Source organism: Mesorhizobium sp. USDA 4132 (assembly GCF_056279545.1).
Map to the genome: position 1 here is coordinate 227,009 of NZ_JBWCCP010000001.1, position 53,289 is coordinate 280,297.

63 protein-coding genes and 1 pseudogene (2 of these 64 only partly in view) are annotated in these 53,289 nt (G+C 61.9%); 32 read left to right on the forward strand and 32 right to left on the reverse strand.

Going from position 1 to position 53,289, the window contains the following annotated elements; translation table 11 throughout:
• The 3 genes from ACZ9IU_RS01050 to ACZ9IU_RS01060 all read left to right on the forward strand — a co-directional run.
• Positions 1-756, forward strand: partial view of a globin-coupled sensor protein gene (locus tag ACZ9IU_RS01050; RefSeq protein ID WP_038547954.1) — the 3' portion only. The gene continues 744 nt to the left of window position 1, outside the view; the window shows 756 of its 1,500 coding nt (coding positions 745-1,500); the start codon falls outside the window, past its left edge; it ends in the stop codon at positions 754-756.
• Between the two features lie 71 nt (positions 757-827).
• A complete protein-coding gene (locus tag ACZ9IU_RS01055) occupies positions 828-1,385 on the forward strand; it encodes a cupin domain-containing protein (protein WP_038547957.1) in 558 nt (185 codons plus the stop codon).
• The gene (locus tag ACZ9IU_RS01060; RefSeq protein ID WP_038547960.1) at positions 1,378-1,584 is read left to right on the forward strand and encodes a SlyX family protein; all 207 of its coding nucleotides are present in this window, start codon (positions 1,378-1,380) and stop codon (positions 1,582-1,584) included. Before ACZ9IU_RS01055 ends, ACZ9IU_RS01060 begins: the two co-directional genes overlap by 8 nt.
• Positions 1,585-1,682: 98 nt before the next feature.
• Here ACZ9IU_RS01060 and ACZ9IU_RS01065 read toward each other — a convergent pair whose 3' ends face one another.
• Positions 1,683-2,285: a TetR/AcrR family transcriptional regulator gene (locus ACZ9IU_RS01065; RefSeq protein WP_038547962.1), complete on the reverse strand. Its 603-nt coding sequence runs from the start codon at positions 2,283-2,285 to the stop codon at positions 1,683-1,685.
• A gap of 172 nt (positions 2,286-2,457) precedes the next feature.
• Between ACZ9IU_RS01065 and ACZ9IU_RS01070 the strand changes: the two genes are divergently transcribed.
• The 4 genes from ACZ9IU_RS01070 to ACZ9IU_RS01085 all read left to right on the forward strand — a co-directional run bounded on the left by ACZ9IU_RS01070 (position 2,458) and on the right by ACZ9IU_RS01085 (position 4,377).
• Positions 2,458-2,706, forward strand: a complete 249-nt coding sequence (locus ACZ9IU_RS01070) for a putative antibiotic biosynthesis monooxygenase (protein ID WP_051900231.1) — start codon at positions 2,458-2,460, stop codon at positions 2,704-2,706.
• Positions 2,707-2,794: 88 nt separating this feature from the next.
• Positions 2,795-2,941: a hypothetical protein gene (locus ACZ9IU_RS01075; RefSeq protein ID WP_367396515.1), complete on the forward strand. Its 147-nt coding sequence runs from the start codon at positions 2,795-2,797 to the stop codon at positions 2,939-2,941.
• A gap of 11 nt (positions 2,942-2,952) precedes the next feature.
• Positions 2,953-3,189 (forward strand): hypothetical protein, encoded by a 237-nt coding sequence (locus ACZ9IU_RS01080; RefSeq protein WP_367396516.1) that lies wholly within the window; start codon positions 2,953-2,955, stop codon positions 3,187-3,189.
• A 204-nt stretch (positions 3,190-3,393) separates the two neighbouring features.
• Positions 3,394-4,377: a carbon-nitrogen hydrolase family protein gene (locus ACZ9IU_RS01085; RefSeq protein WP_038547974.1), complete on the forward strand. Its 984-nt coding sequence runs from the start codon at positions 3,394-3,396 to the stop codon at positions 4,375-4,377.
• 66 nt (positions 4,378-4,443) lie between these two features.
• Here ACZ9IU_RS01085 and dnaJ read toward each other — a convergent pair whose 3' ends face one another.
• From dnaJ to ACZ9IU_RS01100, 3 genes are all read right to left on the reverse strand, one after another.
• The gene (gene dnaJ, locus ACZ9IU_RS01090; RefSeq protein WP_038547976.1) at positions 4,444-5,577 is read right to left on the reverse strand and encodes a molecular chaperone DnaJ; all 1,134 of its coding nucleotides are present in this window, start codon (positions 5,575-5,577) and stop codon (positions 4,444-4,446) included.
• A 97-nt stretch (positions 5,578-5,674) separates the two neighbouring features.
• Positions 5,675-7,576, reverse strand: coding sequence for a molecular chaperone DnaK (dnaK, locus tag ACZ9IU_RS01095; RefSeq protein WP_038547978.1), 1,902 nt, complete (start codon positions 7,574-7,576; stop codon positions 5,675-5,677).
• A 196-nt stretch (positions 7,577-7,772) separates the two neighbouring features.
• Positions 7,773-10,256, reverse strand: coding sequence for a transglycosylase domain-containing protein (locus ACZ9IU_RS01100; RefSeq protein ID WP_038547980.1), 2,484 nt, complete (start codon positions 10,254-10,256; stop codon positions 7,773-7,775).
• Positions 10,257-10,449: 193 nt separating this feature from the next.
• Between ACZ9IU_RS01100 and ACZ9IU_RS01105 the strand changes: the two genes are divergently transcribed.
• The 7 genes from ACZ9IU_RS01105 to ACZ9IU_RS01135 all read left to right on the forward strand — a co-directional run bounded on the left by ACZ9IU_RS01105 (position 10,450) and on the right by ACZ9IU_RS01135 (position 12,890).
• Entirely contained in the window at positions 10,450-10,623 is a 174-nt protein-coding gene (locus ACZ9IU_RS01105) for a hypothetical protein (protein ID WP_173426763.1), read from the forward strand.
• 149 nt (positions 10,624-10,772) lie between these two features.
• Positions 10,773-10,955: a hypothetical protein gene (locus tag ACZ9IU_RS01110; RefSeq protein ID WP_038547982.1), complete on the forward strand. Its 183-nt coding sequence runs from the start codon at positions 10,773-10,775 to the stop codon at positions 10,953-10,955.
• A gap of 118 nt (positions 10,956-11,073) precedes the next feature.
• Positions 11,074-11,277 carry a hypothetical protein gene (locus ACZ9IU_RS01115; RefSeq protein ID WP_038547984.1) on the forward strand — a complete coding sequence of 68 codons (204 nt, stop codon included), beginning with the start codon at positions 11,074-11,076 and terminating at the stop codon, positions 11,275-11,277.
• 132 nt (positions 11,278-11,409) lie between these two features.
• The gene (locus ACZ9IU_RS01120) at positions 11,410-11,658 is read left to right on the forward strand and encodes a hypothetical protein (protein ID WP_157885202.1); all 249 of its coding nucleotides are present in this window, start codon (positions 11,410-11,412) and stop codon (positions 11,656-11,658) included.
• A gap of 84 nt (positions 11,659-11,742) precedes the next feature.
• Positions 11,743-11,937: a hypothetical protein gene (locus tag ACZ9IU_RS01125; protein WP_038549933.1), complete on the forward strand. Its 195-nt coding sequence runs from the start codon at positions 11,743-11,745 to the stop codon at positions 11,935-11,937.
• 293 nt (positions 11,938-12,230) lie between these two features.
• The gene (locus tag ACZ9IU_RS01130) at positions 12,231-12,443 is read left to right on the forward strand and encodes a hypothetical protein (protein ID WP_151045704.1); all 213 of its coding nucleotides are present in this window, start codon (positions 12,231-12,233) and stop codon (positions 12,441-12,443) included.
• 75 nt (positions 12,444-12,518) lie between these two features.
• Positions 12,519-12,890, forward strand: coding sequence for a hypothetical protein (locus tag ACZ9IU_RS01135; RefSeq protein WP_038547989.1), 372 nt, complete (start codon positions 12,519-12,521; stop codon positions 12,888-12,890).
• Here the strand turns inward: ACZ9IU_RS01135 and ACZ9IU_RS01140 are convergent.
• Positions 12,887-13,372 carry a YbaK/EbsC family protein gene (locus ACZ9IU_RS01140; protein WP_038547992.1) on the reverse strand — a complete coding sequence of 162 codons (486 nt, stop codon included), beginning with the start codon at positions 13,370-13,372 and terminating at the stop codon, positions 12,887-12,889. The two genes, ACZ9IU_RS01135 and ACZ9IU_RS01140, sit on opposite strands and share 4 nt — an antisense overlap.
• A gap of 472 nt (positions 13,373-13,844) precedes the next feature.
• Between ACZ9IU_RS01140 and ACZ9IU_RS01145 the strand changes: the two genes are divergently transcribed.
• The gene (locus tag ACZ9IU_RS01145; protein WP_007754264.1) at positions 13,845-14,054 is read left to right on the forward strand and encodes a cold-shock protein; all 210 of its coding nucleotides are present in this window, start codon (positions 13,845-13,847) and stop codon (positions 14,052-14,054) included.
• A 476-nt stretch (positions 14,055-14,530) separates the two neighbouring features.
• Here ACZ9IU_RS01145 and ACZ9IU_RS01150 read toward each other — a convergent pair whose 3' ends face one another.
• The 5 genes from ACZ9IU_RS01150 to ACZ9IU_RS01170 all read right to left on the reverse strand — a co-directional run bounded on the left by ACZ9IU_RS01150 (position 14,531) and on the right by ACZ9IU_RS01170 (position 18,735).
• Positions 14,531-15,919, reverse strand: a complete 1,389-nt coding sequence (locus tag ACZ9IU_RS01150) for a M20/M25/M40 family metallo-hydrolase (RefSeq protein ID WP_038547995.1) — start codon at positions 15,917-15,919, stop codon at positions 14,531-14,533.
• Positions 15,920-16,061: 142 nt separating this feature from the next.
• Positions 16,062-17,246, reverse strand: coding sequence for an arsenite efflux MFS transporter ArsK (gene arsK / locus ACZ9IU_RS01155; protein ID WP_038547998.1), 1,185 nt, complete (start codon positions 17,244-17,246; stop codon positions 16,062-16,064).
• Positions 17,247-17,250: 4 nt separating this feature from the next.
• Positions 17,251-17,679 (reverse strand): arsenate reductase (glutaredoxin), encoded by a 429-nt coding sequence (arsC, locus tag ACZ9IU_RS01160; RefSeq protein WP_038548000.1) that lies wholly within the window; start codon positions 17,677-17,679, stop codon positions 17,251-17,253.
• A gap of 10 nt (positions 17,680-17,689) precedes the next feature.
• Positions 17,690-18,373 (reverse strand): aquaporin, encoded by a 684-nt coding sequence (locus tag ACZ9IU_RS01165; RefSeq protein WP_038548003.1) that lies wholly within the window; start codon positions 18,371-18,373, stop codon positions 17,690-17,692.
• Positions 18,374-18,378: 5 nt separating this feature from the next.
• On the reverse strand, positions 18,379-18,735 hold the full coding sequence (locus ACZ9IU_RS01170; RefSeq protein WP_038548005.1) for an ArsR/SmtB family transcription factor: 357 nt from the start codon (positions 18,733-18,735) through the stop codon (positions 18,379-18,381).
• 42 nt (positions 18,736-18,777) lie between these two features.
• Here ACZ9IU_RS01170 and ACZ9IU_RS01175 point away from each other — a divergent pair, with 42 nt between their 5' ends.
• Complete coding sequence (locus tag ACZ9IU_RS01175; RefSeq protein ID WP_038548009.1) at positions 18,778-19,299, forward strand: DUF6428 family protein; 522 nt, start codon at positions 18,778-18,780, stop codon at positions 19,297-19,299.
• A 30-nt stretch (positions 19,300-19,329) separates the two neighbouring features.
• Here ACZ9IU_RS01175 and ACZ9IU_RS01180 read toward each other — a convergent pair whose 3' ends face one another.
• The gene (locus tag ACZ9IU_RS01180; RefSeq protein ID WP_038548012.1) at positions 19,330-19,761 is read right to left on the reverse strand and encodes a MarR family winged helix-turn-helix transcriptional regulator; all 432 of its coding nucleotides are present in this window, start codon (positions 19,759-19,761) and stop codon (positions 19,330-19,332) included.
• Positions 19,762-20,150: 389 nt separating this feature from the next.
• Here ACZ9IU_RS01180 and polA point away from each other — a divergent pair, with 389 nt between their 5' ends.
• Positions 20,151-23,165: a DNA polymerase I gene (polA, locus tag ACZ9IU_RS01185; protein ID WP_437179037.1), complete on the forward strand. Its 3,015-nt coding sequence runs from the start codon at positions 20,151-20,153 to the stop codon at positions 23,163-23,165.
• A gap of 9 nt (positions 23,166-23,174) precedes the next feature.
• On the opposite strand, the gene ACZ9IU_RS01190 is transcribed toward polA, so the two are convergent.
• The 12 genes from ACZ9IU_RS01190 to ACZ9IU_RS01245 all read right to left on the reverse strand — a co-directional run bounded on the left by ACZ9IU_RS01190 (position 23,175) and on the right by ACZ9IU_RS01245 (position 33,695).
• Positions 23,175-23,471 carry a hypothetical protein gene (locus tag ACZ9IU_RS01190; protein ID WP_038548018.1) on the reverse strand — a complete coding sequence of 99 codons (297 nt, stop codon included), beginning with the start codon at positions 23,469-23,471 and terminating at the stop codon, positions 23,175-23,177.
• Positions 23,472-23,548: 77 nt separating this feature from the next.
• Positions 23,549-24,127, reverse strand: a complete 579-nt coding sequence (phnN, locus tag ACZ9IU_RS01195) for a phosphonate metabolism protein/1,5-bisphosphokinase (PRPP-forming) PhnN (protein ID WP_038548021.1) — start codon at positions 24,125-24,127, stop codon at positions 23,549-23,551.
• A 20-nt stretch (positions 24,128-24,147) separates the two neighbouring features.
• The gene (locus ACZ9IU_RS01200; protein WP_038548025.1) at positions 24,148-25,287 is read right to left on the reverse strand and encodes an alpha-D-ribose 1-methylphosphonate 5-triphosphate diphosphatase; all 1,140 of its coding nucleotides are present in this window, start codon (positions 25,285-25,287) and stop codon (positions 24,148-24,150) included.
• Positions 25,284-25,997: a DUF1045 domain-containing protein gene (locus tag ACZ9IU_RS01205; protein WP_038548028.1), complete on the reverse strand. Its 714-nt coding sequence runs from the start codon at positions 25,995-25,997 to the stop codon at positions 25,284-25,286. Before ACZ9IU_RS01205 ends, ACZ9IU_RS01200 begins: the two co-directional genes overlap by 4 nt.
• A 112-nt stretch (positions 25,998-26,109) precedes the next feature.
• A complete protein-coding gene (gene phnE, locus ACZ9IU_RS01210; protein ID WP_157885204.1) occupies positions 26,110-27,453 on the reverse strand; it encodes a phosphonate ABC transporter, permease protein PhnE in 1,344 nt (447 codons plus the stop codon).
• A complete protein-coding gene (gene phnE / locus ACZ9IU_RS01215; protein WP_038548031.1) occupies positions 27,453-28,433 on the reverse strand; it encodes a phosphonate ABC transporter, permease protein PhnE in 981 nt (326 codons plus the stop codon). Before phnE (ACZ9IU_RS01215) ends, phnE (ACZ9IU_RS01210) begins: the two co-directional genes overlap by 1 nt.
• A 72-nt stretch (positions 28,434-28,505) precedes the next feature.
• Entirely contained in the window at positions 28,506-29,417 is a 912-nt protein-coding gene (gene phnD, locus ACZ9IU_RS01220; protein WP_038548034.1) for a phosphonate ABC transporter substrate-binding protein, read from the reverse strand.
• 81 nt (positions 29,418-29,498) lie between these two features.
• The gene (gene phnC, locus ACZ9IU_RS01225; RefSeq protein ID WP_038548036.1) at positions 29,499-30,356 is read right to left on the reverse strand and encodes a phosphonate ABC transporter ATP-binding protein; all 858 of its coding nucleotides are present in this window, start codon (positions 30,354-30,356) and stop codon (positions 29,499-29,501) included.
• 114 nt (positions 30,357-30,470) lie between these two features.
• Positions 30,471-31,088, reverse strand: a complete 618-nt coding sequence (locus tag ACZ9IU_RS01230) for a DapH/DapD/GlmU-related protein (protein WP_038548039.1) — start codon at positions 31,086-31,088, stop codon at positions 30,471-30,473.
• Positions 31,085-31,795 carry a phosphonate C-P lyase system protein PhnL gene (gene phnL / locus ACZ9IU_RS01235; protein WP_038548042.1) on the reverse strand — a complete coding sequence of 237 codons (711 nt, stop codon included), beginning with the start codon at positions 31,793-31,795 and terminating at the stop codon, positions 31,085-31,087. Before phnL ends, ACZ9IU_RS01230 begins: the two co-directional genes overlap by 4 nt.
• 12 nt (positions 31,796-31,807) lie before the next feature.
• The gene (gene phnK, locus ACZ9IU_RS01240) at positions 31,808-32,584 is read right to left on the reverse strand and encodes a phosphonate C-P lyase system protein PhnK (RefSeq protein WP_038548045.1); all 777 of its coding nucleotides are present in this window, start codon (positions 32,582-32,584) and stop codon (positions 31,808-31,810) included.
• 229 nt (positions 32,585-32,813) lie between these two features.
• A complete protein-coding gene (locus ACZ9IU_RS01245) occupies positions 32,814-33,695 on the reverse strand; it encodes an alpha-D-ribose 1-methylphosphonate 5-phosphate C-P-lyase PhnJ (protein ID WP_038548048.1) in 882 nt (293 codons plus the stop codon).
• Between the two features lie 48 nt (positions 33,696-33,743).
• Between ACZ9IU_RS01245 and ACZ9IU_RS01250 the strand changes: the two genes are divergently transcribed.
• Entirely contained in the window at positions 33,744-33,959 is a 216-nt protein-coding gene (locus ACZ9IU_RS01250) for a hypothetical protein (RefSeq protein WP_038548050.1), read from the forward strand.
• A 35-nt stretch (positions 33,960-33,994) separates the two neighbouring features.
• On the opposite strand, the gene ACZ9IU_RS01255 is transcribed toward ACZ9IU_RS01250, so the two are convergent.
• The 3 genes from ACZ9IU_RS01255 to phnG form a co-directional block, all read right to left on the reverse strand.
• The gene (locus ACZ9IU_RS01255) at positions 33,995-35,113 is read right to left on the reverse strand and encodes a carbon-phosphorus lyase complex subunit (RefSeq protein WP_038548052.1); all 1,119 of its coding nucleotides are present in this window, start codon (positions 35,111-35,113) and stop codon (positions 33,995-33,997) included.
• 117 nt (positions 35,114-35,230) lie between these two features.
• Complete coding sequence (phnH, locus tag ACZ9IU_RS01260; protein WP_038548054.1) at positions 35,231-35,833, reverse strand: phosphonate C-P lyase system protein PhnH; 603 nt, start codon at positions 35,831-35,833, stop codon at positions 35,231-35,233.
• A complete protein-coding gene (gene phnG / locus ACZ9IU_RS01265) occupies positions 35,833-36,306 on the reverse strand; it encodes a phosphonate C-P lyase system protein PhnG (RefSeq protein WP_038548056.1) in 474 nt (157 codons plus the stop codon). Before phnG ends, phnH begins: the two co-directional genes overlap by 1 nt.
• Before the next feature lie 84 nt (positions 36,307-36,390).
• Between phnG and phnF the strand changes: the two genes are divergently transcribed.
• The 3 genes from phnF to ACZ9IU_RS01280 are packed head-to-tail and all read left to right on the forward strand — an operon-like array spanning position 36,391 to position 37,802.
• Complete coding sequence (gene phnF / locus ACZ9IU_RS01270; RefSeq protein ID WP_038548058.1) at positions 36,391-37,131, forward strand: phosphonate metabolism transcriptional regulator PhnF; 741 nt, start codon at positions 36,391-36,393, stop codon at positions 37,129-37,131.
• Positions 37,132-37,189: 58 nt separating this feature from the next.
• Positions 37,190-37,489 (forward strand): BrnT family toxin, encoded by a 300-nt coding sequence (locus tag ACZ9IU_RS01275; protein ID WP_244447456.1) that lies wholly within the window; start codon positions 37,190-37,192, stop codon positions 37,487-37,489.
• Positions 37,473-37,802, forward strand: a complete 330-nt coding sequence (locus ACZ9IU_RS01280) for a BrnA antitoxin family protein (protein ID WP_038548062.1) — start codon at positions 37,473-37,475, stop codon at positions 37,800-37,802. Before ACZ9IU_RS01275 ends, ACZ9IU_RS01280 begins: the two co-directional genes overlap by 17 nt.
• Positions 37,803-37,817: 15 nt before the next feature.
• Here the strand turns inward: ACZ9IU_RS01280 and ACZ9IU_RS01285 are convergent, their stop codons facing one another.
• From ACZ9IU_RS01285 to mepA, 5 genes are all read right to left on the reverse strand, one after another.
• Positions 37,818-38,453: a 2,3-bisphosphoglycerate-dependent phosphoglycerate mutase gene (locus ACZ9IU_RS01285; protein ID WP_038548065.1), complete on the reverse strand. Its 636-nt coding sequence runs from the start codon at positions 38,451-38,453 to the stop codon at positions 37,818-37,820.
• Positions 38,454-38,478: 25 nt separating this feature from the next.
• Positions 38,479-39,297, reverse strand: coding sequence for a 4-hydroxy-tetrahydrodipicolinate reductase (gene dapB, locus ACZ9IU_RS01290; RefSeq protein WP_038548068.1), 819 nt, complete (start codon positions 39,295-39,297; stop codon positions 38,479-38,481).
• Positions 39,298-39,452: 155 nt separating this feature from the next.
• Positions 39,453-40,475: a glucokinase gene (locus ACZ9IU_RS01295; protein WP_038548072.1), complete on the reverse strand. Its 1,023-nt coding sequence runs from the start codon at positions 40,473-40,475 to the stop codon at positions 39,453-39,455.
• Between the two features lie 8 nt (positions 40,476-40,483).
• Positions 40,484-40,864, reverse strand: coding sequence for a methylglyoxal synthase (locus ACZ9IU_RS01300; protein WP_038548075.1), 381 nt, complete (start codon positions 40,862-40,864; stop codon positions 40,484-40,486).
• A 119-nt stretch (positions 40,865-40,983) separates the two neighbouring features.
• Entirely contained in the window at positions 40,984-42,018 is a 1,035-nt protein-coding gene (gene mepA / locus ACZ9IU_RS01305; protein WP_051899981.1) for a penicillin-insensitive murein endopeptidase, read from the reverse strand.
• Between the two features lie 219 nt (positions 42,019-42,237).
• On the opposite strand from mepA, the pseudogene ACZ9IU_RS01310 reads away from it, so the two are divergent.
• The 9 genes and pseudogenes from ACZ9IU_RS01310 (at position 42,238) to pncB (ending at position 51,788) form a co-directional block, all read left to right on the forward strand.
• Positions 42,238-44,077 (forward strand): annotated as a pseudogene (locus ACZ9IU_RS01310) (extracellular solute-binding protein).
• A gap of 145 nt (positions 44,078-44,222) precedes the next feature.
• Positions 44,223-45,308 carry a microcin C ABC transporter permease YejB gene (locus ACZ9IU_RS01315; RefSeq protein WP_038548084.1) on the forward strand — a complete coding sequence of 362 codons (1,086 nt, stop codon included), beginning with the start codon at positions 44,223-44,225 and terminating at the stop codon, positions 45,306-45,308.
• A complete protein-coding gene (locus tag ACZ9IU_RS01320; protein ID WP_038548088.1) occupies positions 45,308-46,450 on the forward strand; it encodes an ABC transporter permease in 1,143 nt (380 codons plus the stop codon). The genes ACZ9IU_RS01315 and ACZ9IU_RS01320 overlap by 1 nt, the downstream gene beginning before the upstream one ends.
• Before the next feature lie 63 nt (positions 46,451-46,513).
• On the forward strand, positions 46,514-46,810 hold the full coding sequence (locus tag ACZ9IU_RS01325) for a hypothetical protein (protein WP_038548091.1): 297 nt from the start codon (positions 46,514-46,516) through the stop codon (positions 46,808-46,810).
• Positions 46,810-47,307 (forward strand): type II toxin-antitoxin system VapC family toxin, encoded by a 498-nt coding sequence (locus ACZ9IU_RS01330; RefSeq protein ID WP_038548093.1) that lies wholly within the window; start codon positions 46,810-46,812, stop codon positions 47,305-47,307. Before ACZ9IU_RS01325 ends, ACZ9IU_RS01330 begins: the two co-directional genes overlap by 1 nt.
• Positions 47,304-48,932 carry an ABC transporter ATP-binding protein gene (locus ACZ9IU_RS01335; RefSeq protein WP_038548095.1) on the forward strand — a complete coding sequence of 543 codons (1,629 nt, stop codon included), beginning with the start codon at positions 47,304-47,306 and terminating at the stop codon, positions 48,930-48,932. Before ACZ9IU_RS01330 ends, ACZ9IU_RS01335 begins: the two co-directional genes overlap by 4 nt.
• A gap of 26 nt (positions 48,933-48,958) precedes the next feature.
• Positions 48,959-49,909 carry a 2-hydroxyacid dehydrogenase gene (locus ACZ9IU_RS01340; protein ID WP_038548098.1) on the forward strand — a complete coding sequence of 317 codons (951 nt, stop codon included), beginning with the start codon at positions 48,959-48,961 and terminating at the stop codon, positions 49,907-49,909.
• Between the two features lie 83 nt (positions 49,910-49,992).
• The gene (locus tag ACZ9IU_RS01345) at positions 49,993-50,316 is read left to right on the forward strand and encodes a hypothetical protein (RefSeq protein WP_051899984.1); all 324 of its coding nucleotides are present in this window, start codon (positions 49,993-49,995) and stop codon (positions 50,314-50,316) included.
• Between the two features lie 167 nt (positions 50,317-50,483).
• On the forward strand, positions 50,484-51,788 hold the full coding sequence (gene pncB, locus ACZ9IU_RS01350) for a nicotinate phosphoribosyltransferase (protein ID WP_038548101.1): 1,305 nt from the start codon (positions 50,484-50,486) through the stop codon (positions 51,786-51,788).
• A gap of 84 nt (positions 51,789-51,872) precedes the next feature.
• Here the strand turns inward: pncB and ACZ9IU_RS01355 are convergent, their stop codons facing one another.
• Positions 51,873-52,271, reverse strand: a complete 399-nt coding sequence (locus tag ACZ9IU_RS01355) for a DUF1236 domain-containing protein (protein ID WP_038548104.1) — start codon at positions 52,269-52,271, stop codon at positions 51,873-51,875.
• A gap of 320 nt (positions 52,272-52,591) precedes the next feature.
• On the opposite strand from ACZ9IU_RS01355, the gene ACZ9IU_RS01360 reads away from it, so the two are divergent.
• Positions 52,592-52,987, forward strand: coding sequence for a response regulator (locus ACZ9IU_RS01360; protein ID WP_038592299.1), 396 nt, complete (start codon positions 52,592-52,594; stop codon positions 52,985-52,987).
• 102 nt (positions 52,988-53,089) lie between these two features.
• A protein-coding gene (locus ACZ9IU_RS01365) for an NAD-dependent epimerase/dehydratase family protein (RefSeq protein WP_038548110.1) crosses the window boundary here: on the forward strand, positions 53,090-53,289 show its 5' end (the start). 808 nt of this gene lie beyond the right edge of the window; 200 of the gene's 1,008 nt are visible here — the first part of the coding sequence; its start codon is at positions 53,090-53,092; its stop codon lies off the right edge, out of view.

Consider the following 53,289-nt stretch of genomic DNA (forward strand, 5'->3'; position numbering starts at 1 on the left):
GGCGGCATTTCGTCGGCTGCAGAAAACATGGCCCGGCGCACGGAGCAGCAGGCTTCTGCGCTCGAACAGACAGCGGCGGCATTGGAAGAGATTACCACGATTTCCGGCCAGGCCGCGCAGCGGACCCGCGAAGTGCAGGTGATTGCCCGTGAATCCGCCTCGGAGACGGTCCGCTCCGGCAAGGTGGTCGAGGAAGCGATTGCAGCGATGGGCGATATCGAGCAGTCCTCGCAGAAGATGACCCAGATCATCGGGGCGATCGACGAGATCGCCTTCCAGACCAATCTTCTGGCGCTCAATGCAGGCGTGGAAGCGGCCCGCGCGGGCGAACAGGGCAAGGGTTTTGCGGTCGTCGCGCAGGAAGTCCGCGAGCTGGCGCAGCGATCCGCGGCGGCCGCCAAGGAGATCAAGGAACTGATCGACCAGTCTTCGACGGACGTCCACCGCGGCGTCGAACTCGTCAACAGGACGGGACAGGCGTTGGTCGGCATCGGTGATCGCGTCAAGTCGATCGACGACCATATATCGTCGATCGCCCGTTCGGCCCAGGAACAGGCTTCCGGCATCGAGGAGATCAATTCCGCGATCCGCAGCATGGACCAGATCACCCAGCAGAACGCCGCGCTGATGGAGGAGACCAACGCCTCGACCCGGAGCCTCGTCGGCATCAGCGGCCGGCTGGCGGCGCTGCTCGGCCACTTCAAGACAAGGGCCGTGCGCGAGACCCGCACCGAGCGTCCGCGCCTGCGCGCCTGATCTTCGACCTGAAACATGGACCGGGCGGTTCCGGTCGGCTAATGTTGCTCGGCTTTCAGAGGAGCCGCGACATGACCGATCCGACCCGTGACGGGGACCGCCCTTCCCATATCCGCCACTGGACCGAGGTGGAAAAGCCCCAGGAGAAACACTATCGCGGCGATGACGAGCTGATGGGCTTCGGCGCCGCGCTCGCCCGGCAGTTCGGCCTCACGCGGCTCGGCATTCACCATCATCGCCTGCCGCCCGGCCGCCGCACCTCCTTTCCCCATGCGGAGGAACTCGAGGAAGAATTCATCTACGTGATCGAAGGAAATCCGGAGGTCTGGCTGGATGGCGAGGTCTATCCGCTGAAACCGGGCGACTCGGTCGGTTTCCCGGCCGGCACGGGGATTGCTCATACCTTCATCAACAACACGGATGCGGAAGTGCGCCTTCTGGTGATCGGGGAGGCCAACAAGGACGAAAACCGGCTGTTCTATCCAAAGAATCTCGACCTGAAGGCGATCCGTTCGGATTGGTGGGACGACGCCCCCCGGCGCCCGCTCGGGGACCATGACGGCATGCCGGATCAGGTGCGGGTCTGGAAGGCCGGTCAGAAAGCAGCGAAGGAAACGACAGGTGAGTGACGAGGAAAGACTGATCAGGCTCGAGGAACTTGCCGCCTACCAAACCAAGGTGATCGAGGAATTGTCCGATCAGCTCGCCGAGCAATGGAAGGTGATGGAACAGACACGCGCCAAGCTCGACCGGCTGACCGAGCGGTTCCTGTCGCTGGAGGAGACCTCGCTGGAAGCGCCGGCCGTCACCAGACCGCCGCATTATTGACCGCCCGGTTGCCGCTCAGGCGGCGCGGGGCTTTCGTCGCTTGAGCGCCACATATTCCCTCGGCCGATTGGACACGGGCGGGCGGATGTTCCGGAGACCTACTGTGCCTTTAAGCCGTGCACGAGGTGCCGAACCACCAGGCGCAGCTGTTCCGGCGCAATCTCCAGCCGGTCGGTGAGCAGCCGTTTCCACACGAAGCTCGTTATGATCTCCATGGCAAGCTCGGGTACGACCCAATCGGCCACTTCGTCTCGGGCCTTTGCCCGGCGGAATATTTCGCCGCCCTGCTGGTATCGCTCGGCCATGTAGGCCGCGAGCGCCTTGCTGGCCGCCGGGTCGGTCTGGGCCTCGGCGATGACGGAGCGGAAAACCGCGCCTCCATGGCCGGTATTCCAGAACTCGAGCAAGTCGCTCAGGAGTTGGAAGATATCCGTCTCGATCGCCCCGGTATCGGGTGCGATATCGACGAATTTCTGGCGATGGTAGACGTCCAGAAGCAGGATCGTACGCGTCGGCCACCACCGATAAATCGTCGGTTTGCCCGCATGGGCTCGCCGGGCGACGGCCTCGATCGAAAACGATCCGAGCCCGCCCTCGACAAGGATTTCCTCCGCAGCCTGGAGAATGGCGTCCTGGCTGGCAGGATTGCGCTGGGCGCCGATCGAGGTGCGGCGGGCGTCCGCAGCCTTTTTCCCAGTCATGCGGACCCCCCAAGCAAAATTTTATTCGACATCACAAGAGTCCTACTTGAACGAAACGGATCGTTTCGTTATATGAGCTCCATGGAAACGGACCGTTTCTATGGAGCTCATAGTGACCACAGCAACTTTAACCCTCAGTTCCGATAGCAGAAATCAAGCCATGGAGGCGCAATTGCAGACCGTACCCGCTCGCGTCAACCCTTCGAAGGGGCGTCTCGCCCTCGTAATGATCCTCGCCATCTATCCGTTGATCACCGTACTTCTCTATATCCTCGCGCCACTCACCGAAGGTTGGGCCGTGTGGCATCGAACGATCCTGATCGCGCCAATCATGGTGCTGTCGATCGTATTTGTCGTCTCGCCGGCAATCCAGAGATATTTCGGCTGGTTCGTGGCCCGCATGCCTTCGCCGACAAAATAGGCTGATTTGACGGGTGTCAATCGGCGTGCCGAAAATGCTGATAGAGAGGAAGAGCCGGACAATGCCGGTCATTTCGACAGGCACTTGCATGACCCCTCCGGAATTCATCCTCGCCATTCTTCTGCTTCTCTGTACGCCAGGACCAACCAATACGCTGATGGCGCTCGGCGGATACTCGCGCGGCTGGCTGAAGAGCCTGCCGCTGATCGGCAGGTCTTCGTCACCACGGTTTTGAACCCCAAGGCGTTGATCATCGCGCTCGTCATCATGCCGCAAGGCGGCCTCACCGAACTCGCGCCCTGGCTTGCGCTGTTTGCCGGGCTGGTGCTTTTGGCCGCTAACGGCTGGATCGCCTTCGGCAACCTGATGCGGCGGACCGAGCTTTTTGAGGTGAAACCGATCGTCATACGTCGCGCCGCCGCCGTCTGTCTCCTCCTCTTCGCAATGATCCTCGCCAGCGCGTCGATCCAGTCGCTGGCCTGAAATAGACGGTCTCCACCCGAGTTGACGAATCAAGGCCTGATTGGCATCTTTTGCCTTGCGTGGCCCACGCCGAACCTCCCCGGACCTTCCCCAGCATGGTCCTGAAACAGAGGCAAAGGGACTTCAGTCTCGGGTCGCTCTCTTGGTCCGACCGTTTCGGATGTGGTTGCTGGGGAACTCCGTCCGGGACGTGAAAGGCTCAAGATGACCCAGAATGGAAATTTCAAGCGCCGTGTCCGTGCCCGTGCCGAAAAGACAGGCGAATCCTATACCGCAGCCCTCAGCCACATCCGCGACAGTGCCCCGAGCGATCCGGTGCCGCAGGCCAGATCGGTGCGCCTGGCGGTGGCGCAGACCACTCCCTATGTCGATCCCCGCAGCGTGGCCGAGCTTCGTGCAAGCGGCGAGGAGATGCGACGCCTGATGCGCGAAGCGCAAAAGGCGAGCGCGAGGGTGATACACTTCCCCGAAGGAGCGACCTGCTCTCCCAACAAGCGCATCATGTCCTCGACCGGCCGCGATCCGGTCGGGCCGTCCGACTGGAGCCGGTTCGAATGGACCGTGCTGCGCGAGGAACTGGATGCCACGCGAGCGCTGGCGCGCGAACTCGGGCTGTTTGCGGTGATCGGTTCCGTGCATCAGCTCACCGAGCCGCATCGGCCGCACAACAGCCTCTATATCGTCTCCGACAGGGGAGAGCTGGTAACCCGCTACGACGAGCGCCTGCTCTCGAACACCAAGATCTCGTTCATGTATACGCCGGGTTCGACCCCGGTGATCTTCGAGGTCGATGGCGTCCGCTTCGGCTGCTCGCTCGGCATGGAGACGCATTTTCCCGAGATTTTCAGGGAATACGAGCAGCTCGACGTCGATTGCGTGCTGTTCTCGACCACCGGCGCGACGCCGGCCTTTGCGGCCGAGGCACTGGGGCATGCGGCGAGCAACCGCTATTGGGTGAGTTTCTCGGTGCTGGCCTATCCCGGTTTCATGCCGCCTTCCGGGATCGCTTCGCCCAGCGGAGAATGGGTGGCCCAATGCCGGGCCGATGCGGCGCCTTCGCTTGCGATCGTCGATGTCGACCACAATCCGGGAGAGATCGCCCGCCCCTGGAGGCGAACCGCACGTGCCGGCATCTATGAGCCGCATATGGTCAAGGACCCGCGCAGCGGCGTCCGTGATACGTTCTAGACGCTCAACGAAAAAGCCGCCCGCAACGGTCTGTTGCGGGCGGCTTCAAAATTGGGTTCTAAAAACTCAGTTCTCGAAGAACTCCTTCATCCGGGCGAAGAAGCCCGTCGATTCCGGATTGTTCTCCTTCGAGGACAGTTCCTCGAATTCCTGCAACAGTTCGCGCTGCCGCTTGGTGAGCTTCTGCGGCGTCTCGATCTGGATCTGGATATAGAGATCGCCGGTCTGGCTGGACCTCAGCACCGGCATGCCCTTGCCCTTCAGGCGGAACTGCTTGCCCGGCTGGGTGCCTTCCGGCACCGTCACGCGGGACTTGGTTCCGTCGAGCGTCGCGACGTCGAACGTGCCGCCGAGGGCGGCCGTCGTCATCGAGATCGGCACGGCGCAATAAAGGTCGGCGCCGTCGCGCTGGAAGAACTGGTGCGGTTTCACCGATAGGAAGATGTAGAGATCTCCCGCAGGGCCGCCGCGCGTTCCGGCTTCGCCTTCGCCCTGCAGGCGGATGCGGGTGCCGTCTTCGATGCCGGCCGGGATGTTGACCGACAGCGACCGCTCTTCGGTGACGCGGCCCTGACCGTGGCACTTGGAGCAGGGATCGGTGATCGTCTGGCCGCGGCCGTGGCAGGTCGGGCAGGTACGCTCGACCGAGAAGAAGCCCTGGCTTGCGCGCACGCGGCCAGAGCCCTGGCAGGTACCGCAGGTCTTCGGCTGCGTGCCGGGCTTGGCGCCGGAGCCGGAACAGACGTCGCAGGTGATCGAGGTCGGAACCCGGATCTGCGCCGTCTTGCCGGCAAACGCTTCTTCCAGCGTGATTTCCATATTGTAGCGAAGATCGGCGCCGCGTTCGCGACCGCCAGAGGACCGGCGGGCGCGTCCGCCGCCCATCATTTCGCCAAAAATGTCTTCGAAGATATCGGAGAAGCCACCGGCGCCCGCGCCCGAGAAGCCACCGCCACCGCCGCCCATTCCGCCGTGTTCGAAGGCGGCATGGCCGAAGCGGTCGTAGGCCGCACGCTTCTGGGGATCCTTCAAGGTCTCGTAGGCCTCGCCGAGTTCCTTGAACTTCTTTTCGGCTTCTGCGTCGCCCGGATTCTTGTCGGGATGATATTTCATCGCGAGCTTGCGGAAGGCGCTTTTGAGCTCCTTCTCGTCGGCGGTCTTGCCGACACCCAGCGTTTCGTAAAAGTCTGCTTTTGCCATGGAGGTAACCGGCTCCGGAAAGGATTCCGGCTGCACGAAGGCAGCCGGATACTCTAGTCAACTATGGTCGAGGTCTGGCCATCAGGCAACCGGCGGATCAAGCGGACTTCTTGTCGTCCTTGACTTCCTCGTAGTCGGCATCGACGATATCGTCCTTGCCGCCCGTGGAGCCTTCGCCGCCTTCGGCCTGCTGGGCCTCATAAATGGCCTGACCAAGCTTCATGGATACGTCCATCAGGATCTGCGTCTTCGCCTGGATGTCATCGGCATCCGGTTCCGGAGCTTCGACGGCAGCCTTCAGCGAAGCGATCGCATCTTCGATCGCCTTGCGGTCCGTCTCGGAAACCTTGTCGCCATATTCCTTCAGCGACTTTTCGCTGGAATGGACGAGGCTTTCGGCCTGGTTCTTGGCCTCGACGCCGGCACGGCGCTTCTTGTCGGCTTCGGCATTGGCCTCGGCGTCCTTGACCATCTTTTCGATCTCGGCGTCGGAGAGACCGCCGGAAGCCTGGATGCGGATCTGCTGTTCCTTGCCGGTGCCCTTGTCTTTGGCCGAAACCTGGACGATGCCGTTGGCGTCGATGTCGAACGTGACTTCGATCTGCGGCATGCCGCGCGGTGACGGCGGCAGGCCGACAAGGTCGAACTGGCCGAGCAGCTTGTTGTCCTGGGCCATTTCGCGTTCGCCCTGCGATACGCGGATAGTCACGGCCTGCTGGTTGTCTTCGGCGGTCGAGAAGGTCTGGCTCTTCTTGGTCGGGATCGTCGTGTTGCGGTCGATCAGGCGGGTGAAGACGCCACCGAGCGTTTCGATGCCAAGCGACAGCGGGGTCACGTCGAGCAGCAGAACGTCCTTGACGTCGCCCTGCAGAACGCCGGCCTGGATGGCGGCGCCGAGAGCGACGACTTCATCCGGGTTGACGCCCTTGTGCGGCTCCTTGCCGAACAGCTGCTTGACGACTTCCTGAACCTTCGGCATGCGGCTCATACCGCCGACGAGAACCACTTCATCGATTTCGGCTGCGGTGACGCCGGCATCCTTAAGGGCTGCCTTGCACGGCGCGATGGTGCGCTGGACGAGATCGTCGACCAGGCTTTCGAACTTGGCGCGGGTCAGCTTCAGCGTCAGGTGCTTCGGACCGGAAGCGTCGGCCGTGATGAACGGCAGGTTGATTTCGGTCTGCTGCGAAGATGAGAGTTCGATCTTGGCCTTTTCGGCAGCTTCCTTGAGGCGCTGCAGGGCGAGCTTGTCGTTCTTCAGGTCGATGCCCTGGTCCTTCTTGAACTCGTTGGCAAGATATTCGACGAGACGCATGTCGAAGTCTTCACCGCCGAGGAAGGTGTCGCCGTTGGTCGACTTCACTTCGAAGACGCCATCGCCGATTTCGAGGACCGAGATGTCGAACGTGCCGCCGCCAAGATCGTAGACGGCGATCGTCTTGCCGTCCTTCTTGTCGAGGCCATAGGCGAGAGCGGCAGCGGTCGGCTCGTTGATGATGCGCAGCACTTCGAGACCTGCAATGCGGCCGGCATCCTTGGTTGCCTGGCGCTGCGCGTCGTTGAAGTAGGCCGGTACAGTGATGACGGCCTTTTCGACCTTTTCACCGAGGTAGGATTCGGCGGTTTCCTTCATCTTCTGAAGGATCATCGCAGAAACCTGTGCGGGGGAATAGTTCTTGCCCTGGGCCTTGACCCAGGCGTCGCCATTGTCGCCCTTGACGATATCGAAGGGGACGAGGCCCTTGTCTTTTTCAACCGTCGGATCTTCGTAGCGGCGGCCGATAAGGCGCTTCACGGCGAAGAGGGTATTGGTGGGGTTGGTCACTGCCTGGCGCTTGGCCGGCTGGCCGACGAGGCGTTCGCCGTCATCGGAAAATGCGACCATGGAGGGCGTGGTACGCGCGCCTTCGGCGTTCTCGATCACCTTCGCATCTTTGCCGTCCATGATGGCGACGCAGGAGTTGGTGGTACCGAGGTCGATGCCAATTACTTTTGCCATTTTCTTCTCTCTCCTTTAAGCGAACCATCGGAACCCCTCAAAGGCATTCCACTGACAGTTCCTCGACTGGGATGGTACGCAGCATCGGCTGCGGTCATGCGGCGTATATAAGGACGGGTTTTTAGGACTGCAAGGCGAGAAATCGCCCGGATCCTAGCAAAAAGAACAGTTTGCCGAGCAATACTGTGAATACGCTTCACTGCCCCATGATCAGGTCGAAAAGCGTGGTCTGCCGGGGCTGCCCTCTGGAGCCCGCAACGCCCACGTCGCCGGGCGGAACGGGGCCGCCGCCGATCGCTCCCGGGGGCACCGGAGTGGGCGAATCATAAGGGCCGCGATACTGGCGATAGTCACGGGCCGGAACGTCGCCAGGCGGTATCACGTCGCTATGACGACCGCGGTCGCCATAGACCGGCCGATTGTCGTAGATCTGTCTGTTGTCCCTGTTGTCATACCCCTGATTGTCGCCATAGACGGGCCGCACGCGGGCCGGTTCCCGTTCGATCGAGGCGGAATCCTGGGCGGGAGGGCGCGGCGCCGGCGGATAATCGGCGGGGAGTTCGTCCTGGGTCCGGCGCCCGCCGGGCAGGATGCCGGAAATGATATCGCCGATCGTCGTCGACGGCGAATCCGGCTGGACTGCGGCAGGAGGCAGATCGAGGCTGCGGCCGGTGCCGAACAGCGGCGTCGGCGTATAACCCTTCATCGCCGACGTCATATATTCCTTCCAGGCTTTTGCCGGAAGCCCGCCGCCGGTCACCTTTTTCATGAAGGCGCCGTCGTCGTTGCCGAACCAGATGCCGGTCGTCATGATGCTGGTATAACCGACGAACAGTGCGTCACGGAACGACTGGGTGGTGCCCGACTTGCCGGCTGCCTGCCAGCCGTCGATCCTGGCGGCCTTGCCGGTGCCCTCGTTGATGACGCGGTTCATCATGCCGTTCATCGTCGCCGCCACCGGCTCGCTGAGCACGCGCGGCGGGTTGGCATAATCGGCCTCGTAAAGCACCTTGCCGTCCGGATCGGTGATGCGCTTGACGATATGCGGCGTTGCCTTGTAACCGCCGTTCATGAAGGACGCGTAGGCAGATGTCAGCTCGACCAGCGAGACTTCCGAGGTGCCGAGCGCGATCGAAGCATTGGCCTGGATGTCGGAATCGATGCCGAGCCGGTGGGCGAGGCTCACCACCTTGTCGGGGCCGACCTGCATGACGAGCTGCGCGGCGACCGTATTGAGCGACTGCGCGAAGGCCGAGGCGAGCGTTACTGGACCGCGGTATTTCTCGTCGAAATTCTCCGGCGACCAGTTGCCGATCTTGACCGGCGCATCGTTGACCATCGAATCCGGCCGGGCGCCGGCTTCGAGTGCCGCTGCATAGACGAAGGGTTTGAAAGCCGAACCCGGCTGGCGTTTCGCCTTGACGGCGCGGTTGAACTGGCTTGTCGCATAATCGCGGCCGCCGACCAGCGCCCGGATCGCGCCGGTCGCATCGACCGTAACAAGGGCCGCTTGCGAGGCGTTGAGCTTGCCGCCTTCCTTCTTCAGAACATCGTTCAGCGATTTTTCGGCGGCGGCTTCGAGGCGCATGTCGAGCGTCGTTTCGATGGTCACGTCGACCTTCGGCTCGCCGATCAGGCTCTTCACCTCGTCGACGACCATATCGGCGGCATAATGCTGGGCGCCGGTCCAGTAGCTCTTCGCTTTGGCTGGCGGTTGCGACATGGCGGTCTTGAGGTCGCTGTCGGTGACATAGCCCTCTTCGCGCATCGTGCCGAGCACGACTTGGGCGCGGGTTTCCGCAGCCTTCGGGTCTCGGGCCGGCGACAGGCGGGACGGAGCCTTGAGCAGGCCGGCAAGCGTTGCCGCTTCGCCGAGGTTCACGTCGCGGGCGGACTTGTTGAAATACCGCCGCGAGGCGGCCTCCACGCCATAGGCGTTCGAACCGAAGAACACTCGGTTCAGGTACATGGCGAGGATCTGGTCCTTGGTGAACTTGTGCTCCAGCCAGAAGGACAGGAGCACCTCCTGGATCTTGCGTTCGAACGTGCGGTCCGGCGACAGGAACAGGTTCTTGGCGAGCTGCTGGGTAATCGTTGAGCCACCCTGGATCGGCTGGCCGGTCAGGTTGTTGACGAAGGCGCGGGCCAGGCCGAGCGGATCGACGCCGAAATGCGAATAGAAGCGCCGGTCCTCGATGGCGATCACCGCCTGCGGCAGGTAGGGCGACATTTCTTCGAGCGCTAGGGCCTCGCCGCCGGTCGAGCCGCGATTGGCGACGACCGAGCCGTCGACGGCGGTGATCTTCATGTTCGGCGGCCGATCCGGGATAGCCCAGGTGCTGGCGGCTGGCATTCTGGCACCGTAATAGAGCACCAGCCCGCCGACGGCGATGCCGGCCCAGATGCCGAGTACGAAGCACCAGTAGACGAGCCTCCTGAGCGGCGCGAAGAACCCGCCGCCTTCGCGACGCGGTGGAACCTTCCTGTTGCGGGATGGACGGACACGTTCCGGACGCTCGGAACGCTCGTCGCGATCTTCGCTTTCGGCTTTCGATGGACGTCTGCCAGGCCGGCCGTTGCCCACGATCCGCTCGTCCGCGTCGAGACGTAAATCGCCGCTCGGCCGCGAACCTTCGAAGGATGGTTCAACGCGTTTGTCTGATTTGCCTCTGGCTGCCATGGTGAGCTGGCATACCCCCGTTACACGCCTGTCAAAACAGGCTGTTACTCGATGTCTGATCGCCCAAGCCTTGGCTGGACTTTAAATGCGGCGATTTAAGGAGGGGTAAAGGGCGTGTTTATCCGGGTGATCTTGAACCGCTTGACTTCCATCGCTATTTATGAGAACAAACAGAGAACATGTGGAGGTACTGATGAGCAGAACCGAACAGGTGATCGAACGCGCAATGGCTGCAGTCGCGGCCTCTAGGGCTCTGCGCGAGGCTGAAGCGCAACGCCGCCGCGAGACGTTCCAGAAGATACAGATCGCCAACCAGCGACGCCCGAATATTCCCAAGGGCATCCAGCTGCCGCTGGACCTTCATTGAAAAGCCGCAACGCCCTGGATGGCCGGGCGTTGGCCTATGTTACAAAAGCCCCCCAATACCGCATCCAACCTTAAAAAAATCCGATTCCTGATGGAACAAGGAGGCAAGATCCGCGTTACGACGGATTCCACCTTGGAGGAGGGGAGGATATGCAGAAAGTCGTCGAGGCAGTCGTCCGGAATGGCGACCAGCGTGTCCCGGTCGGGCTGGTCACCGTCAAGCAGGCGCTTGAAATGCCTGAAAGGGGAATGGTGGAGTTCAGCCACCCCGCTTATGAAGCCGGAAAGACTGATATTTTCGTCAATCGCGAAACCCTTTCGAAGCTGATGTAATCGCGGCGGACGGCGAAAAGCCGGCAGTTTGAGACGACCCGAAACGCGAATTCGTGATTTCGGGTTTATGACTCTGCGGGTTATTTTACGCCCGCAACCACAGCGAAAGGAGAATGGCATGAAGACAATTCTCGTCATCGCCGCCGTGCTCGGCCTGTCGTCGACCGCAGCTCTTGCGGAATGCGCCGGCCACAACGTCACGGCTTCCGCCAAGGTGGACAAGGAAGTCACCACGGCAAGCATTGCGGCTCCGAAAATGGATCCGCGCGAGGAAGCTGCCGTGCTGAAGCAGTCCGAAGGACAGGCTAAAGCCACCGAATAATCGTTTTGCCCGCGCCGGCTTCCCGCCGGTGCGGGTTTTCATTTTGCTTCAGATAGAGCCCCGCCCTCTCGGATAAATCGAGCAACGGAACCTCGCGTTCCGCTTGGTGTTGTTTCCGAAAAGGAGACTCTGATGGCTAAAAAACCTCTCGCTGCCGGCTTTACAGGCGACGTCGCCGAAGAGACAGGCGTTAGCGCTCGTACGAAATCTGCTGTTCATCGTGTCAAGGACGAGGCGGGTATGGTCGGCGCTCATGCCGTCGATCATCCGGCGGCTACCGGTTCGGCAATTGCCGTCGTCGGCCTGCTCGGCTTGGCGGTCGGCTACATGCTCGGCATGTCTTCGGCCTCTCGCGACCGGCGCTGGTATCGCCAGAGGTGAGTGAGGTTTTCCTCAGAATCCTATCCGCTCCTGGAACAGTGGCGGGCCTCAGCCGTTGGTTTCCTGACACGAAAGGAGACCATCATGCCCAATCGAGACCCTATCCCGACTCCGAGCCCTCAGCCGCGCGGGCCGACGCCGGCGGGCGGAGTTCCCGATCGCACCCAGGAAAAGCCGCCATTGACGCCGGCGCAGGATCCCGGCGACAGCAAGAACCCGCAGGATCCGACGCTTGATCCCGCACTCCTGCCGACCGGCGATCCGGCCGGCATGGCATAACCGGGCCGAGCCCTCTGCCCAGCCCGCGGACGCTCGCGACGGACCCGTATAGGTAGTAACCCGTACGGGTCCACCCTTATATTACACCCCTCTATTATTGTTATTGTCAATTTATTAGCCAAGGCTCAAAATCCCCTCTCCTGTGGCTTGCAGACCTTTTTCCCCGGGCGCCGACAAGGCCGGCGCAAGACTGTCGCAATAAAAGGCCGCTGGTAATATTCTCCGGCCGCCATTGCTGAATGGGGCGAGGGGAGTGGTCCGCCGGTCGGGCACCGTATGATCGGGAGGGTTATATGCCTACACAGATGGTTCGAAATCCGGTCAATCCCGAGCAGCTCAGCCTGCTGCAGCAGGTCTTTGACCAGGCTTGTGCCGAACACCAGATCGACAAGGCGAGCCCCGATGCGGAGGCGCTCGCGCTGATCCTCGTGAACTCGCTTCAAAAAGGCTCGGATGACAAGCAAAAGCTCTCGGCGCTCGCCGAGGCGCTGGCGAAAAGCCGATAGCTCCTCGCCTAAACGAGGAACCTATCAGTCCTTCAACAGTTGAACGGTCTCTCGAACAACTCAAGGAGGCCGGTAATGGCAGAGTCCGCCAGAAACCTGAATACACCCGCGAGGCCGGATACGCCCTCTTTCGACTACGAGCCCAGCGAAGACGTCAGGACCGAGATTGCGACGCTTCGTTCCGAGATCGCCAATCTGCGCGAGATGCTCGCCGAAAAGACCGGCGCTGCCTATGGCAGGGTCGCCGAGCGTGCCGGCAACGCTGCGCACTACGTCCAGAATGAAGCAAGCTCGGTTGCCGGCACCATCCGCGAACACCCTGCCGCCACCACGACACTGTTCACTCTGATCGGTGCCATCGGTTTTGCGATCGGCTATGTGGTGGCCACCGCTTCTGCCGACAGCAAACATGCCTGGTATGACCGCTATCTGAGCGGACGCCTTTAGGCGACGCCGCCATCTGATACCGGATCCTGACCGACATCGACCCAGGTCGCTGCGGTCAGGTCCGCCATCCGGTCGGGGCTGATACGCACCGCGGCATTGACGGCGCCGGCAGCGGGCACGACTTCCGGAAATTTTAAAAGCGATACGTCGCAGTAGATCGGCATCGGCGAAGGCAGGCCGAACGGGCATACGCCGCCGACCGGATGCCCGGTGATCGCCACGACCTCGTCGCCGCCGAGCATGCGCGGCTTTGCGCCGAACCGATCCCGGAACTTGCGATTGTCGAGACGGCTGGTTCCTGACATGACCACCAGCGCGGTAGTTTCGCCGGCGCGCACGCAGATCGTCTTGGCGATCTGTTCGGGCGCCACGCCGTGCGCGGCAGCGGCAAGCGGCACGGTCGCCGAGCTTTCCTCGGTAATGATGACGTGGATATCGGGGGCGTTGGTGGCGAAGAAGGCGCGGACGGATTCGAGGCTCATGGCCGCAAAATTGGCGCAGGATCACGCCAGCCGCAAGAGAACAATAAAGCTATGCGAGAATTGCAATGCTGCACTGCGATATCGTGACTGTTTTTTGAGCTCCGATCCTGTATATTCAAATCATCGAACGGTGCACTCCTCCTCCCAGCGCCTTCGATGGGACCAGCAACACCTCCTCCTCCCAGTTGTTGGTCAGTTTCAGAAACCCGGCGCACCTCCTCCCGCGCCGGGTTTTCTGTTTTATATGCCTTGAAATCGCTGGCGATTTTGCTTTTTAAGGCAAGCCTGAATTTTCCCGATCTTGACCTTTTTGCGCGAAGACCCTATTTGCTTCGCCATCGATATTTGTTTGATAGCCAGCACTATGCGCCTCACGGCGTTTGCGACGATCTCTCTTCAAATACGAAACTTCAACGTTCCAAGCGCTCGAGCGTGGAATAGTCGGTCATATTTGCAAGGGAAAGGCATCGTTATGGCTACCGGTACTGTAAAGTGGTTCAACGCAACCAAGGGCTACGGCTTCATTCAGCCTGACGACGGTTCGCAGGACGTATTCGTTCACATCTCTGCCGTTGAGCGCGCCGGCCTCGGCCAGCTCAAGGATGGTCAGAAGATCTCCTACGAACTCGTCAGCGACAAGCGTTCGGGCAAGGTTTCCGCAGACCGCCTCCAGGGCGCATGATCTGCTGAAGACTTCAGGTCTTTAAGATTGCGAAAGGCCGGCTCGTCCGGCCTTTCTGCTTTTGAGGACCTGGGCTTCATTATTTAGAGCAATTCTAAATTTGAGCCCTTGTAAACGGAAATCCAGCTCCCATCTAGGGTACAATAGCGTTTCCGACGCACCGCGTGGTCGGGCTCCAAAGAGCTTCAGCGACCATGTGTGTTACGGCAAATACGGGCGACCGTGCCGTCTTGAGGCAGTTTCCATATCCGCGTTAACGGAATGTTTACCTCACCGAGAGACGATGACCGCTAGAGCCGTGGTGATCTGAAAAGGTCGAAAGCGGCCGCGTCGGAAATGCTTGTCCCATTTAGAGTGACCACGGATGTACTGGCACCGGTGAATGGGAGTGGAAAGGTCGGGCTTGCCCCGGCCTTTTTGTTTTTTAGGGCTCGACGCGAAGACGCGTCGGGCCTTTTCAGTTTTAAGCATCGAGTTCAGCCAGCCAGCGCCGCGATGATGCGTGCCCAGGAGCGGATGCCCTTGTGGAAGGAGCGCAGGTCGTATTTCTCGTTCGGCGAGTGGATACGGTCGTCGCTGAGGCCGAAGCCGACCAGCAGCGATTCCATGCCGAGCGTCTTCTGGAAATCGCCGACGATCGGGATAGAGCCGCCGACCCCGACGAGCAGTGCTGGCTTAGGCCACTCTTCGGAAAGCGCGGTCTTCGCCTTGGTGAGCACCGGCGAGTCGTAGCCGAGCTGGATCGCCGGCGAGCCGCCATGCTTCAGGAATTCCACCGAGCAATCGGCAGGGATTTTCGAGCGTACATAGGCGCGAAAACTTTCGCGGATCTTTTCCGGATCCTGGCCGCCGACGAGACGGCAGGAGACCTTGGCCGATGCCTTCGAGGCGATGACCGTCTTGAAGCCCTGGCCTTCGTAACCGCCGCTGATGCCGTTGAATTCGCAGGTCGGCCGTGCCCAGATGAGTTCGAGCAGCGATCGGCCCCTCTCGCCGGCCAGTTCCGACAGCCCCACCTCGCCGAGGAAATCGTCGCGTCCGGCGACAAGGCTTTCCCAGGCCGCCTTGATGTTGGACGGGGTCTCCTCGATGCCGTCATAAAAGCCTTCGAGCGTCACGCGGCCGGTATCGTCATGCAGTCCGGCGAGGATCTTCGACAGAATCTGGATCGGGTTTGCGGCTGCACCTCCATACATGCCGGAATGCAGGTCGCGATTGGCGGCGGTGACGATGATTTCCTCGCCCACCAGGCCGCGCAGCGACGCGGTAATCGCCGGCGTATCGGCGTCCCACATGCCGGTATCGCAGACCAGCGCATAATCAGCCTTCAACTCAGCAGCATTGGCATCAAGGAAGGGTTTGAGCGACGGCGAGCCGGATTCTTCCTCGCCTTCGAAGAGAATGGTGACGCGCACCGGCAGCGAGCCATGCACATCCTTATAGGCGCGGCAGGCTTCGACGAAGGTCATCAACTGGCCCTTGTCGTCGGCAACGCCGCGGCCCGTCACCACCTTGCGGCCAGGCCCGAGTTCCTTGACCTTGGGATCGAAGGGATCATCCTCCCAGAGTTCGATCGGATCGATCGGCTGGACGTCGTAATGGCCATAAAACAGCACATGCGGCGCGTCGGCGCTGGCGCCCGGATGATGGCCGACAACCATCGGGTGGCCGGTCGTATCACGAACCGACGCCTCGAAGCCGAGATCCTTGAGTTCGGCCACCAGCCACTCGGCAGCCTTGCGGCAATCCGGCTTGAAGGCGGGGTCGGTGGAAATCGACTTGATGCGGACGAGGCCGAACAGGCGCTCGAGGCTTTCGGGAAGATTGCGGTCGGCGCGGTCGAGGACGGAGGAAAGATCGGTCATGGGGAATCCTGTCTTTGAAGTGCGAGACCCTTGAGCCCAGGAGGCGAGAAGCGGCCCATCGTTTCGGATGCCCGACCTTGTTAGCAAGTCCGGGGTGGAAGAGACAATGGCAAAGACGTCCATGGCACGCGGGATGGGCATCCTAGCCGAAGCGCGTTCCGTTCCGGACGAGCCCATCGATGGCGCGGAAGGCGAGGACGGCAAGAGCGCCAAGCGCCGCCGTGATCGAAAGCGACCAGATAAAACCCAGCCGCTGCATGGAAAGCGCCAGGACGAAGGGGGCAATCGCCGAGACGATCAACCGGGCCGACATCATCTTGCCCTGCAGTTTGCCGTAGCCGTTACTGCCGAACAGCGTCAGCGGAAGGGTACCTGTCACGATGCTCAAAAGTCCGTTACCCATGCCGAAGATGACCGCAAACAGCATCGCTCCGGGTACCGATGGCGCCGTGAGGACAAGAACGACAACGCCGGCCGGCAGCAGCGCCGCCGCAATCAGCGCGAGGCGAAGGGGCTGCAGGTTTTGGCCGAACGTCATGTTGATGAGCCGGCTAAGAACTTGGGAAGGGCCGAACAATGTGCCGACCAGCGCAGCACTCGTGCCGAGACCAAGGCCGGAGAGCAGCGGCACCATATGGACGAGCACGGCGGAGCTCACCAGCGACTGCAGCGAGAACCCGGCGACCATCAGCGTAAAGCCGGTGAACCGCAGGTCGGGCGTCAAAATGCCCTCGGTCCGGGTGGGGAGGGCGGAAGATGCCGCCTTTCGTCGTGCGGCTCCCTGAGACAGCCAGGCATGCAGCGGCAGGCAGACCAGCAGATTGAGCGCCGCAAAGACGAGATAGACGTGCTGCCAGGAGAGATAGGCATGCAGCGCTGCGGTGATTGGCCAGAAGATCGTCGAGGCGAATCCGGCGATCAGGGTGAGATAGGTGATGCTGCGTTGCGCGACCTGTGGCCGAAGCTGCACCAGAAGGGCGAAGGCGGCGCCATATTGTACGAGATTGGCGGCCACCTCGATCGCAATCAGCGCCACGACAAAGGTGGCCTTGCCGGGCGCCATGGCGCAGGCAACCAATGCGGCCGCGGCCGCGGCAGAACCGATAGTCATGACGCGGCCGGCGCCGATCCGGTCGAACAGCGCGCCGAGCCACGGAGCGCTGAGCCCGCCGATCAGAAGCGCGACTGAAAGCGCCCCGAAGATCCATTCGCTGGACCACGAGAAATGCGCCGCCATATCCGGTGCAAGGATGCTGAAACTGTAATAGAGGGTGCCATACCCGATGATCTGCGTGACGCCGAGTGCGACGACGGCGGCAACGGGCATGCGTTCAGACAACGCGCTTGCCCTCGGCGTCCAGCACCTGTTCGCCGTCTTCCTTGGCGAACGGACCCTGGTGAGTATCCGGCAGGATATCGAGCACGGCCTCCGACGGTCGCGCCAGGCGCGTGCCCAAGGGCGTGATGACGAATGGGCGGTTGATCAGGATCGGATCCTTCAGCATCGCATCCAGCAGCCGATCATCGGAAAGGACTGGATCGTTGAGACCGAGCTCCGCATAAGGCGTGCCCTTCTCGCGGATCGCCTGCCGCACGGTGAGGCCTGCATCCGCGATCATCCGGACGAGTTCGTCGCGCGTCGGCGGTGTTTTCAGATATTCGATCACCGTCGGTTCGATGCCGGCATTGCGGATCATGGCCAGCGTGTTGCGCGAGGTGCCGCAATCCGGATTGTGATAGATGGTGACGTCGATGGTCATTTTGCGCCCTTCATGTGTACGAGCGGTTGGATGAGGGGTTTGTCTCCGCCAGCAGCCAGCCGGCCAGCAGCAAAGCCGCCACAGCGCCGGCGATCTCGGCCAGGATGAAGCCCGGAAGGTCGCCGGGCCGGATTCCCGCGAAGGTATCGGTGAGCGATCGCGCCAGGGCGACGGCCGGATTGGCAAAGGAAGTCGAGGCGGTGAACCAGTAGGCAGCGGTGATATAGAGGCCGACCAGCCACGGAATAGCCTCGGAACGGAACCGGATCCCGGCGAGGATCGTGAGGATGAGGCCGAAAGTGGCGACCACCTCGGCGAGCCACTGGCCCGGTCCTGTCCGGATCGTGGTGGATACCTGCAGCAGCGGCAGATCGAACATCGCATGCGCCAGGATAGTTCCCGTGACGCCGCCAGCGAACTGCGCGGCGAGATAGAAGAACGCCGAGCGGGCCTCGATCTCGCGTCTCAGGGCAAACACCATTGTCACTGCCGGATTGAGATGCGCTCCGGAAATCGGCCCCAGCAGGGTGATCAGGACAACGAGAATTGCGCCGGTCGGAAGAGTATTGCCGAGCAGCGAAACCCCCATATCCACTGAGAGCCGGTCGGCCATGATGCCGGAACCGACCACGGTGGCGACCAGCAGGGCGGTGCCGAGGGCTTCGGCCGTCAGTCTGCGGGGTAGGTCGAACATGGCCGTCAGCCCTCCAACGCGGCAGGTGCAGGGGTGCAGCAGGCGGCCACCTCGGCGGCTGGCGCGCAGATTTCCGGATGCCCGGCGCAGCAGTCTTCCATCAGGAAGCGGACGAGGCCGCCGAGCGCTTCGTAATTGGCGGAATAGATAATCGAGCGGGATTCCCGCTGCTGGGAGATCAGCCCGGCCCGGTCCAGCTCCTTGAGATGGAAGGAGACGTTCGACGGCGATACGTCCAATTGCTCGGCGATCGTGCCGGCCGCCATGCCGGAGGGTCCGGCAACAACCAGCATCCGGACAATCTGCAGGCGGGTATCCTGCGAGAGTGCTCCGAATGACGCGAGGGCTTGACGTTCATCCATATTTCAACAATCCTTGAACAGTTGAAATATGGAATAGCCGAAATGAACGCGATAGACAAGCCGGTTCCGCGGGACGACGTCAGCCTGGGCTTCCTGCTCGACACATTGGCGAGTGCCAGCGACCAGCCGCTGGTGTTTCACTACGATGGCCGGCCGGTAAAGCCGGGCTACCACGTCACAGAGGTCAAGGCAGGACAGTTCTCGGCGCTCGACTGTGGTGCCAACCCGGAGGCCTGGTCGGAAATTTTCGTGCAGCTCTGGGATATCGAGGAAGGCGACCACACCCATATGACGGCGGACAAGTTTTCGGCGATCATCCGTAAGTTCTCCGAACACGTGAAGATCGAGGGCACCGCCAAATTGACGTTCGAAGTCAGCGACGGGATCCGGCCGATGCAGCTTTATTGCGCTTCGACGCCGGTCCTAAAGGGCGGGGCATTGCATGTGGAACTGGCCGCCCGCCCGGCGAGTTGCAAACCGCGCGATCGCTGGCTGGCGGAAGAAACCCGCAAGACGGCTTCCTGCTGCGCACCGTCAGCCGGAACCAGCGCCTGCTGCCCCTAACACTGGGTGTGACGAAAGGCGCGGCCTCAGTCAAACCTTGCGGGCGTTCTCGACGATCATCCGCATATATTCGATCATCAGTTCGCGCTCGAAGCGGCGGAAGCCTGAAAAAAGCGCTGCATCCGCCTCGGAAGCGGCTTCGACGGCCTGGATTTCCAGCTCGCGGCCGAGCGGGGTGAGGGTGATGATCTGCGCTCGCCGGTCGTTCGGATGAGGGGTGCGCTGGATCAGCCCATCGCGCTCCATGCGGGCGAGCGTATTGGCGAGTGTTGCCTGTTCGACTTCCAGCTTGTCGAGGAGCTGCTTCTGTGTGAGCCCGTCTTCCTGCCAGAGTTCGAGCAGGACAGGAAACTGCCCGGGAGAAAAGCCAAGCACCATGGCCCGCTTCTGCAAGGAGCGCGCAAAGCCTTTGGCGAGTTGGCCCGCCAGGTATGTCGCCGAATGCGAGCGGTCGAATCCCATGGCTGGTCTTCATCCCTCCCTGAACGAGCCCGTTTGCGAGCGTTATCTACCAGATATATCGCACGCCATGCTTTCGCCAAGCCTGTGCGAAGATGGGCAAAATGACAAGTCTTTCCTGCAAAAGGGCAATAAAAAACCGCCACGGCAGGGAGGGGACAGCCGTGGCGGTTCTGATGGAGGGACAAAGGCCCGGAGAGGGGGATAGGCCTTTGTCCGGTCTGGGTGCGGCGGGGGACAGGCCGGCTGCCAGACTGCGGCGTGATCAATCGCCGGTAACAAGGAAATGTGGAACCGCGACGGGCTTTTCAAGAGAAAGCATATTACAAATCGGTAACGTTCCGGTGAGGGCGGGAGGCTTCGCGGCAGCGAAGTTTTCGTGGACGGATCAAATGCCCCACGCTATTCCTTGCGCCATGAAAAAAGGCGATCATCTTTTCCTTATCGACGGTTCCGGCTTCATTTTCCGCGCCTTCCACGCGTTGCCGCCGCTCACCCGCAAATCCGACGGCCTGCCGGTCGGCGCCGTCTCCGGCTTCTGCAACATGTTGTGGAAGCTGCTGACCGACGCGCGCGACACCTCGGTCGGCGTGACGCCCAGCCATTTCGCGGTCATCTTCGACTATTCCTCCAAGACCTTCCGCAAGGATCTCTACGACGCCTACAAGGCGAACCGCTCGGCGCCGCCGGAAGAGCTGATCCCGCAGTTCGGCCTGATCCGCCAGGCGACCCGCGCATTCAACCTGCCCTGCATCGAGACCGAAGGTTTCGAAGCGGACGACATCATCGCGACCTACGCCCGCCAGGCGGAGGCGACCGGCGCCGATGTGACGATCGTCTCGTCCGACAAGGACCTGATGCAGCTCGTGACGCCGAACGTCCACATGTACGATAGCATGAAGGACAAGCAGATCGGCATTCCGGACGTCATCGAGAAATGGGGCGTCCCGCCGGAGAAGATGATCGACCTGCAGGCGATGGTCGGCGATTCGGTTGACAACGTGCCGGGCATTCCGGGCATAGGCCCGAAGACGGCAGCCCAGCTTCTCGAAGAGTTCGGCGATCTCGACACGCTGCTCGCCCGCGCCGGCGAAATCAAGCAGGTGAAGCGCCGCGAAAACATCGTCGCCAATGCCGATCTCGCCCGCCTTTCGCGCCGGCTCGTCTCGCTGCGTCTCGATGTGCCCTTGGACCTTGATCTCGACGCGCTGGTGCTGGAGCCGCAGGACGGCCCGAAACTGGTAGGCTTCCTGAAAACCATGGAATTCGGCACGCTGACGCGCCGCGTCGCCGCTGCCTGCAATTGCGATGCCGATGCCATCGAACCCGCCGTCGTGAACGTCGAATGGGGTCAGGCCGCTCGCGGCCCGGATCTCGATGCCGGCGGTGCGGCAGCGGTCGACACCGGCGAGGCAGCGGCCGAAGCGCCGCCTCATCCGGCCAAGGCGCCGGTCGCCAAGGGCATGGAGGCGGCAACGCCGACCGCACTCGCTGAGGCCCGCATCGAAGCCTTTGCCAAGGCCAAGCTCGATCCGAGCTGCTACGTGACCATCCGGGACCTGACGGTGCTCGACGACTGGATCCGCGCGGCGCAGGAAACCGGCCTTGTCGCCTTCGATACGGAAACCACGTCGCTTGATCCGATGCAGGCGGAACTGGTTGGTTTTTCGCTGGCGCTTGCCGACAATATCGCCAACCCGTCCGGCCTAGAAGTCCGCGCGGCCTATGTGCCGCTGATCCACAAGACCGGCGTCGGCGATCTGCTCGGCGGCGGGCTTGTCGAAAACCAGATCTCGACCAGGGAAGCGCTGGCGCGTCTGAAGCCGCTGCTGGAGGACCCGTCGGTCCTCAAAGTGGCGCAGAACCTGAAATTCGATTACCTATTGATGAGGCGCCACGGCATCACCGTCGAGGGTTATGACGATACGATGTTGATGTCCTATGTGCTGGAGGCCGGCAAGGCGAACCACGGCATGGACGCACTGTCGGAGCGCTGGCTGAACCACAAGCCGATCACCTTCAAGGAAGTCGCCGGCAGCGGCAAGGCGGGCGTCACTTTCGATTTCGTCGATATCGACAAGGCGACCGCCTATGCCGCGGAAGATGCGGACGTGACGCTGCGCCTGTGGATGGTGCTGAAACCGCAGCTGGCGGCTGCGGGCCTGACCCGCATCTATGAACGGCTCGAGCGGCCGCTGGTCTCGGTGCTCGCCCGCATGGAAGAGCGCGGCATCACCATCGACCGGCAGATCCTGTCCAGGCTTTCGGGAGAGCTTGCCCAGCGGGCCGCCGCCTTCGAAGACGAGATCTACGAGCTGGCAGGGGAAAAGTTCACCATCGGCTCGCCGAAACAGCTCGGCGACATCCTGTTCGGCAAGATGGGCCTGCCGGGCGGCGCCAAGACCAAGACCGGCCAATGGTCGACCTCGGCCAGCGTGCTGGAAGACCTGGCCGCCGAAGGTCATCCCCTGCCGCGCAAGATCGTCGACTGGCGCCAGCTGACAAAGCTGAAATCCACCTACACGGATGCGCTGCCGGGTTATGTCCACCCGGAGACGAAGCGGGTCCACACCTGCTACTCACTTGCCTCCACCACCACAGGCCGACTTTCCTCTTCGGAACCGAACCTGCAGAACATCCCGGTGCGTACGGCGGAAGGCCGCAAGATCCGCACCGCTTTTATCTCGACGCCGGGCCACAAGCTGGTTTCCGCCGACTACAGCCAGATCGAGCTGCGCGTGCTTGCGCATGTGGCCGACATTCCGCAACTGCGCCAGGCCTTTGCCGATGGGATCGACATTCATGCGATGACGGCCTCGGAAATGTTCGGCGTGCCGGTCGAGGGCATGCCGAGCGAAGTGCGCCGCCGCGCCAAGGCGATCAACTTCGGCATCATCTACGGCATTTCCGCCTTCGGACTGGCCAACCAGCTGTCGATCGAACGCTCGGAAGCGGGCGATTACATCAAGAAGTATTTCGAGCGCTTCCCGGGCATCCGCGATTACATGGAAAGCACCAAGACCTTCGCCCGCGAGAACGGTTACGTCGAGACGATCTTCGGCCGCCGGGCGCATTATCCCGAGATCAAGTCCTCCAACCCTTCGGTGCGCGCCTTCAACGAACGTGCGTCGATCAATGCGCCGATCCAGGGTTCGGCCGCAGATATCATCCGCAGGGCGATGGCGAAGATGGAATCGGCGCTCCAAACGGCCGGACTGAACGGAAAGGCCCGCATGCTGCTGCAGGTGCACGACGAACTGATCTTCGAAGTCGAGGACGAAGAGATCGGCCAGACCTTGCCGGTGATCATCTCGACCATGGAGCACGCGGCCATGCCCGCGATCTCGATGCGGGTGCCGCTGAAGGTCGATGCTCGCGCCGCCAGCAATTGGGACGAGGCCCATTGAGCTTGAGGCTCAGTGTTCCTGCGGGTAGAGGGACATAAGCGCGGTCGAAAGCAGCTCGTCGGCATAGGTGCAGGCGGTGAGCCGCGCATCCTCCGGCATGTTCATCTCGTGACAGCGCTGGTGCACGGCTTCGAGAACGAGGTTGCTGATCCCACGGGCGTGTTCGACATCCGCATTTTCGGACGTGTCCATGGCGAGCGCCAAAGCCGTCATGGAGACGATTTCGAGAACAACGACGCGCGCTTCCAGATCGATGGCGGTTGCCCCATCGGAATGATGCCTGTCGCGCGGTTTGTTCTGACCCATGATTTTTCCTTTCATAATATAAGGAAAGGCACATAGAGCCGGATCAGGGACTTTAAAGAAGGATCGAACGTTTTTCGCTAACCAGTCGGTTGGCTCGCAAAGCAACCGTTGAGAGCGTCGACCAGGGCCTTGCCGGCATCTTCGAGCGATCCGCTATTGTCGATCGTCACCACCTGGTAGTCGCCGGTCACGGCAAGCGAACTGCGTTCGAGACGCCGAAGTATCTCCTCGCGCGTTTCCCGTCCGCGCGCTTCGAGCCGGGCGGCGAGCACGTTCAGGCTGGCGGTGATGTTGATGACCACGAGCGACGGATAGGTATCTTTGAACTGGGCAAGCGCGGAACGCGAGCCGTTGGCGACGACCAGCTGGCCTCTTGCCATGGCCTCTTTCGTCTCGGCGGGAATGCCGTATCGCAGGCCGTGGGCACCCCAGGAGACCGCAAAACGGCCGGCCCTTTCCAGAGCTTCGAATTCCGCTTCGGAAACGCCGTCGTGATCCTCGCCGCCGGCGGCGGCATCGCGAGTGATAATCCGCCGCACGAAGACGACGTCATCGCGGCCCTCGAAGAACCGGGCGGCATAGGCCATCAGCGTGTCCTTGCCGGCCCCGCTCGGGCCGACGACGGCGACCATGCAGCCGCGTCGCTCCGATTCCATTGTTGTCGGCCTGGCGTCCATCAGGCGACCCGCCGGCCTTCCCGCCAGACGGCGCGGGAGACGGGAACGCCCTCTTCGTGATGGACGCGAACGATATCGGCGCGCAGGCCCGTCGCGATCCGGCCGCGATCATCGAGGCTGACTGTACGGGCAGGGGTCGACGTCACCATGGCGAGCGCCTTCGGCAGCGAGATGCTTTCGACCTCTGCGGCAAGCACGAAGGGTGCATGCAGCAGGCTGAGCGGCACGTAATCGGAGGAGAGCACGTCGAGCACGCCCCGCTCGGCAAGGTCGCGGGCGGCGATATTGCCGGAATGCGACTTGCCGCGAACGATGTTCGGCGCACCCATCAGCACGCTCATGCCCGCTTCGTGGGAAGCCTTTGCCGCATCGAAACTGGTCGGGAATTCCGCCAGCCGAACGCCGTTGTCGATCGCTTCGCCCACATGGGAAAGCGTCGCGTCGTCATGGCTTGCGACAGTGATGCCACGCTCGGCGCAGACCTTCGAGATCGCCGCGCGGTGCGGTGTCGCGTTGCGTGCCGATTCTCCCTGGCGTTTGGCCACGAAGGCGGCGAATGCCTCGTCGCTGAGGCCGCGCTTCTTCTGGTAATACAAGGTGTACTGATCCATGGTCTGGAACTGCCGCTGGCCCGGTGCGTGATCCATCAGCGAGACGAGCCGGACATGCGGATCGTTCTCGAAGTCGACGAAATGCTCCATGCAATTGTCGGCGGAGACTTCGCAGCGCAGATGCAGGAAGTGTTCGGAACGCAGGCGGCCGTAGGCGGCGGCGGCGGCAATCGCGTCCGCCATGTCCCGCATTTCGCCATGGGCAAAACCGCCGTCCTCGTCGGCGCCCATGCGCAGGCAGTCGAAGACGGTGGTGATGCCGGAGGTAGCGATCTGTGCGTCATGGGCCTGGATCGCCGCCGTGGTGTTCCAGCGCACGCCCGGACGCGGCGAATAATGCTGTTCCAGATGGTCGGTATGAAGTTCGACCAGGCCCGGGATCAGATAATCGCCCTCGAAATCCTCGCCAGTATGGACATTGCCTTCCGAGATATCGGTGATCTTGCCGTTCCGGATCTGGACTGAACCGGAGATCACGCTGTCCTCGAGCACGATGCGGGCATTGGTGAGCACGAGTTCGGCGGTCATGATGCGGTCTTTCTGTTTTCGAAGGCGGACGCCAGCCGAAGCCAGCGATGGGCGATGAAGGGGGCGCCGCGCTCGGGCTCGGCGAAGATGGCAAGCCCATCGACGGTCAGCGGTGCGTTGGCGAAATCGGCGAAGCGCCGATCGAGCTCGCGGCGCATGGCAGGTGCCTCCTCGGCCGGGACTTGGCCCGTCAGCGTCATGTGGAAGCGGAACTCGTCCATGACATAAGGATAACCCCAGCGATCAAGATTGGCGCGCTGGGCAGAGCTTAACATATCAGGTTTCCGCCGTGCGATATCGTCCTCCGACAGCGGCGCGCGAAAATGTTCGAACTCTTCGACGACGCGTCCGGCAAAATGCTGGAGCTCCGGGTAGATCGTGTCGGGCACCAGCGCGAAGAACCGCCCCAGCTGGCCGACGATGACGTTCGGGATATCGAAGACCGGCGTCTCTGCGGCAAAGCGTTCGGCGGCATCGATGAGCTCGGCCTCCGTCCGGTCGGGATGCAGTTCGAACGGCGCCTTGAGCGTCGCATGAAAGGCATAGCGGCGCGGATCGGCAGTCAGTTCATGGACGGTGTCGCGGGCCAATCCTTCGACATCAGGCGTCGGAAACGTCTCTGCGGTAAAGGCGTCACGGCCGAGCCAACGCGCTGCCGCCTTCGTCAGCGGATGGTTTTCGGCGGGCGAAAAATAGAGAGCGTAGCGCAAAACGGGATTCCGGAATCAGGAGAAGGCCGGCTGACCTTAGCTGTCTACCGGCCGGCGAAACAGGACCTCCGGCTAAAAGATTTCCATGACAGAATGATGATAATCCGGCCGGTCAGTGACCCTTTTTGCCCATGACCCGCGAACGCAGCGCATTCGAGAGGTTGTCGAAGACGAAGACCACCAGAAGGATCAGCAGGACCATGTAGGCGACCTTGTCCCAGTCGGCATTGGTCTTCATGGATTCGAGCAGCTTGAGGCCGATACCGCCGGCGCCGACAGCGCCGATCACGGTCGCCGAACGGGTGTTGGACTCCCAGAAATACAGCGATTGTGAGATGAAAATCGGCAGGACCTGCGGCACGACGCCGTAGCGCTGCACGATGACCGGCGCGGCTCCCACCGACTTGACGCCCTCGCGCTGCTTGTCGTCGACATTCTCCAGCGCTTCCGAATAGACCTTGCCGAGCGCGCCGGTGTCCGTGAAGAAGATGGCGGCGATCCCCGGCAACGGCCCCGGGCCGAAGGCGCGGGTGAAGAACAAGGCCCAGATCAGCATGTCGATGGAGCGCAGAAAGTCGAAGAAGCGCTTCATCCCCCAGTTCATCGGCCGGCTTGTGGTGATATTGCGCGCCGCGACGAAGGCGAGCGGGAAGGCGACGAGGGTGGCAAACAGCGTGCCGACAAAGGCCATGACCAGCGTCTGCATTAGCTTGGAGAGAATATCGCCGTGCTGCCAGCTGCCATTGTTCAGGAAGTTGTCGAGAGCCAGCGAGGCATTGGATTGGGCCGGATCGAGCCGTTCGCCGAAGAGCATAAGCCCGGCGACGCCGGTGAAGCTGCGGCCCCAGAATGGCGAGTGGGTGTCGAAGAAGAAATTCGCCCAGCCGAGGAAGCGCCGCTGGATATAGACCTGGTTGCTGCGGATTTCCGCCTGGCCCGCAAAACCGAACCGGACATTGACCTTGTTGTCGTCCTGCTCCATCCGCGCCGGCGCACCTGCCGGCAGAGACGCCCGGTCCCCGTTGATCGCTACGGGATAGAGCTTGCCGTCGATATAGACATCGACCTGGCTCGGGGTCACTTCCAGGCGGTTTTCGCCGCCGAAAAGGACCGTGTAGCCGCCGTTCGAGGTCGGCTTCAGCCAGTCGATCGCCGCACCCTCGGGATATTGGCGGCGGCTGGTCCATTGGGGCACGACCTGGCCGTTCTGGAAGCGCAGGCGCGGCTGGGCGCGCCAGGAATACCAGTCCTGGATATAGATCGCCGCGCGGTCCCAGTTGCCGTTGACGAAGGTCGGGATGACGTTGAAGAAGGAAAAGCAGAAGGCGAGGTAGACGAAGACCGCAACGGCGGCGATCGCCAGCCCCCAGTGCTGCATGAAGCTGCGGTGAAAGACTTCGGGATAGGCGGCGAGCAGGCGTTCGCGATCTGCGGCATTGACGGCGAGAGTGGACATCAGGCGGCTCCCCGGCCGAATTCGAACGATTGCCTGCCGATCAGCCGGCGGCGCAGCCAGGCCGAGAACTGGTCGACGCAGATGACGGTGACTAGGAGAAGGATGATGATCGCATAGGTCTTGGCGGCGTGGTCGCGGCCGATCGACAGGCTGAACACCTCGCCGATGCCGCCGCCGCCGACGGCGCCGATAATGGTCGAGGCGCGCACGTTGATCTCTGTGCGCAGCAGCGTATAGGACACGAAATTCGGCAGGACCTGCGGCAGGATCGCGAAACGGACACGCTCCAGCCAGCTGGCGCCCGAGGCCCGCAGGCCCTCGTCCGGCCTCATGTCGGCATTCTCGACCACTTCGAAGAACAGCTTTCCGAGCGCACCGATGGTGTGGAAGGAGACCGCGATGATCGCCGCAATCGGACCGATCGACAGGATGGCGGCGAGAAGGCCGGCGATGACGATCTCCGGGAAGGCGCGCATGATTTCCATGATCCGCCGCACTCCCCAACGCACTGCCCGCGAGCCGACGAGGTTGGAGGAAGCGAAGAAGCAGAGCAGGAATGCGCCCGTCGAGCCGAGAATGGTCGAGACGATCGCGATATTGAGGGTGATGGCGAGCTGGTAGAAGAAGTTCGGAATGTAGAAGCTGTCGGTGATCCAGACGCGATCGCTCGTATAGTCGAACTTGATCGAGCCGTCCGCATAGGGCGACGGCAGGTCGAACATGGCGCGGAAGATCTCCAGCGGGCTGTTGGGCACGAAGCTCTTGATGAAGTCGAAGAAATACGGAAGGCGTTCGAAGAACTTGCCGGAATTGGCTTCGTTGGCGAAATCCAGCGACGCAGCGAGCACGATCAGGAAAACCACAATGGAGACGACGGTATAAATCCGCCGGGTCCGCACCTGTTGCTGATAATGGTCGAGGATGGTGCGGGAGCTTTCCTGCAGCCCGCTGAGTTGAGCGGGTTCGGCCACGTGCGCCATTCTGGGCATCCTTTTTGAACGAGCGGCGGCATCGTCATGATGCCGCCGCCAAGATATTGATCAGACGTTGGATCAGCCGCCGATGACGGCCTTACGGGCGTCGATGATGGTCTGGTAGAACTTCTGGTCGACCGGCGACCAGTCGACGTAGCCGCCGCCCGTGAAGCTCTCGAAGCAGGCCTTGTCCTTCTTCGGCAGCTCGGCGAAGTAGGCGGTCACCTTCTTCTTCATGTCGTCCGAAAGCTTGTTGGAAACCATCAGCGGGCCGTTCGGGATGAGCGGCGACTTCCAGACCTGGACGATGTCGTCCATGTCGAGCAGGCCCTTGGTGACCATGATGTGCAGGTTGCCGGACGAGTAGCCCTGCGCCCAGTCGCCGACAGCCGAACCGAAGGTGGTGCCGACGTCAAACTTCTTGTCGAGAATGCCGAGAACGAGGTTCTCGTGGCCGCCGCCGAAACCGGTTTCGGAGAAGTACTGCTTGACCGGCATGCCGATGTCCTTCGGCAAGGAGACGTTCGGCACGAGGTAACCGGAGGTCGAATCCGGATCGGCGAAGCCGATCTTCTTGCCCTTGGCATCGGCGAGCGTCTTGATGCCCGAATCCTTGCGGGCAACCATGATCGAGTAGTAGCCGGTCGAACCGTCGGCCTGTTTGGTTGTCAGGACCGGGGTAACGGCGTTCGGGTCCTTGATGTAGATCGAAGCGTAGGAGGATGCACCCATGACGGCGAGGTCGATCGTGCCGCCGAGCAGGCCTTGGATGACGCCGTTATAGTTCGGCGACGGGAAGAGCTTGACATCCGAAGCGCCGGTCGCGGCGATCAGGCCCGGCTTGACGCATTCGGTGCGGCGAACCTGGTCGGCTTCGTTTTCGCCGCCATCGAGGCCGATGCGCAGAACGGGTGCGCTCTGGGCGTGGGCCTGGCCGGCGACGGCAGCGATGGCGATCGTCGCCATCAGGATCTTGCGGAATGCAGACATGGAAGTCTCCTTTGGTGATTGGGGTGGTCAACCCGGAAAGGGCGTCAGTCTTCCGGCCGCGGGTCGGCAGCCGGAAACAGGTCAGCGCATGGCGGCGGCTTCGGCCATCATGCCGGATGTGTCGATCGCGACCGGAGCCTCGCCGCGACGGGTGGAGGCGAGGCTGGTCGACGTCATCGTCTCGTCGATCCCGGCGCCATCCCTGTCGGAGCCGTAGATCTCGCGCACCGCATTGGCATTGAGCTCCTGCGGCGGTCCGTCGAAGACGACGCGGCCGCCCGCCATGCCGATAATCCGCTCGCAATAGCTGCGGGCGGTATCGAGCGTGTGCAGATTGGTGATGACCGTGATGCCTTCGCGCTCGTTGATGTCGCGCAGCGCGTCCATGACGATTTTGGCATTGAGCGGATCGAGCGAGGCGATCGGCTCGTCGGCGAGCATCATTTTCGGGGCCTGCACCAGCGCACGGGCAATCGCCACCCGCTGCTGCTGTCCGCCGGACAATGTTCCGGCGGCCTGCAACGCCGTCTGTTCGATGCCGAGCCGCTCGAGCGCCGCCATCGCCATGACGCGCTCGTCACGGCTGAAGATTTTCAAGAGGCTCAAGGTCGTCGAACGGTGATTGAGACGGCCGAGCAGCACATTGGTCATCACGTCGAGGCGCGGCACCAGGTTGAACTGCTGGAAGATCATCGCGCAGTCGCGCTGCCAGTTGCGCAGTGCCCGGCCCTTGAGGGAGGAGACTTCGGCGCCGTTGAAATAGATGGAGCCGGAGCTCGGCTCCTGCAGGCGGTTGATCATGCGCAGCAGGGTCGACTTGCCCGCGCCGGAGCGGCCGATGATGCCGACCATCTGGCCTTGGGGAATCTCGACGTTCACGGCGCTCACCGCGATACGGTCGCCGAAACGGCGGGTGATGTCCCTCAACTCGAACTTCATGCTCTCTCGCCAATTCAGCCTTTTTCTGAGAGCTCGATAGCGATGGTTGATGAAGTCTGAATGTCGGTTTTATGTCGATTTTATTATATTCCGAAAGTGCCCGTCACGCTTCCGTTACGTGGCATGACGGGACACGAATTCCTCTGCCGAAAGTGCCCGGAAATCATCGAGCGCAGCTCTCAGTTTCAGGTGATCCCAGTCCCACCAGGCAAGCCGGTCCATCGCCTCGCCGACCGCTTTTGTGAAACGCTCGCGGATGAGTTTCGCCGGCACGCCGCCGACGATCGTATAGGGCGCGATGTCCTTCGAGACGACCGCACCGGCGCCGATCACCGCACCGTTGCCGACAGTGACGCCCGGTAGCACGGTGGCGCCGTGGCCGATCCACACGTCATGGCCGATGGTGACGCGATGGTCGCGCCGCCATTCGAAGAAGCTCTTTTCGTCTTCCGCGTCGTCCCAGTAGCTGGCGGCGCGATAGGTGAAGTGGTGCAGCGTCGCCCGCCAGGTCGGGTGGTTGGTGGCGTTGATGCGCACCGAGGCCGCCATGTTGACGAACTTGCCGATCGTCGCGCACCAGATCGAGCCGTCCTGCATGATATAGGAATAGGCGCCGATCTCGGCCTCGCTGATGCGGCAGCGCTCGGAGACTTCCGTATACGGGCCGAGCGTGGAATTGTTGACATTTGCCGTTTCGTGGATTGCGGGCTCGAGCCCCACCTTGACGCTCATGCGGCGACTGCCTTTCGCGGAGAAAATTGGGAGACGTCGAGAACGCGGTCTGCCACCGCCTCGCGCACTTCCTCGTCGTGGAAGATGCCGAGAAGGGCGACGCCCTCGCGTTTCTTGTCCGCGATCATGTCCACGACGACGCGGCGGTTGATGGCGTCGAGCGAAGCGGTCGGCTCGTCGAGGAGCAGGATACGGTGGCTGGTGATGAAACCGCGGGCGATGTTGACCCGCTGCTGTTCGCCACCCGAAAACGTCGCGGGCGGCAGGGTCCAGAGCTCCTGCGGCAGGTTGAGCTTGCCCAGCAGCTCGGCCGCCTTGCCGCGCGCTTCCACTGCCGGGATACCGCGGGCGACGAGCGGTTCGGCGACCACGTCGAGCGCGGAGACCCGCGGCACGGTGCGCAGGAACTGGCTGACATAACCGAGCGTATGGCGGCGCACGTCGAGCACGGTGCGCGGATCGGCACGAGCGATATCGACGAGCCGGTCCTTGTGATCGACAAGGATCTGGCCGGCATCGACGGCATAGTTGCCATAGAGCATCTTCAGGATCGAGCTCTTGCCGATGCCTGACGGGCCGCCGAGCACGACGCATTCGCCGCTCGCGACGGAAAAGTTCACATCGTTGACGACCGGCAGCTTGATGCCATCGCGCAGATGCATGGTGAAGCTCTTGAAGACCTCGGAAACGACGAGGGGAGTTGCCATGATCGTTTTTCCTCAGACCTGAAGAATGGAAGAGACGAGAAGCTGGGTATAAGGCTCGCGCGGATCGTCGAGCACCCGGTCCGTCAGCCCGTGCTCGATCACATAGCCGTCCTTCATCACCATCATCCGGTGGGACAGGAGGCGGGCGACCGCAAGATCGTGGGTGACGACGATCGCCGACAGGCCGAGATCGTTGACGAGGCCGCGCACGAGATCGAGCAGGCGAGCCTGGACCGAGACGTCGAGGCCGCCGGTCGGCTCGTCCATGAACACGAGGCGCGGGCCGGTGACGAGGTTGCGGGCGATCTGCAGGCGCTGGCGCATCCCGCCGGAAAAGGCGCGCGGCTGATCGTCGATGCGGTCGGTGCCGATTTCGACGCGGGTCAGCCAGTCGCTCGCCGTCTCGCGGATCTTGCCGTAATGCCGGTCGCCGACGGCCATCAGCCGCTCGCCGACATTGGCGCCGGCCGAAACCGTCATCCGCAGGCCGTCGGCCGGGTTCTGGTGCACGAAGCCCCAGTCGGTGCGCATCAGGAAGCGTCGCTCGGCCTCGCTCATATGGTAGAGGTCGCGGAAATTGCCGTCGCGCATCCGGTATTCGACACTGCCGGCCGTCGGCATCAGCCGGGTCGACAGGCAGTTGAGCAGCGTCGTCTTGCCGGAGCCGGATTCACCGACGATGGCAAGCACTTCGCCCGGCCACAGATCGAAGGAAACATCCTTGCAGCCGATCCGGCTGCCATAGAATTTCGAGACGCCGCTGACTTTGAGAAGAGGGGTGTCGGTCATGGCGTTTTGTCCTTGAATGTCGGCGCGTGGGGTTCACCCCCCTCTGTCCTGCCGGACATCTCCCCCTCAAGGGGGGAGATCGGCAAGCGGGTAAGCCTCAGCCCCAAATGGGATCGGGCAGTTCGATAAGCGGTGTCTTCAAGAGGGATCGAGCGGGCGTGTCTATCCAATCTCCCCCCTTGAGGGGGAGATGTCCGGCAGGACAGAGGGGGGTAAGCCACAACCAGTGTCATTCAGCTGCCTCATTGACGGGTGCCAGCAGAGCGCCGGCATGGCCGTGTTCGCGGCGGTCCTCGCAATTGTCGGTGTCCGAGCAGACGAACATGCGGCCACCCCTGTCGTCCAGCACCACCTCGTCGAGATAAACGTTCTCGGCGCCGCAGAGCGCGCAGGGCTTGTCGAAGGTCTGGATTTCGAACGGATGATCCTCGAAGTCGAGGCTCACGACGTCCGTATAGGGCGGCACCGCGTAGATGCGCTTTTCGCGGCCGGCGCCGAACAGCTGCAGCGCCTCCGAGCGGTGCATTTTCGGATTGTCGAATTTTGGCGTCGGCGACGGGTCCATCACGTAGCGGCCCGCGACCTTCACCGGATAAGCATAGGTCTTCGAAATGCGGCCGTTATGGGCGATGTCCTCGTAGAGCTTCACATGCATGAGCCCGTATTCTTCGAGCGCATGCATCTTGCGGGTCTCGGTCTCGCGCGGCTCGAGGAAGCGCAAGGGTTCCGGGATCGGCACCTGGTAGACGAGGACTTGGCCCTCGGCGAGCTTGTGCTCGGGAATGCGGTGGCGGGTCTGGATGATCGTCGCGTCCTTGGTATGGGTGGTGACGGCGACATTGGCGACCTTCTGGAAGAAGGCGCGGATCGAGACCGCATTGGTCGTATCGTCGGCACCCTGGTCGATCACCTTCAGCACGTCTTCCGGGCCGATAATCGCGGCGGTCACCTGCACGCCGCCGGTGCCCCAGCCGTAGGGCATCGGCATCTCGCGGGAGGCGAAAGGCACCTGGTAACCGGGGATGGCGATCGCTTTCAGGATCGCGCGGCGGATCATCCGCTTCGTCTGCTCGTCGAGATAGGCGAAGTTGTAGGTGGCGAGGTCCGTCATCTTGGAGTATCCTGTGACTGCATGAACCAACTAGAAGGAAAGGCTGTCATGGACGCCATCACTTCGAACGGATTGCTGGGCGTGGCCGTCTTCGCGGCCTTCATCGCCTGCGGGATCATCATTCCCTTTTATGTCATCAAACCCCCTAAGGATGCCCGGATTGCCAATGCGGGCAGCGACGGCGGCTGGGCCGGAGGTTCCGTGAGCAGCTGCGACAGCGGCAGCGCGGGCGGCGCCTGCGATGGTGACGGCGGAGGCGATTGAGCCGCCTCTGAACTGCGGCCGAACCGACATCACGGTCATTCGGCGGCCTCCTGCAGGCCGCCCTTAACGCCATTGCCGCCATTGCGCGCCGCCTCGATGTCCGAGCGCATCTTGCGCACCAGCGCAAGCTCGGCCTGGAAGTCGACGTAATGCGGCAGTTTCAGGTGCTCGACAAAACCGGTCGCCTGGACGTTGTCCGAATGCGAGATCACAAATTCCTCGTCCTGCGCCGGCGCGGTAATATCCTCGCCCAACTCTTCCGCACGCAGCGCCCGGTCGACCAGCGACATCGACATCGCCTTGCGCTCGCTCTGGCCGAAGACCAGGCCGTAACCGCGGGTGAACTGCGGCGGTGCCTTGGACGAACCCTTGAACTGATTGACCATCTGACATTCGGTGACCTGGATGCGGCCGAGCGAAACGGCAAAGCCGAGCTCCGCGACTTCGATCTCGATTTCCACTTCGCCAATGCGGATTTCGCCGACGAACGGGTGGTTGCGGCCGTAACCGCGCTGGGTGGAATAACCGAGCGCCAAGAGGAAACCTTCGTCACCACGGGCGAGCGCCTGCAGGCGCAGATCGCGGCTCATCGGGAATTCCATCGGCTCGCGGGTGATGTCGCCGGCCTGATGGTCCTCGGAAAACTCGCCGTCCGGTTCGATCAGGCCTTCATGGGCGAGAATGTCCGAAACCCGCATGATGTGCTCTTCCGGCGTATCGCGGCGCTCCGGCTCATCGACCGGTTCGTCGGTGAGCAGCGAAGGGTCAAGCAGCCTGTGGGTATAGTCGAATGTCGGGCCGAGAAGCTGGCCGCCCGGCAGGTCCTTGTAGGTCGCCGACACGCGCCGCTCGACCTTCATGGCGGCCGTATCGACCGGAACGGAGGAACCGAAGCGCGGCAGCGTGGTGCGATAGGCGCGCAGCAGGAAGATCGCCTCGATCATGTCGCCGCGCGACTGGCGGACAGCAAGCGCCGCGAGCGCCCGGTCGAAAAGCGAGGCCTCGGCCATCACCCGGTCGACCGCGAGGCCCAGTTGCTCGACGATCTGCTCGATGGTGACGGAAGGGAGCGAGCGATCGCCCCGACGCCGGTCGGCCAGCAGCCGGTGAGCGTTGTTGATGGCGGCCTCGCCACCCTTGACGGCAACATACATGGTTCATTCTCCTGGCCATCACCGGCATTCCATGGAAGACGCGGGAAGGGTTTGGTCGTTCGGCCCCAGCGGCTGCCCCGAGCAGGCGGCCACAAGGCTAAAAAGTCAGGCGTCCGTTCATTGCGTTGCGATCCGCACCGTTCGCGGCAGGCACAGCAGGCTCTTGCCGGCCGTCAGGATGACATCGACGCCGCGCGGGAAGAGTGCCCGGTTGTCGGCCCAAAGCCGTGGAAACACTTCCGGAAGACCCTTCACCATGACGGTCGTTGCATGCGGAATGCCGGGACCGGTCAGCGTCAGCGGCAGGCCTTCGCCAAGTGCTGCGACTTCGATGACCAGCGTCGTCGAACGGTCCGGATATTCCTGGGTGCCGGCCGAAAACAGGCCGAACGAGGCAAGCGTCGCGCCGGCTTCAACAAAGGCGAAGCGGGCCTCCGCCTTTTCGCGGGTGATCGGCGCTCCGGTATGGAAACCGATCCATTCGCCGGTGGCCGATTTGGCAAGGCCGGCGCTCAGCCAGACGGGCGTTTCATGGTCGCAGAGCGTCACGGCGATCGCCCCGGCTGCCCCTCCAAGCGGCTCGGGCTGACCGACATCCGGTCCGACGGTGCGGATCGTTCCCGGACGGGCCATGCCGTCCATCAGCATGCGGAACACGCCCTGGGATTCGAAAACCGGCTCCCCGAACCCGCCGGAAAGCGCTTGCGTCTTGATGTTCATCAGTCGTCCCCCCGTACCATGGTGAAGAAATCGACGCGGGTCGCTGCCGTCTCCTCCGCTTTTTGTTTGTCCTCCGCCGCGATGCGGGCCTCGATGGGCGCGAGCAGCGTGGTCTCCACGAAATCGCGCGTGCCGGCCTCCTGCCAGAGCGCGTCGAAAATGGCTGCAAGCCGGACATTGTCCTTAGACGTGCCGAGCGCCTGCCCATGGCCAGCAGTGCCGGATGCCAGGAGCACGGTCGCCCGCGTCACCGTCGCCTCGCCGAGATTGAAGGGCGCGCCGCCGCCGCCGATGCGGCCGCGGACCATCACCAGTCCGGTCTCCGGCCCACGTACGGGCTTGACCTCCGGTTTGGCCGGAAGCTTGTCCCAGGCGGCACGCAATTCGTCCGTCATCGCCCGCGCAAGCAGGCCAACCGCACGGCGGCGTCCGTTGGTTTCCGCGTTCGGCCCGATTTGTTTCGCCAGGTCCATTGCCAAGCTCCAAAATGTCTATTAATATAGACAACCATACAAGTTACCTATACTACTAACTTCCGCATATAACAAGCGTGTGACATGGATACGGGGCAGGCAAACGTTCATCGGCAAAACGGCGTGGCGCTCTGGCGTCAGATCGCCGATCGCATTCGCGCCTCGATCGCCAACGGCGACTACGACGCGACCGGCAAGGTGCCGCCGGAATTCACGCTGGCTGCGCAATTCGGCGTCAATCGCCATACGGTGAGAAGCGCGCTTGCCGCTCTCGCCCAGGAAGGCATCGTCCGTTCCGTGCAGGGGCGCGGTACCCTGATCGAGCGCAAGGAACGGCTGAACTTCCCGATCACGCGGCGCACAAGGTTCAGCGAGGGTATCGGCGACCAGGCGCGGGAAAAGGAAGGCCTGCTGCTTCATTCGGCACAGGAACCGGCATCGACCGATCTGTCGGCCCGGCTGCGCATTCCCGAAGGCACGCCGGTGATCCGGCTGGAAACGCTGAGGAAGGCGGATCACCGCCCGGTTTCCCGCTCGACGACCTGGTTTCCGGCCGACCGTTTCAGCGGCATTGAGGAGGCTTACAGCAAAAGCGGTTCGATCACGGTCGCATTCCGGATGCTCGGCCTCTCGGATTATCTGCGCGTCTCGACGGAAGTGACGGCTACCCATGCGGACGGGGCGGATCTCGCCGACCTGCAGCTATCGCCGGGAGCCATCATCCTCGTCGCCCGCGCGCTGAACACCGATCCGGACGGCGTGCCGGTGCAATATGCCGTCAGCCGGTTTCCGGCAGACATGGTGCAGTTCACGATCGAGAGTTGAGTATCGAGATTTGCTTGTGTAGTTGCATAATTATAATTATATTTTTGTAATGAACCTGATGCGTTTCGAATGGGATCGCGCAAAGGCGGCGACGAACGTCAAGAAGCACGGCATCAGCTTCGAGACCGCGGCGCGTGTTTTCGCCGACCCTTTCGTCCTGATCGAGCAGGATCGTATCGAAGGTGGAGAGCAGCGTTGGCAGGCACTGGGTTCTGTTGATGGTCTCGCCATCCTGCTCGTTGCTCACACCGTCTACGAGGACGAGGAGGATGACGGCCAGGCCTACGAGGTGATCCGCATCATTTCGGCCCGAAAAGCCGATCCGAGAGAAAGACGACGTTATGAAGAAGAGCTCTGAGATCGTCAGGTACGAGGTCGATAGGGATAGTCTGCCGCCTCTGACCGAAAAGCAGAGGGCTGAGCTTGCAGCCCTGTCGAAACTTCCTGACGAGCAGATAGATTACAGCGACATTCCAGGCTTGACCGACGAACAACTCCAGAATGCCGGGCGGGGACGATTTTATCGCCCCCTGAAACAGCAGATCACGGCCCGGGTTGATGCCGATGTTGTGGACTGGCTCAAGTCGCAGGGCAAAGGTTATCAGGCCCGCATGAATGCAATCCTTCGCCGGGAAATGCTGGCGTCGCTGAAATCCCAGAAGCGGAACTGATTGCTTCCGACGCGCTCAGTGCGCGCCGGACATGTCGCCGAGAACGTCCTTTGAAGCGACGGTCGAGTCGGCCTTGAGCGTGTAGACCATCGGCACGCCGGTCGCGAGGTTGAGCTTGAGGATTTCTTCCTTGCTGAGCCGGTCGAGCACCATCACCAGCGAGCGAAGCGAATTGCCATGAGCGGCGACGAGGACCTTTTCGCCGCGCAGCACGCGCGGCAGGATTTCCGTCATGTAATAGGGCCAGACGCGGGCGCCGGTATCGCGCAGGCTTTCGCCGCCCGGCGGCGGGATGTCGTAGGAACGGCGCCAGATATGCACCTGCTCCTCACCCCACTTGGCGCGGGCATCGTCCTTGTTGAGGCCGGAAAGATCGCCGTAGTCGCGCTCGTTGAGCGCCTGGTCGCGGATCGTCTCGAGATTCGGCTGACCGACCTTGTCGAGGACGATCTTCAACGTGTCCTGGGCGCGCTTCAGCACCGAGGTGAAGGCGATGTCGAACTTGATACCCGTTGCTGCCAGCGCTTCGCCGCCGGCCTCGGCTTCCTGGATGCCGAGCGGCGTCAGATCCGGATCGCGCCAGCCTGTGAAAAGGTTCTTGAGATTCCAGTCGCTCTGGCCGTGGCGCACAAGGACGAGAGTTCCGCTCATGGGATGAATTCCTCCGGGAAGATTTTCAGGAAAGCCCGAGCACGTCGAGCATGGAATAGTGGCCGGGCTTCTTGTCGCGCGCCCAGAGCGCTGCGGCAACCGCGCCGCGCGCGAAGATCGAGCGGTCGCGCGCGCTGTGCGAGAGCGTCACCAGTTCGCCTTCGCCGGCAAGGATGACCGAATGGTCGCCGACGACCGAGCCGCCGCGCAGCGTCGCAAACCCGATCGTGCCGGTCGGGCGGGCGTCCGTATGGCCGTCACGCACCCTGACGGACTGGCTTGCGAGATCGATGCCGCGGCCTTGTGCCGCCGCTTCGCCGAGCAGCAGTGCCGTTCCAGATGGCGCGTCGACCTTGTGCTTGTGATGCATTTCGAGGATTTCGATATCCCAGCCGGCGGCGGGCAAAGCCTTCGCCGCCTGCGCAACGAGCACGCCGAGCAGGTTGACGCCGAGGCTCATATTGCCGGATTTGACTACGCGCGCGTGACGGCCCGCCGCCTTGAACTTTTCCTCGTCCTCGATCGAGCACCCGGTCGTGCCGATCACATGGACGATCCGTGCCTGCGCGGCAAGGACCGAGAAGGCGACGCTGGTCGCGGGTGTGGTGAAATCGAGCACGCCCTCGGCATCCAGAAAAGCCTGAAGCGGATCGGCGGTCACGGGGACCCCAAGCGTTCCGACACCCGCGAGCTCGCCTGCATCCTTGCCGATGAACGGCGAACCTTCGCGCTGGACCGCTGCATGCAATGCCACGCCGTCGGTTTCATGAATGACCCGGATCAGTGCCTGGCCCATCCGACCCGCTGCGCCGACCACTACGAGTTTCATGTCATTTGCAATCATGTGCGGCGTAGTCCCTGCTTTTGTCGGTCGGTCTTTTCGAGCGGTTACAGCTTGTTGGGGCGAGCGTAAAGGCCGCTTCCACACTGCGCAAGCATCTCTTGCAGGCCGTCTTCAGGAAAACCGGCCTCGCCCGCGGCGATGATCTCAGTCCGGTCCTAGCGTTGCCAGCGGCGGCCATCCATGGAAAGGCCGTAGGCGGAGGGCGTGCGGGCAAAGCTTGCAAGGCCGGCGAGCGCCGCCTGCGGATGGGTCACCACGAAGGTCGGGATCGTGCCCATCAGCTCTGTATGCGGCGCTTTATCCTCGAACGCGGCCCGGAACTCCGGATCCTTCAGCGCAGGAATGATCTTTTGCGAGATGCCGCCTGCGAGATAGACGCCGCCGCGCGCCATGAAGATCAGCGCCATGTCGCCGGCGACGCGGCCGAGATAAGTGGCAAACAGCGAAAGCGTTTCGACGGCCTGGGAATTCGAACGGTTCAGACCGTGAGCCGTGATATCCGCCGGATCGGAAAACGCGGGCTGCAGGCCGTCGGCCGCACAGACGGCCTGGTAGATGTTGACGACGCCGCGCCCGCTCAGGACCTCTTCCGCAGAAACACGGCCCTCGATGCGCTTGAGATGCGGAAAGATCTCGAAATCCCTCTCAGAGCGAGGGCCGACATCCACATGTCCGCCTTCGCCGGGAACCGGAAACCACATGTGCCGCGCATAGACGAGGCCGGCAACGCCGAGGCCGGTACCCGGGCCGAGCACGACGCGCGATGCCATATGCGGCTCGCTGTTGGGCCCGAGCGTCTCGCGGTATTCGTCGGGCATGGCCGCGACGGCAAGCGCCTGGGCTTCGAAATCGTTGACGACCAGCACATCCTCGAAGCCGAGTTGGGCGATCATGTCTTTCGGCCGCACCACCCAATCGCAATTGGTCAGATCGATCTCGTCGCCGTCGATCGGTCCCGCGATGGCAAGGATCGCCGAGCGCGGCTGAACGGAACTCGAATCGAGCACGATTTTCTGGATCGCATCGTCGATCGTCGCATAGTCAGCAGTACGCACGTTCGGAAACGGCTTCGGTTCCGCATAGGCGTCAAGGAGGATGGAGAAGCGGGCATTGGTGCCGCCGATATCGCCGATCAGGATCGGAAAGGGCAGTTTGTCGGTCTTCATGGTATCGGCCATCGGGAAGCTTAGTCCTTCTGAAAGTCGATGAGTTTTTCGGCGGTGGCGCGGTTGAGTGCCATCGGAATGTCGTAGACGGTCGCCAGCCGCGTCAGCGCCTTGACGTCGACGTCATGGGGAAGCGCGCTCAGTGGGTCGATGAAGAACACCAGCATGTCGACCTCGCCGGTGGCGATCATCGCGCCGATCTGCTGGTCGCCGCCGAGCGGGCCGCTTTTCAGCCGCGTCACTTCAAGACCGGGGCAGGCATCTTGAACCCGGCCGCCGGTCGTGCCGGTGGCGACGATGTTGAATCGGGAAAGTGCTGCCTGGTGATGGCGGGCGAAATCCGCCATGTCATTCTTCTTCTGGTCGTGTGCGATCAACGCGATGCAGGGCTTGGCCGACATGATTGGGTGTCCTCGCCAGAACGATTTTCAATCGATTTGTGATGCGTTCTAGCGTGCCGCTTCGGTCTTGGGAAGGTCGCGAAGGGGCCGGCGTTTCGATTGCCGGCCTTGTCGGGAAACTATTGCAGCGGACGCGGCGTCGGGACCGGCATATCACTGGAAGCGGACGGCGGGTCATTGACGATCGCTTCGACAGTCCTTGCCGATGCCGACGCGGCAGGCTGAGCCGTGTAGGCCACGGCGCTGCCGCCGAATGTCGCGTCGTCTTCGGAACGCGAGGGGGCCGCAAGCACGGCCGCACAGGCCTTCGGCAGGTCCGAGAGCATGACCTGACGCGGTTTTACCGGTTTCTTGTTCGGGTCCGGTTTGGGCGGCGGCGCCCAAGGCTCCTTGGTGAACCACCAGGCAAATCCCTTGCTGCTGCAGTCGTCGCCCTTCGGCACTGCGGCCTGCTTCTGGCAGGTGGTGGAGCCCGGCGGGCAGGAGATGCGGATATGGAAATGTTCGTCATGGCCGTAGATCGGCCGCACCTTGCCAAGCAGGTCGCGGTCGCCGGTCCAGGTGTCGCAGAGTTTCTTCTTGATGGCAGGATTGACGAAGACGCGCTCCACTTGCGGATAGCTCGCGGCCTGCATGATCAGCTTGGCATGGGTGCTGGTCCAGCGGTTGGAATCGACGGTCAGGAACTTGCTCTTGTCGAGCATGGAGGTGAAGGGATAGCTTTCGCGCTGCGGCACGGTCAACGGCTGGGTGGGCTTCGGCGTGAACCAGACGTCGACATCAAGGCCGATCTGATGCGACGAATGGCCGTTGATCATCGGGCCGCCGCGCGGCTGCGAAATGTCGCCGACGAGAATGCCGGAACCCCAGCCGAGCCTTGCTGCGTCGCCGGAGAAGCGTTCGAGCAGTGCGATCAGTTCGGGATTGCCCCAGCGACGGTTGCGCGAAAGGCGCATCGCCTGCCAGGTCGGCCCGTCGGTCGGCAGCGCCACCGCGCCCGACATGCAGCCCTTGGCATAGAAACCAAGCGGTTCCGCCTCCGCCTTGCTCGGAAGCTTGACGCCGGCGAAAAGTTGTTTCGCCGGTGTGCCCTCCTGCGCTGCCACCGATCCCGCGAACGTGCCGCAAAGGAAAGCAGCCGTCGTCAGCCGCATAATTGTACTCGAAATCGATCTCATGCCATCCGCCGCAAATCACCTGATCGCTTCCAAACTACCGTGAAACAGGATTTTGGTGAAATGGAGATGGCGAACGCCTTGCCGATTTTCAGGAACATAATGCCGGATAAAACGGATGTGAGTTTGGAACTCCTGTTTTTCGCCGCCTTTTGCCCTATGCTTCACCGCAACAAAGAAACTCACAAGGGGTAACGCATGCTCTTGGCCCGCCTGAAGATAGCTTTCGTGATCGCTCTCGCAGCAATGTCTCTTTGGACATCGGCGGCGACCGCCCAGGAGCCGAAATGGCGGCATGGCATGGCTGTCGTCGGTGACCTGAAGCTGCCGGCAGACTTCAAGCAGCTCCCCTATGTCGATGTGAACACGCCGAAGGCCGGCGAGCTGCGCCTCGGCGACGAAGGCACATTCGACAACCTCAACCTCGTGATCGACCGGGGTACCGCGGCTTCGGGTGTCAGCCTGATCTACGACACGCTCATGAAGCGGTCGGAGGATGAGGTTTTCGGTACCTACGGCCTTTTGGCCGAGGCCGTGTCCTATCCGGACGATGTGTCTTCGGTGACCTTCCGGTTGAGGCAGGAGGCGAAATGGGCGGACGGCCAGCCGGTCACTCCGGAGGACGTGATCTTCAGCCTGGAGAAGCTGAAGGAGCATAGCGCCCTCTATTCCGGCTACTATCGGCACGTCACGGGTGCTGAAAAGACCGGCGACCGCGAAGTGACCTTCCGCTTCGACGAAAAGAACAATCGCGAACTACCCTCGATCGTCGGCGATTTTCCGGTCCTGCCGAAGCACTGGTGGGAAGGCAAGGATGCACAAGGCAACCAGCGCGACATTTCCCGCACCACCCTGGAGCCGCCGATGGGGTCCGGCCCCTACAAGATCGGCGCCGTTCAGCCGGGCTCCACCATTCGTTACGAACTGCGCGACGACTATTGGGGCAAGAACCTGCCGATCAATCTCGGCCAATATAACTTCCGGACGATCAACTATACCTATTTTTCCGATGCCGACGTGGAATTCGAGGCCTTCCGGGCCGGCAACATCGATTACCGCCAGGAAAACAGTTCGAGCCGCTGGGTCACGCGCTATGATTTCGATGCGGTGAAGGATGGGCGGGTCATCAAGGAAGCGCTGACCAACCCGTTCAAGGCCGTCGGCGTCATGCAGGCTTTCGTGCCGAACATGCGGCGCGACATATTCAAGGATGCGCGGGTCCGCGAGGCGCTGAACTATGCCTACGATTTCGAGGATCTCAACAAGAACCTTGCCTATGGCGGCCTGAAGCGGGTCGATAGCTTCTTCTGGGGCACCGAGCTTGCTTCGTCCGGCCTGCCGCAGGGAAAGGAACTGGAGATTCTCAACGGCTTGAAGGACAAAGTTCCGGCGAGAGTGTTCACAACTCCGTACACTAACCCCGTCGGCGGCGACCCGAACAAGGTGCGCGATAACCTGCGCACCGCCATCAGCCTGCTGAAGGACGCCGGCTGGGAGCTGAAGGGCAACCGGATGCTCAATGCCAAGACCGGACAGCCCCTGAGCTTCGAAATTCTCCTGAACAGCCAGTCGCAGGAGCGCACCGTGATGCCCTATGTGACGAGCCTCAAGAAAATCGGCATCGACGCCCGGCTCCGGATAGTCGACGCATCGCAATATATCAATCGCATCCGCAGCTTTGATTACGACATGATGTACGGTGTCTGGGCCCAGACCATGAACCCCGGCAACGAACAGGCGGACTACTGGGGATCGGCGTCCGTCAGCCGGCCGGGATCACGCAACTATGCAGGCATCGCCGATCCGGCGGTGGATCAGCTGATCAGCATGATCACCGCTGCCCAGGACCGGGAGGATCAGGTGGCGGCCGTCAAGGCGATGGACCGGGTGCTGCTCGCCAACCACTATGTCGTTCCGATGTTCTATTCCGGCGAAGCAAGGATCGCCTACTGGAAACCGTATCACGCATCCGCAGAGACTGCCGGAATACAGCATCGGCTTCCCCGAGACCTGGTCGGCCAAAAACCCTGCGAAATGACACAATAAGCGCGGACTTGCGCCGCCGTCCGGCACCTGTTCCAAATAAGCCCGTATGATTCGCACCGGAAAAGAGGAAAGAGCCATTTGATCGGCATTGGGATATGTGGTGAAACAAGCCCCGTGACGACAGGCAGGGAGCTCTGATGGGCGCCTATATTCTTCGCCGTCTCCTGCTGATGATACCGACGATCGTTGGCATCATGGCGATTTCTTTCCTCGTCGTGCAGTTCGCGCCGGGCGGGCCTGTTGAACAGGTGATCGCCCAGATCCAGGGTCAGGACACCGGTGATCGGCTTTCCGGCGGTGGCGGCGACATGCTGCAGCAACAGGGCGGAGGCGAGGAAAGCCGTTACCGTGGCGCGCAGGGCCTCGATCCGGAATTCATCAAGAAGCTCGAAAAGCAGTTTGGTTTCGACAAGCCGCCGGCGACGCGCTTCCTCGAAATGATGTGGAACTACATTCGCTTCGATTTCGGCGAGAGCTTCTTCCGCAATACTTCGGTCCTCGACCTGATCATCGACAAGATGCCGGTGTCGATCTCGCTCGGTTTCTGGATCCTGATCGTTTCCTATCTGATCTCGATTCCGCTGGGCATCCGCAAGGCCGTCAAGGACGGTTCGACCTTCGATGTCTGGACCTCCGGCGCGATCATCATCGGTTACGCGGTGCCGAGCTTCCTGTTCGGCATTCTGCTGATCGTACTCTTCGCGGGCGGTTCGTTTTTCGACTGGTTCCCGCTGCGGGGTCTCGTTTCGGATAATTTTGCCGAACTCTCCTGGTGGGAAAAGATCATCGACTATTTCTGGCATCTGACATTGCCGTTGATCGCCATGTCGCTTTCGGCTTTCGCCACAACCACTCTGCTGACCAAGAACTCGTTCATCGACGAGATCAAGAAACAGTATGTGACGACGGCGCGTGCCAAGGGCCTCAACGAGCGACAGGTGCTTTATGGCCACGTGTTTCGAAACGCCATGCTGATCGTCATTGCGGGCTTTCCCGGCGCCTTCATCTCCGCCTTCTTCACCGGCTCGCTGCTGATCGAGAACATCTTCTCGCTGGATGGGCTGGGGCGCCTCGGTTATCTCGCGATCGTCAACCGCGATTACCCGATCGTTTTCGGCACGCTCTACATCTTCTCGCTGATGGGCCTGTTCGTCAGCCTCATTTCCGACCTGATCTATACCTGGATCGATCCGCGCATCGATTTCGAGCGGAGGGATGTCTGATGGAGGCAACCGCCGCAAAGACCGCCGTGCAGACGCCGCAGAAGCGGCCCTGGATCACGCCGACCAACCGCCGGCGGCTCGCCAATTTCCGCGCCAACAAACGCGGTTATTGGTCCTTCTGGCTGTTCATGGTCCTTTTCGTGCTCAGCCTGTTTGCGGAATTCATCGCCAACGACCGGCCGATCGTCGCCTCCTACAAGGGCGAAATCCTCTACCCGGTCCTCGTTGACTATCCGGAGGAAAAATTCGGCGGCTTCCTGGCAACAACCGATTATCGCTCCGACTATATCCAGCAGGAAATCCAGGCGAACGGCTGGATGGTCTGGCCGCCTATCCGCTATTCCTACCAGACGGTCAACTCCAACATTCCCCATTCGGCGCCGACCGAACCCTTCTGGCTGATGGAGAAAGCGGATCGCTGCGCCGCCTATCCGCAAAAAGATCAGGACCCGAATTGCATCCTCGGCAACCTGAACTGGCTCGGCACCGACGACCAGGCGCGCGACGTGACCGCCCGCATGATCTACGGCTTCCGCATCTCCGTCCTGTTCGGCCTGGTGCTGACGGTCTTTTCGGCGATGATCGGGGTGACGGCGGGCGCTGTGCAGGGTTATTTCGGCGGATGGACCGATCTTCTGATGCAGCGGTTCATCGAGATCTGGTCGTCCATGCCGGTTCTCTACATCCTGCTGATCATTGCCTCGATCCTGCCCCCGGGCTTCTTCGTCCTGCTCGGCATCCTCCTGCTTTTCTCCTGGGTCGGTTTCGTCGGCGTGGTGCGCGCCGAGTTCCTGCGGGCGCGCAATTTCGAATATGTCCGCGCCGCCCGCGCGCTCGGCGTCGGCAACTGGACGATCATGTCCCGGCATCTTCTGCCGAACGCCATGGTCGCGACGCTGACCTTCCTGCCCTTCATTCTGTCCGGATCGATCGCGACGCTGACCTCGCTCGATTTCCTCGGGTTCGGCCTGCCGGCAGGCTCTCCGTCTCTCGGCGAGATGATTTCGCAGGGAAAGAACAACCTGCAGGCGCCATGGCTCGGCTTCACGGCCTTCTTCACCATGTCGATCATGCTGTCGCTGCTGATCTTCATCGGCGAGGCAGTGCGCGATGCCTTCGATCCTAGAAAGACGTTCGGGTGATGGCGGGTCGTAATTGCATGATGGATGCGCTAGATTATCGGGTATATCAGCGAGCGTGACGCCATGAACAAGATCGTCAGAGAGCATTACCCGGTCGCCAACCTTCCCGAGGATCTGCGGGAGGGATTGGAGACGGACGCGACCGTCAGGATCATTGTTGAGGTGGAAGATGTCTCGATACGGAACGACGTAGAGAGATATCCCGGTTTCAAAGATTTCCCGATGGTTGAGCGAAAGCCGATGAGCCTCGCAGATACACTGGAAGCCATCAGGACATACAAGGCCGAGGGCAGACCGTCTGTCAGCGTGGAAGAAGCCGTCTCTCGCATACGCGAATTACGCGATGAATGGGATGATTGATGCTGGGGCTCGGAAAAATCTACCTGGATACAAACATCTTCATTCTGGCATTTGAGAACGACAGCAAAATCAGCACCGCATTGGCCAACCTCCTTTCGATAGGCGACCACACCCGACGGTTCGCTACCAGCGAACTGACATTGTCCGAGTTATTGGTTAAACCGTACCGGGATGGAAACGACAGCGCTATCGACAGATATGAGGGGCTGATTCAAACAAATGAATGGCTCGAAGTGCTCCCGGTTGCTAGGCAGATGTTATGGTATGCTGCGGTCCTAAGGTCTCAAAATTTGGGGCTGAAACTCCCGGACTCGATCCATATCTCTACCGCGCTCGGTGCCGGTTGCACGCACATGCTGACCGCCGACATGGGACTGAAGGACATTTATGAGATTACGCATTTCCGCTACGGTCTCACCAAGAGTAGCTCGCCTTTAACCGTCCTTCGCCCAGACGAAACGACGCTTAACTCACTCATCGAAAGCCTTGGCCGATGACAGAGCCGCTCCTTTCCGTCCGCGATCTCTCCGTCGCCTTCCACCAGGGCAGAGATACCTTGATTGCCGTCGACAGGGTCTCGTTCGACATCATGCCCGGCGAGGTGATGGCGCTGGTCGGGGAATCCGGCTCCGGCAAGTCGGTGACGGCCAACTCCATCCTCAAGCTACTGCCGTATCCTTCGGCAAGCCATCCGTCCGGCGAAATACTGTTCGACGGCAAGGATATGCTGAAGGCATCCGAGCCGGAACTGCGACGCGTGCGCGGCAACGATGTCACGATGATCTTCCAGGAGCCGATGACCTCGCTCAATCCGCTTCATTCGATCGAAAGGCAGATCGGCGAGATCCTCGAGCTTCATCACGGAATCAACGGCCAGGCAGTGCGTATCCGGACGCTCGGGCTCCTGAACCAGGTCGGCATTCGCGAACCGGAAAAGCGGCTGAAAGCCTATCCGCACGAGCTGTCCGGCGGCCAGCGACAGCGCGTGATGATCGCCATGGCGCTCGCCAACCGCCCGAAACTGCTGATAGCAGACGAGCCGACCACGGCGCTCGATGTCACCGTGCAGGCGCAGATCCTCGATCTTCTGCGCGGGCTGAAGGGCGAGCACGGCATGTCGATGCTGTTCATCACCCATGACCTCGGCATCGTCCGGAAATTTGCGGATCGGGTCTGCGTCATGACCAAGGGCAAGATCGTCGAGACCGGCACGGTCGAGGAGGTCTTCGCCAACCCGCAGCACGCCTATACCCGCCACCTGCTTGCCTCTGAGCCGCGTGGCGAGCCGCCGCCGACCGATCCCTCGAAGCCGGTGGTGATGGAAGGCAAGGACATCCGTGTCTGGTTTCCGATCAAGGCGGGTTTCCTGCGCAAGGTGGTCGATCATGTGAAGGCAGTCGATGGCGTCGATCTCGAGTTGCGGGCCGGCGAGACGCTCGGCGTCGTCGGCGAATCCGGTTCCGGCAAGACGACGCTGGGTCTGGCGCTCGCAAGGCTCATCTCCTCCAAGGGCCGCATCGCCTTCATCGGTACGGACATCGACAAGTTCTCCTTCAAGGAAATGCGTCCCTTCCGCGACCGTCTTCAGGTCGTCTTCCAGGATCCGTATGGGTCGCTTAGCCCCCGCATGTCGGTCGGCGATATCGTCGCCGAGGGGCTGAAGGTGCATGAGCGGTCGCTTTCCCCCGATGGCCGCGACGAGCGCGTCGCCTGGGCTTTGACCGAGGTTGGCCTCGACCCCGCAACGCGCTGGCGTTATCCGCACGAGTTTTCCGGTGGCCAGCGGCAGCGCATCGCGATCGCCCGCGCCATGGTGCTGAAACCGCGGTTCGTGATGCTAGACGAGCCGACCTCGGCGCTCGACATGACCGTTCAGGCGCAGGTCGTCGATCTCCTGCGCGACCTGCAGAAGAAGCACGATCTTGCCTATCTCTTCATCAGTCACGATCTCAAGGTCGTGAAGGCTCTCGCCAACCACGTCATCGTCATGCGGCTCGGCAAGGTGGTGGAAGAAGGTCCCGCCGACCAGATTTTCCAGGCGCCGAAGCAGGATTATACCCGCGCGCTGATGGCCGCCGCCTTCCATCTCGAAGCGGTCGAGACCGAAGCCATCAATCAATAGTCACAGCAATCAAGGTCATTCCGTCCATGCCCGCCAGACATCCGGTCGTCGTCGATCTCAAGTTCGAACGCCGCGAGATCGATTTAGCACTCGCCAACGCCTTTGCCGGTCGCACCGTGCTGCACGCCTCCAATCCCGGCGTGGATATTTCCGAGGCGCGCTATGCGGTGATCTGGAAACCGGACCCGGACCTATTCCAGCGGGCACCGAAGCTGGAGGTGCTGTTTTCCGGCGGCGCCGGGGTTGACTATATCCTCACCATGCCCGGCCTGCCTGACGTCCCGATCGTCCGTTTCGTCGACGAGAGCCTGACGACGCGGATGAGCGAATGGGTCGTGCTGCAGGCCTTGAGCCACCTCCGGCAGGTGCCGGCCTATCTCGGGCAGCAGCGCGAACGCCAGTGGCGCGAACTCTCGCAGCCGGAGGCGAAGGACCTGACCGTCGGCGTCATGGGCCTTGGCGTACTCGGCCTGGATTCGGTCCGAAAGCTGAAGATCATGGGCTTCGATGTCGTTGGCTGGTCGCGCAGCAAAAAGACGACCGAGGGCGTCGAGACCTTTGACGGCGGCGAGCTCGATGTTTTCCTTGCCCGCACCGATATTCTGGTCGGTCTTCTGCCGCTGACGCCGGAGACGCGCGGCATCTTCAATGCCTCGCTGTTTACAAAGCTTCGCCAGGGCGGCGCCCTGGGCAAACCGGTATTCATCAATGCCGGACGCGGCGGCAGTCAGGTGGAGGGCGATCTTGTTGCCGCGCTCGACAGCGGCATTCTCGGCGGCGCGTCGCTGGATGTATTCGAGAAAGAACCGCTCGGTGCAGATAGCCGGCTCTGGGCGATGGACAATGTCATCATCACGCCGCACGCGGCTTCCGCGTCCGATGTACGGGCGCTGTTCCGCAATGCGGAGACCCAGATGGAACGCTATGAGGCTGGTGAACCTTTGCAGCATGTGGTGGACCGCCGGGCGGGCTACTGAGCCGTTCCCATCCGGAACATTCGTCGCTGCGGGCCGTTTCTTGTGCATGAGCCGGGCATTCCGGCCGAATAAGGAGCGAAATCATGAACACCCGTTTCGATCCCCAGGAAGCCGATACCCGTCGTCCGGATCGGGCCGGTTCGCCGCCGGTGGTGGAAACCGCCACGGAAGCGCGTCAGGGAAGCTGGGGTGCGCCGGTGCTGAAGATGTTGATTGCCGGCCTTATTCTGGCAATGGTCGCCTGGGCCGGCGCCGAATGGTGGGGCGAAAGCACCGCACCGCCTGCCGACCGGACGGCCACCCCGCCGGCTGGCAGCACGACGCCGGCTAATCCGAATGCGCCGCCGACCGCCAATCCTTCTACTCCGCCAGCTGCCACGCCGCCGGCATCGCAGTCCGGCAACTGACGGGGCATCATCCTTGATTTTTTTGGCCGCGATCCCTCGCGGCCGAATTGCGTCTGGACTTACTCTGCATTTTTTTCGATAAAAATGCCCGGAGGTTGATCAGCCGTTGCCTCCATATGCATCGAAATCGGCGGAGCCGGCCCGGAACGGCCGGGGCAGGGGCAGGCATGACCAAGACCGATATCGCGAGCAGGGTTTATAACCACACCTGGAAACTCGACCCGATCATCCGCAGTCTGATCGACACGGATTTCTACAAGCTCCTGATGCTGCAGATGATCTGGAAGCTCTATCCGGATGTGGACGCCACCTTTTCGCTGATCAACCGTACGACCAGCGTCAAGCTGGCGCAGGAGATCGACGAAGGCGCGCTGCGCGAACAACTCGACCATGCCCGCACGGTGGGTCTGTCGAAGAAGGAGATGATCTGGCTCGCGGGTAACACGTTTTATGGCCGCAAGCAGATCTTCGAGCCGGAATTTTTGAACTGGCTGTCGACCTACAAGCTGCCGGAATACGAACTTTCGAAGCGTGACGGCCAGTACGAACTGACTTTCCACGGCAAATGGATGGAAACGACGCTCTGGGAAATCCCCGCACTCGCGATCATCAACGAGTTGCGCTCCCGTTCCGCGATGCGCTCGCTCGGTTTCTTCACGCTCGATGTGCTTTATGCGCGGGCCAAGGCCAAGATGTGGGAAAAGGTCGAGCGGCTGCAGGCATTGCCGGGCCTGCGCATCTCCGATTTCGGTACGCGCCGTCGTCACAGTTTCCTCTGGCAGCGCTGGTGTGTCGAAGCGCTCAAGGAAGGTATCGGCCCGGCGTTTACCGGCACCAGCAACGTCTTGCTGGCGATGGACTCCGATCTCGAAGCGGTGGGGACCAATGCGCACGAGCTGCCGATGGTGGCTGCGGCACTCGCAGAAACCGACGAGCAGCTGCGCGCCTCCCCTTACCAGGTCCTGAAGGACTGGAACCGGCTCTATGGCGGCAACCTGCTGATCGTGTTGCCGGATTCCTTCGGCACGGCGGCGTTCCTGCGCGATGCGCCGGATTGGGTGGCCGACTGGACCGGGTTCCGCCCCGACAGCGCTCCGCCGATCGAGGGCGGGGAAAAGATCATTGCCTGGTGGAAGAAGATGGGCCGCAACCCCAGGGAAAAGCTGCTGATCTTCTCCGACGGGCTGGACGTCGATGCGATCATCGACACCTACCGGCATTTCGAAGGCCGCGTGCGCATGAGTTTCGGCTGGGGCACCAACCTGACCAACGATTTCGCCGGCTGCGCACCCCACGAGATTGCCGGCCTGATGCCGATCTCCATCGTCTGCAAGGTAAGCGAGGCGAATGGCCGTCCGGCGGTGAAACTTTCCGACAATCCGCGCAAGGCGACCGGAGACCCGGCCGAGGTGGAGCGTTACCTGAAATTCTTCGGTCAGGAAGACCGCGTCGATCAGGTCGTCCTCGTCTGATTGAAACGCTGAAATGACAACAGGCCCCGCCGGAAGTCGACGGAGCCTGCGTTTGTCGGTTGGCTGAAGCCGCTAATGCCTGGCCTATCGGAGGACCTGAACCACTGTATGGGTCTGCGGATCGACGATTACGCGCTGGTTGTTGACTACCGTATAGGCATATCGTGGATTGCTGGGCACCGGGGTCACAACGACGCTCTGCGGGATCGGCTTGCCGACAACGATCGGTTGTTCGACCGTCACGGATGCGGTCGGAGCAGGCTGTTCCTCGACATAGGTAACGACTTCGCGCGGCGGCGGATCGAGCGCGGTACCGGCCACGGCGCCGACGACACCGCCGACCGCTGCGCCCACAGGGCCACCGACGATTGCGCCGGTGACAGCTCCGCCGGCAGCGCCGTTGACGGTGCCTTGCTGTGCGCCGGCCTGGGTTGCGAAGGAAGCGGCAAGAATAGCGCAGGACGCCAGAATGATCTTCTTCATGGGTCTTCTCCTTTTCATTGGACTTCCGAAGAGCTAACCCACCAGTTTTTGAGTGGTTCCTGTCTACCGGTCACCTTTCGTAAGTGTCTGAAATCTTGAGCGAGGAGGTGTTCGAGAGATGTTGCCATGTTCCGCTTGCCGAACCTGAGCCGGCAACGCGGCCCTCACCACTTCTGTGCCGGCAAATCAATCACCGAGCGCCCCGTTCTGCGGCTCGACGCCAGGGGGAGCTAGATCAAAAAATCGATATCGGGCCCTGCTCCTATTGCCAAGCAGCGATCGGAGTCTATTTGCGTCCTTCAGTCTGGGAGGATCTGCCCTTGGAATATCGTTTCCTGATCGTCGAAGACAGTCTGCTGGTCGCGATGGATATCGAGGACGCCATTCATCGAAGCGGTCATGACGTCGTCGGAATAGCCCCCGACATGACCGTGGCGCTGAATTATACCCGTGACACGGATATCGCCTTCGTGGACGTGCGGCTTGCGGATGGCGAGACCGGCCCGGAGATCGCCAAGACACTGGCGGAATGCGGCATTGTGGTGATCATGATCACCGGCAATCCGGGGCTGGTGGCGGCGGGTGTCTCCGGGGTCCTTGGCGTAATGGCAAAACCGCTGACCGACCAAGCCTCGATGGACCTCATCCAGTTCGCCGTCGATCGCAAGAATGGCCGGCCGGGCGTGCCGCCGGCGCGGCTGCGGCTCTTTCACTGAGGGCCAGCGCGATCCCGCCGATAAAATAACTTCCTGCCACTCGGATGACAGGGCGGAATATCCGCGCTATGGGATCGGCCGCAGAGCGACAGCGGGTCATACATGCGTTATTTCATCACCGGAACGGCAGGCTTCATTGGTTTCCACTTGGCGCGACGCCTTTTGGAGGATGGCCACGAGGTTCTCGGCTTCGACGGGATGACGCCCTATTACAGCCTGCGCCTCAAGGAAGCCCGCAATGCCGGGCTCGCTCAATTCCCTGCCTTCCGCCCCGTGATCGGCATGCTGGAAGACAAGTCGCT

Excerpts from the sequence above, each read along its gene's own strand:
- ACZ9IU_RS01230 (WP_038548039.1), bottom strand. The coding sequence starts at position 31,088 with ATGAGCGTCAAGGTGGGGCTCGAGCCCGCAATCCACGAAACGGCAAAT.
- arsK (WP_038547998.1), bottom strand. The coding sequence starts at position 17,246 with ATGCCCGTTGCCGCCGTCGTCGCACTCGGCGTCACGCAGATCATCGGG.
- phnH (WP_038548054.1), bottom strand. The coding sequence starts at position 35,833 with ATGAACATCAAGACGCAAGCGCTTTCCGGCGGGTTCGGGGAGCCGGTT.
- ACZ9IU_RS01300 (WP_038548075.1), bottom strand. The coding sequence starts at position 40,864 with ATGTCGGCCAAGCCCTGCATCGCGTTGATCGCACACGACCAGAAGAAG.
- ACZ9IU_RS01120 (WP_157885202.1), top strand. The coding sequence starts at position 11,410 with ATGGCTAAAAAACCTCTCGCTGCCGGCTTTACAGGCGACGTCGCCGAA.
- ACZ9IU_RS01355 (WP_038548104.1), bottom strand. The coding sequence starts at position 52,271 with ATGAAGAAGATCATTCTGGCGTCCTGCGCTATTCTTGCCGCTTCCTTC.
- ACZ9IU_RS01245 (WP_038548048.1), bottom strand. The coding sequence starts at position 33,695 with ATGACGGACCTCGCCACCTACAACTTCGCCTATCTCGACGAGCAGACG.
- ACZ9IU_RS01115 (WP_038547984.1), top strand. The coding sequence starts at position 11,074 with ATGAAGACAATTCTCGTCATCGCCGCCGTGCTCGGCCTGTCGTCGACC.
- ACZ9IU_RS01180 (WP_038548012.1), bottom strand. The coding sequence starts at position 19,761 with ATGGGATTCGACCGCTCGCATTCGGCGACATACCTGGCGGGCCAACTC.
- ACZ9IU_RS01085 (WP_038547974.1), top strand. The coding sequence starts at position 3,394 with ATGACCCAGAATGGAAATTTCAAGCGCCGTGTCCGTGCCCGTGCCGAA.
- phnG (WP_038548056.1), bottom strand. The coding sequence starts at position 36,306 with ATGGACCTGGCGAAACAAATCGGGCCGAACGCGGAAACCAACGGACGC.
- ACZ9IU_RS01280 (WP_038548062.1), top strand. The coding sequence starts at position 37,473 with ATGAAGAAGAGCTCTGAGATCGTCAGGTACGAGGTCGATAGGGATAGT.
- phnE (WP_038548031.1), bottom strand. The coding sequence starts at position 28,433 with ATGGCGCACGTGGCCGAACCCGCTCAACTCAGCGGGCTGCAGGAAAGC.
- ACZ9IU_RS01105 (WP_173426763.1), top strand. The coding sequence starts at position 10,450 with ATGAGCAGAACCGAACAGGTGATCGAACGCGCAATGGCTGCAGTCGCG.
- dnaJ (WP_038547976.1), bottom strand. The coding sequence starts at position 5,577 with ATGGCAAAAGCAGACTTTTACGAAACGCTGGGTGTCGGCAAGACCGCC.
- ACZ9IU_RS01335 (WP_038548095.1), top strand. The coding sequence starts at position 47,304 with ATGACAGAGCCGCTCCTTTCCGTCCGCGATCTCTCCGTCGCCTTCCAC.
- pncB (WP_038548101.1), top strand. The coding sequence starts at position 50,484 with ATGACCAAGACCGATATCGCGAGCAGGGTTTATAACCACACCTGGAAA.
- ACZ9IU_RS01320 (WP_038548088.1), top strand. The coding sequence starts at position 45,308 with ATGGAGGCAACCGCCGCAAAGACCGCCGTGCAGACGCCGCAGAAGCGG.
- phnK (WP_038548045.1), bottom strand. The coding sequence starts at position 32,584 with ATGACCGACACCCCTCTTCTCAAAGTCAGCGGCGTCTCGAAATTCTAT.
- ACZ9IU_RS01140 (WP_038547992.1), bottom strand. The coding sequence starts at position 13,372 with ATGAGCCTCGAATCCGTCCGCGCCTTCTTCGCCACCAACGCCCCCGAT.
- ACZ9IU_RS01055 (WP_038547957.1), top strand. The coding sequence starts at position 828 with ATGACCGATCCGACCCGTGACGGGGACCGCCCTTCCCATATCCGCCAC.
- ACZ9IU_RS01275 (WP_244447456.1), top strand. The coding sequence starts at position 37,190 with ATGCGTTTCGAATGGGATCGCGCAAAGGCGGCGACGAACGTCAAGAAG.
- arsC (WP_038548000.1), bottom strand. The coding sequence starts at position 17,679 with ATGACCATCGACGTCACCATCTATCACAATCCGGATTGCGGCACCTCG.
- phnL (WP_038548042.1), bottom strand. The coding sequence starts at position 31,795 with ATGGCAACTCCCCTCGTCGTTTCCGAGGTCTTCAAGAGCTTCACCATG.
- phnF (WP_038548058.1), top strand. The coding sequence starts at position 36,391 with ATGGATACGGGGCAGGCAAACGTTCATCGGCAAAACGGCGTGGCGCTC.
- ACZ9IU_RS01255 (WP_038548052.1), bottom strand. The coding sequence starts at position 35,113 with ATGTATGTTGCCGTCAAGGGTGGCGAGGCCGCCATCAACAACGCTCAC.
- ACZ9IU_RS01345 (WP_051899984.1), top strand. The coding sequence starts at position 49,993 with ATGAACACCCGTTTCGATCCCCAGGAAGCCGATACCCGTCGTCCGGAT.
- ACZ9IU_RS01190 (WP_038548018.1), bottom strand. The coding sequence starts at position 23,471 with ATGGGTCAGAACAAACCGCGCGACAGGCATCATTCCGATGGGGCAACC.
- mepA (WP_051899981.1), bottom strand. The coding sequence starts at position 42,018 with ATGCGGCTGACGACGGCTGCTTTCCTTTGCGGCACGTTCGCGGGATCG.
- polA (WP_437179037.1), top strand. The coding sequence starts at position 20,151 with ATGCCCCACGCTATTCCTTGCGCCATGAAAAAAGGCGATCATCTTTTC.
- dnaK (WP_038547978.1), bottom strand. The coding sequence starts at position 7,576 with ATGGCAAAAGTAATTGGCATCGACCTCGGTACCACCAACTCCTGCGTC.
- ACZ9IU_RS01250 (WP_038548050.1), top strand. The coding sequence starts at position 33,744 with ATGGACGCCATCACTTCGAACGGATTGCTGGGCGTGGCCGTCTTCGCG.
- phnD (WP_038548034.1), bottom strand. The coding sequence starts at position 29,417 with ATGTCTGCATTCCGCAAGATCCTGATGGCGACGATCGCCATCGCTGCC.
- phnC (WP_038548036.1), bottom strand. The coding sequence starts at position 30,356 with ATGAAGTTCGAGTTGAGGGACATCACCCGCCGTTTCGGCGACCGTATC.
- phnN (WP_038548021.1), bottom strand. The coding sequence starts at position 24,127 with ATGGAATCGGAGCGACGCGGCTGCATGGTCGCCGTCGTCGGCCCGAGC.
- ACZ9IU_RS01295 (WP_038548072.1), bottom strand. The coding sequence starts at position 40,475 with ATGGCCGATACCATGAAGACCGACAAACTGCCCTTTCCGATCCTGATC.
- ACZ9IU_RS01135 (WP_038547989.1), top strand. The coding sequence starts at position 12,519 with ATGGCAGAGTCCGCCAGAAACCTGAATACACCCGCGAGGCCGGATACG.
- ACZ9IU_RS01200 (WP_038548025.1), bottom strand. The coding sequence starts at position 25,287 with ATGACCGCCGAACTCGTGCTCACCAATGCCCGCATCGTGCTCGAGGAC.
- ACZ9IU_RS01110 (WP_038547982.1), top strand. The coding sequence starts at position 10,773 with ATGCAGAAAGTCGTCGAGGCAGTCGTCCGGAATGGCGACCAGCGTGTC.
- ACZ9IU_RS01340 (WP_038548098.1), top strand. The coding sequence starts at position 48,959 with ATGCCCGCCAGACATCCGGTCGTCGTCGATCTCAAGTTCGAACGCCGC.
- ACZ9IU_RS01145 (WP_007754264.1), top strand. The coding sequence starts at position 13,845 with ATGGCTACCGGTACTGTAAAGTGGTTCAACGCAACCAAGGGCTACGGC.
- phnE (WP_157885204.1), bottom strand. The coding sequence starts at position 27,453 with ATGTCCACTCTCGCCGTCAATGCCGCAGATCGCGAACGCCTGCTCGCC.
- ACZ9IU_RS01075 (WP_367396515.1), top strand. The coding sequence starts at position 2,795 with ATGACCCCTCCGGAATTCATCCTCGCCATTCTTCTGCTTCTCTGTACG.
- ACZ9IU_RS01170 (WP_038548005.1), bottom strand. The coding sequence starts at position 18,735 with ATGGATGAACGTCAAGCCCTCGCGTCATTCGGAGCACTCTCGCAGGAT.
- ACZ9IU_RS01175 (WP_038548009.1), top strand. The coding sequence starts at position 18,778 with ATGAACGCGATAGACAAGCCGGTTCCGCGGGACGACGTCAGCCTGGGC.
- dapB (WP_038548068.1), bottom strand. The coding sequence starts at position 39,297 with ATGATTGCAAATGACATGAAACTCGTAGTGGTCGGCGCAGCGGGTCGG.
- ACZ9IU_RS01325 (WP_038548091.1), top strand. The coding sequence starts at position 46,514 with ATGAACAAGATCGTCAGAGAGCATTACCCGGTCGCCAACCTTCCCGAG.
- ACZ9IU_RS01285 (WP_038548065.1), bottom strand. The coding sequence starts at position 38,453 with ATGAGCGGAACTCTCGTCCTTGTGCGCCACGGCCAGAGCGACTGGAAT.
- ACZ9IU_RS01165 (WP_038548003.1), bottom strand. The coding sequence starts at position 18,373 with ATGTTCGACCTACCCCGCAGACTGACGGCCGAAGCCCTCGGCACCGCC.
- ACZ9IU_RS01125 (WP_038549933.1), top strand. The coding sequence starts at position 11,743 with ATGCCCAATCGAGACCCTATCCCGACTCCGAGCCCTCAGCCGCGCGGG.
- ACZ9IU_RS01065 (WP_038547962.1), bottom strand. The coding sequence starts at position 2,285 with ATGACTGGGAAAAAGGCTGCGGACGCCCGCCGCACCTCGATCGGCGCC.
- ACZ9IU_RS01100 (WP_038547980.1), bottom strand. The coding sequence starts at position 10,256 with ATGGCAGCCAGAGGCAAATCAGACAAACGCGTTGAACCATCCTTCGAA.
- ACZ9IU_RS01130 (WP_151045704.1), top strand. The coding sequence starts at position 12,231 with ATGCCTACACAGATGGTTCGAAATCCGGTCAATCCCGAGCAGCTCAGC.
- ACZ9IU_RS01330 (WP_038548093.1), top strand. The coding sequence starts at position 46,810 with ATGCTGGGGCTCGGAAAAATCTACCTGGATACAAACATCTTCATTCTG.
- ACZ9IU_RS01315 (WP_038548084.1), top strand. The coding sequence starts at position 44,223 with ATGGGCGCCTATATTCTTCGCCGTCTCCTGCTGATGATACCGACGATC.
- ACZ9IU_RS01150 (WP_038547995.1), bottom strand. The coding sequence starts at position 15,919 with ATGACCGATCTTTCCTCCGTCCTCGACCGCGCCGACCGCAATCTTCCC.